Origin of the sequence: Anaerosporobacter mobilis DSM 15930 (genome assembly GCF_900142955.1) — a bacterium.
GTDB classification, from domain to species: domain Bacteria; phylum Bacillota; class Clostridia; order Lachnospirales; family Lachnospiraceae; genus Anaerosporobacter; species Anaerosporobacter mobilis.
In genome coordinates this window covers 57,672-110,094 of the sequence record NZ_FRCP01000023.1, presented here as the reverse complement: position 1 = coordinate 110,094, position 52,423 = coordinate 57,672, and the positions used below count along the sequence as shown (strand labels likewise).

74 protein-coding genes, 1 tRNA gene, 1 rRNA gene and 1 pseudogene (1 of these 77 running past the window's edge) are annotated in these 52,423 nt (G+C 33.4%); 67 read left to right on the top strand and 10 right to left on the bottom strand.

The window, feature by feature from the left end; translation table 11 throughout:
* Nucleotides 1–294, top strand: a 23S ribosomal RNA gene (locus BUB90_RS20340); the annotation flags it as partial.
* A gap of 382 nt (nucleotides 295–676) precedes the next feature.
* Nucleotides 677–913 (top strand): hypothetical protein, encoded by a 237-nt coding sequence (locus BUB90_RS20335; protein WP_073290898.1) that lies wholly within the window; start codon nucleotides 677–679, stop codon nucleotides 911–913.
* Nucleotides 914–996: 83 nt separating this feature from the next.
* Here the strand turns inward: BUB90_RS20335 and BUB90_RS20330 are convergent, their stop codons facing one another.
* Entirely contained in the window at nucleotides 997–1,686 is a 690-nt protein-coding gene (locus BUB90_RS20330) for a LiaF transmembrane domain-containing protein (protein ID WP_073290895.1), read from the bottom strand.
* A 192-nt stretch (nucleotides 1,687–1,878) separates the two neighbouring features.
* Here BUB90_RS20330 and BUB90_RS20325 point away from each other — a divergent pair, with 192 nt between their 5' ends.
* Complete coding sequence (locus tag BUB90_RS20325) at nucleotides 1,879–4,101, top strand: methyl-accepting chemotaxis protein (RefSeq protein WP_073290892.1); 2,223 nt, start codon at nucleotides 1,879–1,881, stop codon at nucleotides 4,099–4,101.
* Nucleotides 4,102–4,108: 7 nt separating this feature from the next.
* Here BUB90_RS20325 and BUB90_RS20320 read toward each other — a convergent pair whose 3' ends face one another.
* Nucleotides 4,109–4,546, bottom strand: a complete 438-nt coding sequence (locus BUB90_RS20320) for a DMT family transporter (protein WP_073290889.1) — start codon at nucleotides 4,544–4,546, stop codon at nucleotides 4,109–4,111.
* Between the two features lie 15 nt (nucleotides 4,547–4,561).
* A complete protein-coding gene (locus tag BUB90_RS20315; RefSeq protein WP_073290887.1) occupies nucleotides 4,562–4,984 on the bottom strand; it encodes a DMT family transporter in 423 nt (140 codons plus the stop codon).
* A 273-nt stretch (nucleotides 4,985–5,257) separates the two neighbouring features.
* Between BUB90_RS20315 and BUB90_RS20310 the strand changes: the two genes are divergently transcribed.
* Both BUB90_RS20310 and BUB90_RS20305 read left to right on the top strand, forming a co-directional pair.
* A complete protein-coding gene (locus BUB90_RS20310) occupies nucleotides 5,258–5,929 on the top strand; it encodes a cyclic nucleotide-binding domain-containing protein (protein ID WP_073290885.1) in 672 nt (223 codons plus the stop codon).
* 258 nt (nucleotides 5,930–6,187) lie between these two features.
* Nucleotides 6,188–6,260: transfer RNA gene (locus tag BUB90_RS20305), tRNA-Trp, on the top strand.
* A gap of 97 nt (nucleotides 6,261–6,357) precedes the next feature.
* On the opposite strand, the gene BUB90_RS20300 is transcribed toward BUB90_RS20305, so the two are convergent.
* The gene (locus BUB90_RS20300) at nucleotides 6,358–7,578 is read right to left on the bottom strand and encodes a tyrosine-type recombinase/integrase (protein ID WP_073290882.1); all 1,221 of its coding nucleotides are present in this window, start codon (nucleotides 7,576–7,578) and stop codon (nucleotides 6,358–6,360) included.
* A gap of 296 nt (nucleotides 7,579–7,874) precedes the next feature.
* On the opposite strand from BUB90_RS20300, the gene BUB90_RS20295 reads away from it, so the two are divergent.
* The gene (locus BUB90_RS20295) at nucleotides 7,875–8,285 is read left to right on the top strand and encodes a hypothetical protein (RefSeq protein ID WP_073290879.1); all 411 of its coding nucleotides are present in this window, start codon (nucleotides 7,875–7,877) and stop codon (nucleotides 8,283–8,285) included.
* Here BUB90_RS20295 and BUB90_RS20290 read toward each other — a convergent pair.
* Genes BUB90_RS20290 through BUB90_RS20280 form a run of 3 tightly spaced genes read right to left on the bottom strand, consistent with a single transcriptional unit; the run spans nucleotide 8,268 to nucleotide 10,048 of the window.
* Nucleotides 8,268–9,140: a hypothetical protein gene (locus BUB90_RS20290; protein ID WP_073290876.1), complete on the bottom strand. Its 873-nt coding sequence runs from the start codon at nucleotides 9,138–9,140 to the stop codon at nucleotides 8,268–8,270. The two genes, BUB90_RS20295 and BUB90_RS20290, sit on opposite strands and share 18 nt — an antisense overlap.
* A gap of 42 nt (nucleotides 9,141–9,182) precedes the next feature.
* Nucleotides 9,183–9,617, bottom strand: coding sequence for an ImmA/IrrE family metallo-endopeptidase (locus BUB90_RS20285; protein WP_073290874.1), 435 nt, complete (start codon nucleotides 9,615–9,617; stop codon nucleotides 9,183–9,185).
* Between the two features lie 8 nt (nucleotides 9,618–9,625).
* Nucleotides 9,626–10,048, bottom strand: coding sequence for a helix-turn-helix domain-containing protein (locus BUB90_RS20280; protein ID WP_073290872.1), 423 nt, complete (start codon nucleotides 10,046–10,048; stop codon nucleotides 9,626–9,628).
* A 196-nt stretch (nucleotides 10,049–10,244) separates the two neighbouring features.
* On the opposite strand from BUB90_RS20280, the gene BUB90_RS20275 reads away from it, so the two are divergent.
* Genes BUB90_RS20275 through BUB90_RS23685 form a run of 3 tightly spaced genes read left to right on the top strand, consistent with a single transcriptional unit; the run spans nucleotide 10,245 to nucleotide 10,726 of the window.
* On the top strand, nucleotides 10,245–10,433 hold the full coding sequence (locus tag BUB90_RS20275; protein WP_073290869.1) for a helix-turn-helix domain-containing protein: 189 nt from the start codon (nucleotides 10,245–10,247) through the stop codon (nucleotides 10,431–10,433).
* A gap of 10 nt (nucleotides 10,434–10,443) precedes the next feature.
* Nucleotides 10,444–10,566, top strand: a complete 123-nt coding sequence (locus BUB90_RS24160) for a hypothetical protein (protein ID WP_278277315.1) — start codon at nucleotides 10,444–10,446, stop codon at nucleotides 10,564–10,566.
* Nucleotides 10,559–10,726: a hypothetical protein gene (locus BUB90_RS23685; protein ID WP_170865549.1), complete on the top strand. Its 168-nt coding sequence runs from the start codon at nucleotides 10,559–10,561 to the stop codon at nucleotides 10,724–10,726. The genes BUB90_RS24160 and BUB90_RS23685 overlap by 8 nt, the downstream gene beginning before the upstream one ends.
* Here BUB90_RS23685 and BUB90_RS20270 read toward each other — a convergent pair.
* Nucleotides 10,723–11,124: a hypothetical protein gene (locus BUB90_RS20270; protein ID WP_084139399.1), complete on the bottom strand. Its 402-nt coding sequence runs from the start codon at nucleotides 11,122–11,124 to the stop codon at nucleotides 10,723–10,725. The two genes, BUB90_RS23685 and BUB90_RS20270, sit on opposite strands and share 4 nt — an antisense overlap.
* An 87-nt stretch (nucleotides 11,125–11,211) precedes the next feature.
* Between BUB90_RS20270 and BUB90_RS20265 the strand changes: the two genes are divergently transcribed.
* The 49 genes and pseudogenes from BUB90_RS20265 to BUB90_RS20040 all read left to right on the top strand — a co-directional run bounded on the left by BUB90_RS20265 (nucleotide 11,212) and on the right by BUB90_RS20040 (nucleotide 44,694).
* Nucleotides 11,212–11,673 carry an ORF6C domain-containing protein gene (locus tag BUB90_RS20265; protein WP_073290866.1) on the top strand — a complete coding sequence of 154 codons (462 nt, stop codon included), beginning with the start codon at nucleotides 11,212–11,214 and terminating at the stop codon, nucleotides 11,671–11,673.
* A gap of 13 nt (nucleotides 11,674–11,686) precedes the next feature.
* Nucleotides 11,687–11,905, top strand: a complete 219-nt coding sequence (locus BUB90_RS20260; RefSeq protein ID WP_073290863.1) for a helix-turn-helix domain-containing protein — start codon at nucleotides 11,687–11,689, stop codon at nucleotides 11,903–11,905.
* A gap of 115 nt (nucleotides 11,906–12,020) precedes the next feature.
* Nucleotides 12,021–12,206 carry a DUF6906 family protein gene (locus tag BUB90_RS20255; protein ID WP_073290861.1) on the top strand — a complete coding sequence of 62 codons (186 nt, stop codon included), beginning with the start codon at nucleotides 12,021–12,023 and terminating at the stop codon, nucleotides 12,204–12,206.
* 78 nt (nucleotides 12,207–12,284) lie between these two features.
* A complete protein-coding gene (locus BUB90_RS20250; RefSeq protein WP_073290859.1) occupies nucleotides 12,285–12,467 on the top strand; it encodes a hypothetical protein in 183 nt (60 codons plus the stop codon).
* A 41-nt stretch (nucleotides 12,468–12,508) separates the two neighbouring features.
* On the top strand, nucleotides 12,509–12,676 hold the full coding sequence (locus tag BUB90_RS23680; RefSeq protein ID WP_170865548.1) for a hypothetical protein: 168 nt from the start codon (nucleotides 12,509–12,511) through the stop codon (nucleotides 12,674–12,676).
* Nucleotides 12,663–12,818 (top strand): hypothetical protein, encoded by a 156-nt coding sequence (locus BUB90_RS23675; RefSeq protein ID WP_170865547.1) that lies wholly within the window; start codon nucleotides 12,663–12,665, stop codon nucleotides 12,816–12,818. Before BUB90_RS23680 ends, BUB90_RS23675 begins: the two co-directional genes overlap by 14 nt.
* Entirely contained in the window at nucleotides 12,805–13,281 is a 477-nt protein-coding gene (locus tag BUB90_RS20245; RefSeq protein WP_073290857.1) for a siphovirus Gp157 family protein, read from the top strand. Before BUB90_RS23675 ends, BUB90_RS20245 begins: the two co-directional genes overlap by 14 nt.
* Before the next feature lie 8 nt (nucleotides 13,282–13,289).
* Nucleotides 13,290–13,802: a hypothetical protein gene (locus BUB90_RS20240; protein ID WP_073290855.1), complete on the top strand. Its 513-nt coding sequence runs from the start codon at nucleotides 13,290–13,292 to the stop codon at nucleotides 13,800–13,802.
* Between the two features lie 8 nt (nucleotides 13,803–13,810).
* Nucleotides 13,811–14,464: a putative HNHc nuclease gene (locus BUB90_RS20235; RefSeq protein ID WP_073290853.1), complete on the top strand. Its 654-nt coding sequence runs from the start codon at nucleotides 13,811–13,813 to the stop codon at nucleotides 14,462–14,464.
* A gap of 200 nt (nucleotides 14,465–14,664) precedes the next feature.
* On the top strand, nucleotides 14,665–15,024 hold the full coding sequence (locus BUB90_RS20230; RefSeq protein ID WP_170865546.1) for a putative PDDEXK endonuclease: 360 nt from the start codon (nucleotides 14,665–14,667) through the stop codon (nucleotides 15,022–15,024).
* Nucleotides 15,011–15,865: a phage replisome organizer N-terminal domain-containing protein gene (locus BUB90_RS20225; protein ID WP_073290851.1), complete on the top strand. Its 855-nt coding sequence runs from the start codon at nucleotides 15,011–15,013 to the stop codon at nucleotides 15,863–15,865. Before BUB90_RS20230 ends, BUB90_RS20225 begins: the two co-directional genes overlap by 14 nt.
* On the top strand, nucleotides 15,858–16,505 hold the full coding sequence (locus BUB90_RS20220) for a replicative helicase loader/inhibitor (protein WP_073290849.1): 648 nt from the start codon (nucleotides 15,858–15,860) through the stop codon (nucleotides 16,503–16,505). Before BUB90_RS20225 ends, BUB90_RS20220 begins: the two co-directional genes overlap by 8 nt.
* A gap of 296 nt (nucleotides 16,506–16,801) precedes the next feature.
* Nucleotides 16,802–17,143, top strand: a complete 342-nt coding sequence (locus tag BUB90_RS20215; RefSeq protein WP_073290847.1) for a helix-turn-helix transcriptional regulator — start codon at nucleotides 16,802–16,804, stop codon at nucleotides 17,141–17,143.
* Between the two features lie 281 nt (nucleotides 17,144–17,424).
* Entirely contained in the window at nucleotides 17,425–17,841 is a 417-nt protein-coding gene (locus BUB90_RS20210) for a DUF3795 domain-containing protein (RefSeq protein WP_073290845.1), read from the top strand.
* A 221-nt stretch (nucleotides 17,842–18,062) separates the two neighbouring features.
* Nucleotides 18,063–18,320 carry a hypothetical protein gene (locus tag BUB90_RS20205; protein ID WP_139241823.1) on the top strand — a complete coding sequence of 86 codons (258 nt, stop codon included), beginning with the start codon at nucleotides 18,063–18,065 and terminating at the stop codon, nucleotides 18,318–18,320.
* 109 nt (nucleotides 18,321–18,429) lie between these two features.
* On the top strand, nucleotides 18,430–18,843 hold the full coding sequence (locus BUB90_RS20200) for a sigma factor-like helix-turn-helix DNA-binding protein (RefSeq protein ID WP_073290840.1): 414 nt from the start codon (nucleotides 18,430–18,432) through the stop codon (nucleotides 18,841–18,843).
* A gap of 149 nt (nucleotides 18,844–18,992) precedes the next feature.
* A complete protein-coding gene (locus tag BUB90_RS20195) occupies nucleotides 18,993–19,640 on the top strand; it encodes an endonuclease domain-containing protein (protein WP_084139397.1) in 648 nt (215 codons plus the stop codon).
* 357 nt (nucleotides 19,641–19,997) lie between these two features.
* On the top strand, nucleotides 19,998–20,525 hold the full coding sequence (locus tag BUB90_RS20190; RefSeq protein ID WP_073290838.1) for an ATP-binding protein: 528 nt from the start codon (nucleotides 19,998–20,000) through the stop codon (nucleotides 20,523–20,525).
* A 10-nt stretch (nucleotides 20,526–20,535) separates the two neighbouring features.
* A complete protein-coding gene (locus tag BUB90_RS20185) occupies nucleotides 20,536–21,588 on the top strand; it encodes an N-acetyltransferase (protein WP_073290836.1) in 1,053 nt (350 codons plus the stop codon).
* Nucleotides 21,566–21,967, top strand: coding sequence for an ASCH domain-containing protein (locus BUB90_RS20180; protein WP_073290833.1), 402 nt, complete (start codon nucleotides 21,566–21,568; stop codon nucleotides 21,965–21,967). Before BUB90_RS20185 ends, BUB90_RS20180 begins: the two co-directional genes overlap by 23 nt.
* 68 nt (nucleotides 21,968–22,035) lie before the next feature.
* Entirely contained in the window at nucleotides 22,036–22,593 is a 558-nt protein-coding gene (locus BUB90_RS20175; RefSeq protein ID WP_073290830.1) for a terminase small subunit, read from the top strand.
* The gene (locus tag BUB90_RS20170) at nucleotides 22,586–23,980 is read left to right on the top strand and encodes a terminase (RefSeq protein WP_073290828.1); all 1,395 of its coding nucleotides are present in this window, start codon (nucleotides 22,586–22,588) and stop codon (nucleotides 23,978–23,980) included. Before BUB90_RS20175 ends, BUB90_RS20170 begins: the two co-directional genes overlap by 8 nt.
* A 14-nt stretch (nucleotides 23,981–23,994) precedes the next feature.
* The gene (locus tag BUB90_RS20165; protein ID WP_073290908.1) at nucleotides 23,995–25,515 is read left to right on the top strand and encodes a capsid protein; all 1,521 of its coding nucleotides are present in this window, start codon (nucleotides 23,995–23,997) and stop codon (nucleotides 25,513–25,515) included.
* On the top strand, nucleotides 25,475–25,696 hold the full coding sequence (locus tag BUB90_RS20160) for a hypothetical protein (protein WP_242952580.1): 222 nt from the start codon (nucleotides 25,475–25,477) through the stop codon (nucleotides 25,694–25,696). Before BUB90_RS20165 ends, BUB90_RS20160 begins: the two co-directional genes overlap by 41 nt.
* Before the next feature lie 5 nt (nucleotides 25,697–25,701).
* Complete coding sequence (locus BUB90_RS24065) at nucleotides 25,702–27,258, top strand: phage minor capsid protein (RefSeq protein WP_073290826.1); 1,557 nt, start codon at nucleotides 25,702–25,704, stop codon at nucleotides 27,256–27,258.
* 4 nt (nucleotides 27,259–27,262) lie between these two features.
* Nucleotides 27,263–27,493, top strand: a complete 231-nt coding sequence (locus tag BUB90_RS20150; protein ID WP_073290824.1) for a hypothetical protein — start codon at nucleotides 27,263–27,265, stop codon at nucleotides 27,491–27,493.
* Between the two features lie 150 nt (nucleotides 27,494–27,643).
* Nucleotides 27,644–28,273, top strand: a complete 630-nt coding sequence (locus BUB90_RS20145) for a hypothetical protein (RefSeq protein WP_073290815.1) — start codon at nucleotides 27,644–27,646, stop codon at nucleotides 28,271–28,273.
* 23 nt (nucleotides 28,274–28,296) lie between these two features.
* A complete protein-coding gene (locus BUB90_RS20140) occupies nucleotides 28,297–29,148 on the top strand; it encodes a hypothetical protein (RefSeq protein ID WP_073290813.1) in 852 nt (283 codons plus the stop codon).
* A gap of 112 nt (nucleotides 29,149–29,260) precedes the next feature.
* Nucleotides 29,261–29,647, top strand: a complete 387-nt coding sequence (locus tag BUB90_RS20135) for a head-tail connector protein (protein WP_073290810.1) — start codon at nucleotides 29,261–29,263, stop codon at nucleotides 29,645–29,647.
* 4 nt (nucleotides 29,648–29,651) lie between these two features.
* The gene (locus BUB90_RS20130; protein WP_073290808.1) at nucleotides 29,652–29,990 is read left to right on the top strand and encodes a hypothetical protein; all 339 of its coding nucleotides are present in this window, start codon (nucleotides 29,652–29,654) and stop codon (nucleotides 29,988–29,990) included.
* Nucleotides 29,990–30,370, top strand: a complete 381-nt coding sequence (locus BUB90_RS20125) for a hypothetical protein (protein ID WP_073290805.1) — start codon at nucleotides 29,990–29,992, stop codon at nucleotides 30,368–30,370. Before BUB90_RS20130 ends, BUB90_RS20125 begins: the two co-directional genes overlap by 1 nt.
* Nucleotides 30,367–30,768, top strand: a complete 402-nt coding sequence (locus tag BUB90_RS20120; RefSeq protein WP_073290803.1) for a minor capsid protein — start codon at nucleotides 30,367–30,369, stop codon at nucleotides 30,766–30,768. Before BUB90_RS20125 ends, BUB90_RS20120 begins: the two co-directional genes overlap by 4 nt.
* Nucleotides 30,769–30,777: 9 nt before the next feature.
* Nucleotides 30,778–31,233, top strand: coding sequence for a phage tail tube protein (locus BUB90_RS20115; protein WP_073290801.1), 456 nt, complete (start codon nucleotides 30,778–30,780; stop codon nucleotides 31,231–31,233).
* A gap of 118 nt (nucleotides 31,234–31,351) precedes the next feature.
* Nucleotides 31,352–31,639, top strand: coding sequence for a hypothetical protein (locus tag BUB90_RS20110; RefSeq protein WP_073290798.1), 288 nt, complete (start codon nucleotides 31,352–31,354; stop codon nucleotides 31,637–31,639).
* Nucleotides 31,640–31,653: 14 nt separating this feature from the next.
* A pseudogene (locus BUB90_RS20105) lies at nucleotides 31,654–31,980 on the top strand (Gp15 family bacteriophage protein); the annotation flags it as partial.
* A complete protein-coding gene (locus BUB90_RS20100) occupies nucleotides 31,958–32,140 on the top strand; it encodes a hypothetical protein (protein WP_073290793.1) in 183 nt (60 codons plus the stop codon). The pseudogene BUB90_RS20105 and the gene BUB90_RS20100, both read left to right, overlap by 23 nt.
* Nucleotides 32,141–32,187: 47 nt before the next feature.
* Complete coding sequence (locus BUB90_RS20095) at nucleotides 32,188–35,235, top strand: phage tail protein (RefSeq protein WP_073290791.1); 3,048 nt, start codon at nucleotides 32,188–32,190, stop codon at nucleotides 35,233–35,235.
* A gap of 30 nt (nucleotides 35,236–35,265) precedes the next feature.
* Nucleotides 35,266–35,631, top strand: a complete 366-nt coding sequence (locus tag BUB90_RS20090; protein ID WP_073290906.1) for a hypothetical protein — start codon at nucleotides 35,266–35,268, stop codon at nucleotides 35,629–35,631.
* A gap of 6 nt (nucleotides 35,632–35,637) precedes the next feature.
* Nucleotides 35,638–37,872, top strand: a complete 2,235-nt coding sequence (locus BUB90_RS20085; protein ID WP_073290789.1) for a hypothetical protein — start codon at nucleotides 35,638–35,640, stop codon at nucleotides 37,870–37,872.
* On the top strand, nucleotides 37,865–38,263 hold the full coding sequence (locus BUB90_RS20080) for a hypothetical protein (protein ID WP_073290787.1): 399 nt from the start codon (nucleotides 37,865–37,867) through the stop codon (nucleotides 38,261–38,263). The genes BUB90_RS20085 and BUB90_RS20080 overlap by 8 nt, the downstream gene beginning before the upstream one ends.
* Nucleotides 38,264–38,719 carry a hypothetical protein gene (locus tag BUB90_RS20075; RefSeq protein WP_073290784.1) on the top strand — a complete coding sequence of 152 codons (456 nt, stop codon included), beginning with the start codon at nucleotides 38,264–38,266 and terminating at the stop codon, nucleotides 38,717–38,719.
* 1 nt (nucleotide 38,720) lies between these two features.
* A complete protein-coding gene (locus BUB90_RS20070; protein WP_073290782.1) occupies nucleotides 38,721–40,598 on the top strand; it encodes a hypothetical protein in 1,878 nt (625 codons plus the stop codon).
* A gap of 17 nt (nucleotides 40,599–40,615) precedes the next feature.
* Entirely contained in the window at nucleotides 40,616–40,900 is a 285-nt protein-coding gene (locus tag BUB90_RS20065; protein WP_073290780.1) for a hypothetical protein, read from the top strand.
* A gap of 21 nt (nucleotides 40,901–40,921) precedes the next feature.
* Nucleotides 40,922–41,071 (top strand): hypothetical protein, encoded by a 150-nt coding sequence (locus BUB90_RS23670; RefSeq protein ID WP_170865545.1) that lies wholly within the window; start codon nucleotides 40,922–40,924, stop codon nucleotides 41,069–41,071.
* Nucleotides 41,072–41,373: 302 nt separating this feature from the next.
* The gene (locus tag BUB90_RS20060; protein WP_170865544.1) at nucleotides 41,374–41,844 is read left to right on the top strand and encodes a phage holin family protein; all 471 of its coding nucleotides are present in this window, start codon (nucleotides 41,374–41,376) and stop codon (nucleotides 41,842–41,844) included.
* On the top strand, nucleotides 41,825–42,502 hold the full coding sequence (locus BUB90_RS20055; protein ID WP_073290774.1) for a M15 family metallopeptidase: 678 nt from the start codon (nucleotides 41,825–41,827) through the stop codon (nucleotides 42,500–42,502). Before BUB90_RS20060 ends, BUB90_RS20055 begins: the two co-directional genes overlap by 20 nt.
* Nucleotides 42,503–42,861: 359 nt before the next feature.
* Entirely contained in the window at nucleotides 42,862–43,764 is a 903-nt protein-coding gene (locus tag BUB90_RS20050; RefSeq protein WP_073290772.1) for an STAS domain-containing protein, read from the top strand.
* An 8-nt stretch (nucleotides 43,765–43,772) separates the two neighbouring features.
* Nucleotides 43,773–44,129, top strand: coding sequence for an STAS-like domain-containing protein (locus BUB90_RS20045; protein WP_073290770.1), 357 nt, complete (start codon nucleotides 43,773–43,775; stop codon nucleotides 44,127–44,129).
* A 4-nt stretch (nucleotides 44,130–44,133) separates the two neighbouring features.
* Nucleotides 44,134–44,694 carry a type II toxin-antitoxin system VapC family toxin gene (locus BUB90_RS20040; RefSeq protein ID WP_170865543.1) on the top strand — a complete coding sequence of 187 codons (561 nt, stop codon included), beginning with the start codon at nucleotides 44,134–44,136 and terminating at the stop codon, nucleotides 44,692–44,694.
* A gap of 441 nt (nucleotides 44,695–45,135) precedes the next feature.
* On the opposite strand, the gene BUB90_RS24495 is transcribed toward BUB90_RS20040, so the two are convergent.
* Both BUB90_RS24495 and BUB90_RS20030 read right to left on the bottom strand, forming a co-directional pair.
* A complete protein-coding gene (locus BUB90_RS24495) occupies nucleotides 45,136–45,639 on the bottom strand; it encodes an ImmA/IrrE family metallo-endopeptidase (protein WP_408605969.1) in 504 nt (167 codons plus the stop codon).
* Nucleotides 45,640–45,824: 185 nt separating this feature from the next.
* A complete protein-coding gene (locus tag BUB90_RS20030; RefSeq protein WP_073290764.1) occupies nucleotides 45,825–46,154 on the bottom strand; it encodes a helix-turn-helix domain-containing protein in 330 nt (109 codons plus the stop codon).
* 191 nt (nucleotides 46,155–46,345) lie between these two features.
* Between BUB90_RS20030 and BUB90_RS20025 the strand changes: the two genes are divergently transcribed.
* From BUB90_RS20025 to BUB90_RS19985, 9 genes are all read left to right on the top strand, one after another.
* The gene (locus BUB90_RS20025) at nucleotides 46,346–46,552 is read left to right on the top strand and encodes a DUF6471 domain-containing protein (protein ID WP_073290762.1); all 207 of its coding nucleotides are present in this window, start codon (nucleotides 46,346–46,348) and stop codon (nucleotides 46,550–46,552) included.
* A 30-nt stretch (nucleotides 46,553–46,582) separates the two neighbouring features.
* The gene (locus BUB90_RS23665) at nucleotides 46,583–46,729 is read left to right on the top strand and encodes a hypothetical protein (RefSeq protein ID WP_170865542.1); all 147 of its coding nucleotides are present in this window, start codon (nucleotides 46,583–46,585) and stop codon (nucleotides 46,727–46,729) included.
* A gap of 47 nt (nucleotides 46,730–46,776) precedes the next feature.
* Complete coding sequence (locus tag BUB90_RS20020; RefSeq protein ID WP_073290760.1) at nucleotides 46,777–47,214, top strand: hypothetical protein; 438 nt, start codon at nucleotides 46,777–46,779, stop codon at nucleotides 47,212–47,214.
* A gap of 255 nt (nucleotides 47,215–47,469) precedes the next feature.
* A complete protein-coding gene (locus BUB90_RS20015) occupies nucleotides 47,470–47,883 on the top strand; it encodes a phage tail terminator family protein (RefSeq protein WP_073290758.1) in 414 nt (137 codons plus the stop codon).
* Nucleotides 47,884–47,889: 6 nt separating this feature from the next.
* A complete protein-coding gene (locus BUB90_RS20010; RefSeq protein WP_073290756.1) occupies nucleotides 47,890–48,072 on the top strand; it encodes a hypothetical protein in 183 nt (60 codons plus the stop codon).
* A complete protein-coding gene (locus BUB90_RS20005; protein WP_073290754.1) occupies nucleotides 48,073–49,380 on the top strand; it encodes a phage tail sheath family protein in 1,308 nt (435 codons plus the stop codon). It begins immediately after the preceding gene.
* Nucleotides 49,381–49,393: 13 nt separating this feature from the next.
* A complete protein-coding gene (locus BUB90_RS20000; protein WP_073290753.1) occupies nucleotides 49,394–49,873 on the top strand; it encodes a phage tail tube protein in 480 nt (159 codons plus the stop codon).
* Between the two features lie 95 nt (nucleotides 49,874–49,968).
* A complete protein-coding gene (locus tag BUB90_RS19995; RefSeq protein WP_073290752.1) occupies nucleotides 49,969–50,400 on the top strand; it encodes a phage tail assembly chaperone in 432 nt (143 codons plus the stop codon).
* 233 nt (nucleotides 50,401–50,633) lie between these two features.
* Nucleotides 50,634–52,423, top strand: partial view of a tape measure protein gene (locus BUB90_RS19985; RefSeq protein WP_073290751.1) — the 5' portion only. Its footprint extends 103 nt past the window's final position; the window shows 1,790 of its 1,893 coding nt (coding positions 1–1,790); its start codon is at nucleotides 50,634–50,636; its stop codon lies off the right edge, out of view.

The following is a 52,423-nucleotide window of genomic DNA, read 5'->3' as shown; positions in this document are numbered from 1 at the left end:
CGGTCCCTATCCGGCGTAGGCGTAGGATATTTGAGAGGAGCTGACCTTAGTACGAGAGGACCGGGTTGGACGAACCTCTGGTGTATCGGTTGCATTACCAAGTGCATGGCCGAGTAGCCAAGTTTGGAAGGGATAAACGCTGAAGGCATCTAAGCGTGAAGCCCCCCTCAAGATAAGATATCCCATAGCACAAGCTAGTAAGACCCCTGAAAGACGATCAGGTTGATAGGACAGAGATGGAAGTGTGGTAACACATGCAGTTGACTGTTACTAATAGGTCGAGGGCTTAACCAAAAGAATGATCTGACAAAAATTCAATGTGTAGTTTTGAAGATATAAGAGAAGGAAAGCCATTAATCATTATGATTAATGGCTTTTTTGCTGTAGGAGGAGTGTTGTCCTCCGAAACTCTAATAACATATCGTTATCAAAGTGCATGTTATAAAATACTATGCTCTAAATAATTCTAAACTGTTCAACTAAATTTTACATAGGAACACTAGAATCATTTTGTTCTGCTAGAGAAATGAGAATTAATCATTGAATCATTTTGAAATCCAACAATTATTAAGATAGATGATATTTATGGAAATCAGACATTGATTATAGGATTGGTTCTGATAACTTCTGGGAAGGAACTGCATATGTAAGTAGTGCTCAGTTTCATGAAAATAATATGATAATTGATTCTGGAAGTGAATTAACCACTTGGGAGTTTGATTTCGTTGGTAACTTGATTCAACAGATGCAGATTGTAGATAACTACTGGAGTTATCGTACGTATAAATATGACTTTGTAGGTTATTGTTTAAGTAAAAATGCATTCGAAGGAATAACAGTACTTATAATTATAAATATAAAAAGAATGTGCAAGAGCACATTCTTTTTTGATTTAGATTTTAGTCTCACTTAAGGTAGATGAATGGTAAATCTTCTATAAAACTAAAAAGGCGACCATTTAAGGTCGCCTTCTTGCTACATACAGATACATGCTTATTAACGTATAATAATTTCGCCAAATACAGCTGAGTAATCTATATAAATGGTAGGTTTACCACTGTCATAAATTTGTTTCGTATTATTTCTCATTGATCCGAGGATCTGTGAACCTGATGTTTTGACATGTACATTAGAGGGAACTAATAATTGAACTTCTCCAAACACACTAGAACAGTGAATAACTACATCTTGTGTAATAATAGCACCTGATAAATCAACTTGCAGTTCACCAAAGACAGAACTTAAGGTTGCACCGTAGAAATTTTCTCTAGGTATAAATATCTTCCTTGATTGAAAGACGGTAGTATAGTTTGATGCATTTTTATCATAATGTATTTCAAAATCATGAAAATTCTTATTAATGGATGTACGGGCCATGTTCCTGAATATAATCCCCAGACCAATGATAATTAAAATAATAGGAATAATCAATTTACCTGTTAAAGCCGTATCGATTACATCTTGGCGCATTAACAGAAGTAATATACCAATTGTTAAGCCAATTACTGAACCAATGTGGATACCATCAGAGATAATGTGTATAAAACAAGGAATAATTATGAACAATGTCCACCAACCAGGGAAAAACAGTGTAAAATTCCATAGACTAAGCATATTACCTACAATTAGAATACCAATACATATAAAAAACAATCCCCAAAGGGATGAAGATAATCTCTTCCTCATACCAACAATCACGCCCCTTTCTAATAATAGAGTAACGTATTTTACAGTGATAAACAAGTTACATTTGTCATAATTTCTAGCCTTATTGTTGTCATGTATTTTCAAACATAATTCACACATTTTACAAGGATAATACACAAACGATAGGTATAATTACGCTATCAAAAATGTGCATAAAGGAGGAGTCCATTAATGAGTGGAACCGTAAAATACAAGAGAAGAGGTTTTTCAATAAAATATAAATTCGTTAGCTTGTGCCTAGTAATAATACTTACAATGATGTTGATCAATAATACAATAGCATTAAGTTATGCCAAAGACACATTAGAGGAGTCGATTCAAACGAATATGGTGAATCTAGCACAGTCTTATTCGGATGTTATAGATACGAAACTAACAAGAATTAATGAGTCATTAAGCATGTTATTAAGTTCTGATGCGATTGCTAGTTATATCTCGTCTAATCAAACAGATAATTCGCAGGAGGCAGAGAGCTTGGCAAATATGTTTATAAATGTTAATAGTACATATGAAAGTATCAGTTTTATCAATACGGAAGGAACTGTTTTATATAGTACAGATGAAACTGTGAAGGGAGAAAATATATCTTCTGAGAGTTATTATACTTCGCTAAATCAAAGAGGTAATTATTCATTAAGTGATGTTTATTTAAGCAAAAACACCAATGAATTATCCGTACGAATGTTGGTATCTATCCATGGTGGTGCAGGAAGTTTGATGGATGGCACCTTTGGAGGTCCACAGGCTAATGGACAAGCAGGTATTATGAAACCAGAGACTGAGGAAGCAAATAATACTCAAGAAGTAGGAAATACAATGGAGTCTGAGCGAGCGGATGAAGGCGCAATTATGATTGTAATACCAGTAAGTACTATAACAGCGGACAGCGAGAATATGTTAATAGACGGCGTAGATTCTAGTGAATTTAAATTAGTAGATTCTGAAAATTCGATTCTATATAGTAATGATACGGAGGAGATTGGGAGTGTAATCACCAATGAAAAGATAGTAGAACAATTATCATCTAACTCTTTACCACAAGAGGCTAGTCAAGAGACTATAGATCAACAAGATGGAGTTGTTAATGAGAAGGCGGTAAGTTATTTCAGATATAAAGAGAATGGGATTGTCAAGTTAGCATCTATTACGAAATTAGGAAATACGGATTGGTATATTATATTATCCGGAGATCAATCAGAATTGTTTTCCTCAATGAATTCCGTGATTAATAAGATTATACTTGCTTGTACAGCAACATCAATTCTGCTGATATCGGTAGCCTATATCTTAGCAAATCGTATTACAAAACCACTTAAGAAACTAACGGAATTAATTAATGATACAGCAGAACTAGATTTCCAAACGGATATAATCGAAGATGAATTGAATAAGATGAATAATCGAAAGGATGAGACTGGTGAAATTACAGGTTCCATTCAAAAGATGCGTAAAAAGTTACGAAATGTAGTGAATGAAATTCAACAAGTAACGAAGGAATTAAGTATTAATAATAATACATTAATTGATATAAGTAACAAGGTAACCAATCATGTAGAAAAAAGTGTTATAACTACAGATGCGTTATCGGAAGCGATGCAAGAAAATAGTGCTTCAACGGAGATGATTTATAAAAATATAAGTGAGATTGAACGAAACACAACTATAATACGAGACATGACGAACGATGGAGCAAAACTTTCTCTTACTCTTAAGGAGAAAGCGGAAAATATTCAAGATAAGACACAACAGTCTATAAATGAGATTACTAGTGTATACAAAGATATAAAAGAAAAAACTAGTATTGCAATGGAGCAATCCAAATCTGTAGAACAGATTAATGAGATGGCAAAAATTATTAAACATATTGCAAGCCAGACCAGTTTATTGGCGTTAAATGCTTCCATAGAAGCAGCTCGTGCAGGGGAATCTGGTAGAGGTTTTGCTGTAGTTGCAAGTGAAGTTGGTTCATTAGCAGAGCAGACAGCCGCTACGGTAACTAATATTAGTGCAATCATTCAGCAAACAAATATGGCAGTAGATAGTATGAAGAAGAGCCTTGAACAGACGAGAGAGTTTTTAGAGAATCGTGTGTTGTTAGATTATCAAGAATTCGGTAATATCAGTGAAAAGTATAATGAAGATTCTCTTGGCATGAATCAGAATATGATGGCTATATTAAATGAAGTAAAGGAACTAACAGAAAATATGAAGGAAATTCAAGTGTCCGTCTCTGACATAACAGAACGTATAGAGGATGCTACTATTAATATTAAAGATGTGGCATCACAGAATACAGACATTAATCAGTTAACCACCTATACATGTGAAGCGGTGTCTGAGAATAGGGATTTAGCAGAACAATTGAATTCCAGTATTTCTGAATTTAAACTGTAAACTAATTTTAATTACGTTGTTTGTAATCAATATACGTATTGTAGATTAATCCAAATAGTACTAGGATACCACCGATAACTTTACCAATGGATAGGGTATCATATCGTAACCAATCAATAATAATTCCAGTAAATATCTGACTGATGAATAATATTATAGTTAATTGGAAGGCAGATATTTTAGGGGTGATATAATTAGAAAGTAAGATAGAGAAAACTCCTACGATACCACCAAGATACATGAGATATCCGCTTATGTTATCTGGAAAAACCCACGATGGAGCAATTTCTTTTGAGATAAGTAGTACAATTAAAGAAACAATTCCACCTGTTAGATAATTATAGAAAGTACTAGCCCTATTACTGATGTGTTTACTTAGTTGAGCATTGGTAGTACGGCTAATAATAACAGTAATCCCACATGTTATAGCTGCAAAAAATGCCATTTATTTCTCCTTTCTTTATAAGAACATTGCAAAGATCCCTAGTAGGATGCTACCTAGTCCAATTAGCTTGTGCTTATTAAATGGGTGTTTGATACTCCCTAGAAAACCATAATGATCAATTATTAAGGAAGTAGTTGTTTGCGCAAATAAACTTATTCCTAATGTGATTGTAATACCTAGATACATTGTACTTAGATTATTGAATACCACTGTTAATACTCCAATGGTACCACCTAAATATAGATATAATGGAACCTTTTTATTTTCTTTTTTGAATTTATTTCTTTGTATGACATAAAACAGTGTAATTAGGGTAAGCCCTGATAGATGAATAAATACAGTAGCATGGTAATTCCCGATATGAGAAGCTAATTCACCATTCATCATAGTCATTGTGGTAATTAAAATGCCGTTAAGTACTGCTAATAGTTGTATCATAGTAGTTCCTTTCTTATATTTTTTATTTAAGACTATTACACATGACAAAGATTCTTGTAAGAGTCTATATAAATGATTTAGTACGATTATATGAATAATTCTTGCATAAGTATATGACATATGTCACACTATATATAGAAAATATTTCTTATGGTGTTATTAATTTGAATTAAGATAAGGACATTGGGTTAATTGAAGTGTTTTTTTATTGAAGTTTATTAAGGATTTGAGTAGTTGAAAGTTTCTAGACTAGGGAGGGGGAGGTTTATTACTTTGGAAATAAGTCATAGTGAGAAATTATACAAATTTTATCTAGATAAGTTTGAGTTCCAGAATATTCTAACACTTGAAAATCGGTATGAGATTCAATTATGTGAATTTCACGCAGGTGAATATGTTTGCCGTGCAGGTGATGAAGCAAATTTTATTTATTTCTTTTTAGAAGGACAGGCTAAAATTTATACAACGACAGAGTCAGGAAAATCATTATTATTTTCTTTCTACCAAGAATTTGAATTTGTTGGGGATGTTGAATTGATGATTGGTAAACCAATGGTTGCCAATGTGGAATGTATAACCAAAGTGCTTTGTTTCCGTATATCTACGGTAAGATATCGTAACTTATTATTACAAGATAATAAGTTATTACGTACAATTGCAACACAATTGGCCTCAAAGCTAAATAATATTTCAAATAATAGTACTAGAAACTTATTGTATCCTTTAGAGAATCGTTTAGCCGCATATATTATCTCTATGAGTACGGAGTTATATTTTAGTGAAAATCTAATTCAAACGGCTGAATTATTAGGCACAAGTTATCGCCATTTATTACGTTGTATTAAGAAATTCTGTGAGAATAAGTACATGGAAAAGCTAGGGAATGGTTATCATATTAATGATTATGACAAATTAGTTGCATTAGGTGAGAGTGTATATAAATAGATTTAAAAAAGTGATTAAAGTTTCCTATCTTTGTACAGTGGTTTACAATTATTGTTTCTTAGGTTTTTTTATTAGAAGTGACATAGCAACAGAAATATCTAGGATCTGTAGCTATGTCACCTTTTGTAGAATAGATAATGAATAAAAATAGAAAACAAAAAATAATGAATAAATTTTTAAAATAATATTGACAATTAACACAACTTAATGTATTATATAGAAGAACCGTTGATGAACGGACAACATAACTTAATACATAGGGGTATAGTTCAGCTGGTAGAATAACGGTCTCCAAAACCGCAGGTCGTGGGTTCAAATCCTACTGCCCCTGTCACAAACCTTGTAAATCAAGCATTTACAAGGTTTTATTTTATCTAAAAAACGAGCTTATGGCAAATGTTATGGCAAATGATTTTTATTTACCATAACTAGTATAATGCTCGTTCAAAAATATCTACGGTTTGTTTTTTCATTTTAGGAGTTACATGAGAATATGTATTCATTGTAATCCTTATATCAGTATGACCAAGTCTTTCTTGTACGTCTTTCATTATAGCTCCATTTTCTATTAATATCGTAGCATGGGTATGTCGTAACATATGAAAATTGAATTCAATATCAAGTGCTTTTTTGGTTTTCTTAACAAGGTACTTAACTGTTTGATTGGTGAATAATTCACCACCATCTTTTTTACAAACAAAGTCTATAGGAGTACTGGATTCTTTTTTATCAGTATCATCAATTAACTTAATGTGTTTTAGTCCATCAATTTCTTCAACATCATAATACGTATTTTTATAGAATTCTCCATAGTACATCTTTGATTCTAGTTGACGTTTCTTTTCACGTTTTAATATATCAAGCAATGTTTTACCAAAGTCTACAGTTCTAGGTTTCCCACCTTTTGTTTTACCAAGTTCCCATCGTTTTAATTCCGTGTTGTAAAACATAGATTTGTTAATACGTATAGTCATGTTAGTAAAGTCAATATCTTCCCATGATAATCCACATACTTCACCAGCACGTGCGCCAGTATGATAGGAGATAAGTAGAGCCATGTAATACATGGGTTCTGTATTTACTGATAAGATCTTTTGAAAAGTATCAGAATCTATAATTTTAATCTTACTGTCATCTTCAAAGTCAAGAAAAGTATCGAGGTTCCTATTAATCTTCTTTCTTTGAACATAGAGCATAGGATTATCTTTGATATACTTCTTAGGATATACAGCATATCGGAAAGCACCATTCAAAACAACCAAATGTGCTTTGAGTGTACTTGGAGCATATTTCTTTTGTTTTCCATCAAGATACTGTTGTAAATCATCGATTGTGACATCTTTTAATTTCTTATCTCCTAGGATAGGTTTAATGTGATTATTAATAGCATTAAGATAATCACACCGAGTACCATGACGAAGTACATCTTTTACACATTCGTCATACCAAATATCCAAAAGATTTGATACTGTCATATCAGTTGGTATAAATACTTTACCAGAACGTTCGGTTTCTGCTATTGACTGTAGCATGAGTGATCTAGTTTCAGCTTTATCGGTAGTTCCTTTTTTGCAGATTCGTACACCATTATACATGTAACGGTAATACCAATTGTTACCTTGTTTAAAGAGAGATCCTTTTGTAACCATAATTGTTCTCCTTTCATGTTTTTTTGCATAAAAATAGCGTGGTTGACTAAACCACACCAAAGATGATAAAATATTTTTGCAAGGTACTTTATCAGTTTTGGTCTGGTATAGTATGTAGTTTAGCCGTTCCTGTTGGCGCAGGGGCGGTTTTTTTGATAAAAGATTAAAAAGTTGTGTATATATTGACAATTCGTATATAAACTATTATTATATAAACAAGTCAATGAGAACATGTGTTCTTATGTTTGATTAAAAACATTTTGTGAAGTATAATAGTAGTGAAAGGTGGTGTGTTTATGAACAGGATTATTAGTAAGATAAAATATTATTCGGGTTTTATAGTACCCGTAATTATAGTAAGTTGTATTTTTTGTCTTGATAAATCTTTTGAAATAACTATAAATACAATTGAAAAGACAGATGATCTTGTGGGAATTATAACAAGTTTAATAGGTATTTTACTAACCGTTCTAACCATTTATCTTTCTTTTCCAAAAAGTGAAGACATTAAGAGAAGAATGAAAAATTCTGGGCATAATTATATCTTACTTTCCAATATAGCAATAGGTATAATAATACTTACACTTTCGCTACTTATATGGTTATTTACTTCTCATAATAATTGGGTAGTGTATTTATTTTGTGGAGGATTATCTAATACATTAATAACATTTTACTATATACTTGTTTTAAGTAAGTTCTCTTAGATGCTGGATAAGAAACTCTGCTAAACAGTTTTTAATATAATTTATATTTGTTACAGTATCATCAGAGATTTCTAGTGGTACTGTTTTTGTGTATATATTCTCAATAAAATCTAATGTTTCGTTTAATCCAAATTCATTTTTTCCAATCAATCGTAATTTTTCTAATTCGCCTTGAGTGTTTTGCTTTTTCCAAGACAATAATTTAGGTATTATTGTCTTGGGCTTTGCATTTTCTAGGCGTAATGCTATCTTTACCTTGGTCGATGTAAAGTCTGAATCGAGAGCATCATTTAATGGTGGGATATAATTTTTGGAATAAGATCTTCCTAATTCGTATTCTAACCAAGATAACTCAGATAAAGCTTGACCTCGTGCTGTCATATCTTCAATCATTTCAGGCAGGATTGTAATTTTAGAACAATTATTAGAACGTTCCCAAATAAGTTGGCATAGAGCCTCATGTATTTTAGTTATCTTTCTATTAGCAATTACAGCCATTCTATTTCTCAAAAAATCTACATAGAAAAATGTATAGCTTTCTAATTCGGATTCGTTTCCAATAGTTGTAAAAGGTTTTGTTTCTTTGGTTTTTTTATTTCTTTCCAGCATAAAATTTGTTGGTTTTATTATTTCTTTAACAGAACAAGTTCCAAATATTTTTGTTTTGTCATATTCTATTATATCAAAGAACAACTCTTTTTTTTCAAACTCCAGTGTGTAATAGTCTATGTTTGGAATAGCTGAATGAAAAATATCGTAGGTAAATTTATTTATATGTTCATTATTCATTCCATTTATTGTTATACATGGCTCTGGCTCAACGTAATAGAATTTTATTATCTTTGTTATACTCATTTTTTCCCTTTCTTTGTACTGATAAAAAGTATTCAAAAAAATTTATGTATTGAGCCTTAATTGAATTAAGGCTTTGTCAATTCCTGTACATCTTGCAAATTGGTCTATTGTAAATCCTTTGTATTCTTGTATCATATCATCAGTAATTAAGTAAAAGGCTGCAAATAAATTAGCTCTTTTTTCTATTTTAGAAGATAATAGTAAGGTTTTATTTCGAATAAAGTAACAGCTCGTCTTTTTGTCCAGTAAGGCATGACCAAGTTCATGAGCCATAACTAAGCGTAATTCGTTATTTTCTAATTTATTACTTAAGAATATATAACGATGATTCTTTAAAAACATATAATGTCCCTCATGTTTGCAATTCCCTATTTGATAAAGTATTCCTAAATGGTCAGCAAGTTCAAAAGGGTCAGAAGTTTGATAGAGTTTTTTATAATGTTCTACAAGATGTTTTATTCGCTCTATTTCCCCCATAAGTATACCTACCTTTTATATTTCTTTGGTGTGTACTTCTCTTTATTGATTAGTTTAAGCCTTCTTAGTGCAATCAGTAATTCATCTCGGAATAATTCTGCAGCTTCTGGATCAAGTTCTTCACCATTGTAACTTGCAGGTCCATCTTCACCTGATGAGAGTTTTTCCATGATTCGTTCTAGGTCTTTTGCTATATCTCTTTCGTCTTTTGGAGTAAGTTCTCTTTCGTTTTTATCTTGTTCTTTTCCTGTCATAAGGTAATCCACTGTAGTTCCTAAACAATCAGCTATTTTCTTTAATTTTTCGTTTTTAGGATTACTTCTTCCGTTCTTCCAATCAGAAAAAGTTGATTTTGTAATACCACTAATTCGCGCTACGTCCGAATCTTTCAACCCTTTTAAATCTCTTAGTTTACAATAGTTTTCATACATTATTATTACCTCATTCAAAAAAATTTTAAAATCCGTACAAAAAGTATTGACATGTTATGAAAACCGAACTATAATAGAAATGTAAAGTTCGGAAATCAGAACAAGCCATTTTGTTTATTATTATTAATTACCAAATATATTATAACTGATTTCCGAACTAATTGCAAGAAAAAGTTCGGAAAGGAGTGAAAGAAATATGTATAAAAAATATGTTGAGCTTCGAGATAAAGCAAAACTTACTGACTATGCAGTGAGTATGATGACTGGAATAACGAAGTCAACATTTACAGACTGGAAAAGTGGTAGGAGTAAGCCCAAAGTAGACAAACTAAAAAAAATAGCTGATTACTTTGGTGTAACAATTGAATATTTTTTAGAAGAATAGGAGGTAATCCATGATAAAAACAGAATTATGGAACGGTTATCAAAACCGTTTTGTTGAAAAAGATGGTGAGTGGTGGCAGTTGCAAAAGATGTGGCTATCAATTATAGAAGTTAGGTGGGCTTGGTATGAGTAAAGAATCTGAATTAAAAGTACTACATTTCGATTTAGAAAAGAAAGTATTTGAGGTTAATGGAGTACCGCTCCCAAATGATTGCGATAAATTAGATTTGTCATTTGAGAACGGTGAATGGGTATTAACATATAATGCAAGGATAACATTGAGCAGACGTTAGGGAATGAACTTTGATACGATGTCTATTACCTCGGTTAAATCATTTTTAAATCGGTTTTCCATGTATACTATTGCGTTATCATCGAGCTCAAATTCATCACCTATGTAAACGTGTAAATATTTTTTCTGACCTAATTCCATTTTAGTATCAGATATATCTGTATATTGCCACTTAGAAAGCACAATATCAGACTTGAAATATTCATTAGTGAATCTTTTTGAATCGCGTTTTGATATCCCATGATCTCGCCTAGTTAAGTATTCTTTGTATAGGCAGCAAATCATTTTATCAGCATCTCTGGTTAGTGGTGGCATTGTGTTACCTCCTGCTTGAAGTTCTAGTTGCTGCTGGAGTTTCTTTATAGCAGATTGATTAAGTTTAATTTTAACACTCGTCATAAACACTCCTTTTAAAAGTATTCCGTCTGGCACACGGTACTTACATTATAGGAGAAAATACAAAACATTACAAGAAAGGAAGATTATATGAATGAATTACAAACAGTGACAAATCAAACACCTATTGAAATCGCACTTGGGATTGATGAAGAAGGTATGACTACAGCAAAGAAGTTATATGCTTTTCTCAAATTAGATAAGAAGATAGTAATTAGTCGTGTCAATTCGGTTGATAAAGACCTTCAGAACTTCAAGCAGGATTTACCACTCTTAGGTTGTGATATGGATCGTATTACAACAGCAGTAAAGAAGATGGGGGTTAAGTGCCTTGGAGGTAAAGATAGTAACTCTTATAAAGATAATTCTATGCGTACAAAGGTTTACACGGATATTTATGAGCAATTAAAACGACAATTCGGTGTTAGCAGTTACAAATCATTAAAGCGTAACCAATGTGATATGGCACTTAAGATAATTGAACATTATGCGTTACCAATGATATTACAAGAAGAAATTCGAGATTGTAACGCACAGATGGCATTGCAATAAGGAGGGAATACATATGTCAGATGAATTACTTTTAACAAGTGAAGTTGCAAAGATATTAAAATGCAATCTTAATACAGTAAATGATTATATAAAAGCAGGATTACTGCCTAGATTAAAAATAGGACGTATTAGTAAATGTAGACGACTAGCAGTTGAAGAATTTATGAAGAAGTATGAGGGTTATGATCTTACTGATCCATACAATGTGAAACCAATAGAGGAGGCGAAATAGATGGAAAAAAGAACTTTGACAGATTACGTTTTTGATTACTATTTAAACGGTAGTACAGTTGTTATAGAGAATGGACAAGTAGTTGGATTTGAAACAGAAGAATAAAGGAGGGCCTATGAAACAGCCGAAGAAACCAACTCGTAGACAAAAGGAAATCATTAGAGACAACATGTTTGTTGTGAATAACTGGTTTGTTATTAGTGAAACTGATTTTTATTTACACATCATAAACAGAAATAATGGTAAGAAAAAAATGATTACAAAATATCCAACAAGGGAAAGGAAGACATGCAATGAGTAGACATGCAACCAAATAGAATGGAGTATCAGCATTGATACATAAGAAACCAGGAGCTGTATATATGAGAAAGGAGTACACATGCAAAGATTATATGCTTTAGATGCAGAAGCGGTAGACTGTGTAGAAAAGACTGCATTAGAAGAATTACGAAAGAATCCAAATGACTTATATGCAAAAGGAAAACTAGCAGGATTATTAGCCATTGGAGCAATAAAAGAATCCTCAGAAGCGGGAACTTCAAAGGATTCAAGCACTAAATAAAATTAACAACACTAATGTAACATATTGGGAGGTAGATGTCAATGTTGCAGATTGTATTTTGCAACGATGATACGTGCAAACACAATAAAAATGGTACATGTACAGCTAAAACACTGATACATGATGTACAAAGTATCGAGAGCAGGAACGAGATATTTGTAAAGTGTGTAACGTATGAAGATTTGAGGTGTGAAGATGATACCAGATAACCTTGATAGATTTGATCTATATGACAGAGAGAAAGAAAAAGACTTAGAGTATTACAACCGTTATGGCACAGATAGATGTCGATTAGGGCGAAAAGACGAGTATTTATTAGAAATGGAGGATAATGAATATGACATTATATGAATTAACAGGTGCAGCATTAGAACTTTATCAAATGATGCAAGATGGAGAAATAGAAGAAGATGTATTTAAAGATACTCTTGAAGCAGTGGAAGGTGAAATTGAATATAAGTGTGATAGTTATTGTAAGGTTATTTATTCGCTTAATGGTTACAGCGAATCGTTGCAAAAGGAAATAGAGAGATTAAAAGCAAGACAAGCTAGCATTGACAACAATGTTAAGAGAATGAAAGCAGTTATGCAAACCATGTTAGAAGCTACTGGTAATAGCAAGGTGAAAACAATCTTATTCACTGTATCGTTACGTAAGAATCCACCAAAATTAGTTGTAACTGGTGATGTACCGAAAGAATTTTTAATACCACAAGAACCTAAGGTAGATAACGCTGCAATTAAAAAATTACTTAAAACACAGGAGTTGGAATTTGCACACTTAGAGCAAACTCAATCATTATCAATTAGGTAGGTGATAACATGTTTAGACTTTTAAAGGCTAGCGAGATAGATGTTAGAATTGCGATGGTTAAAGAAAGTGGAGTTTCATTGCTCCTCTATAAAGATGCAAGATGCGATATGAATATACTTGATGAAACAGTAGGAGAAATGAACTGGATTAGATCGCATACTAGAGAAAATGCTAATTGTATTGTAAGCATATGGGACAAAGATAAGGGAGTTTGGGTGTCAAAAGAGGATACAGGCACAGAAAGTTTTACGGAGAAGGAAAAAGGGTTAGCAAGCGATAGCTTTAAAAGAGCCTGTTTTAATTGGGGAATCGGTAGAGAGCTTTATACAGCACCTTTTATCTGGATTAATAAAGATAAATGCACCATTAATGTATCTGAATATCAAGGGAAAAAGAAGTATACATGTTCTGATTCTTTTTACGTATCCCAAATATTTTATGATAGCGAAAGAAATATTGAAAAGCTTGCAATCAATAACACAAAAACAAGAAAAAATGTATTTGTTTATCCTAGTAAGTAGGTGGTTTCGTGTATCAACTTGCAAAATTAACAGGCTACCGAATAGATCAAGACGGTACCGAGCTGAGAATGTTTATACCTAATGTAAATCTTCAAGAACCAATTGAAGCAAAGAAGATGCGAAATGCAGGCGTTTGGCTAGACGATGGTAGGCATATAAGCGCAGAGCAGAGGAAGAAGGCTTATGCAACAATAGCTGACATATCTCTGTATACTGGTTATCTTCCAGAGGAAGCGAAAGAGTGGCTTAAGTATCTACATATTGCTAGAACTGGTTGTAATTACTTTTCACTTTCAACATGCTCCATGGACACAGCTAGAGAATTTATCAATACACTGATGGAATTTACTTTAGAGCATGGGGTTATCCTTGAAGATTTAGGAGTAAACAGAACCGATGATGTATCAAAATACTTATACTACTGCATTAAGCATCGTAAATGCGCTGTATGTGGTAGGGAAAATTCAGACATACACCATTGCGAAGGCTCAAGAGTAGGTATGGGAAACAACAGAAACAGGGTAGATAACAGCAATAGATTATTAATCAGCCTATGCAGAGAACATCATACAATTTGTCATAGTGATGAATTGAGGTTTTTTAAAGAAAATCATGTTTACGGAATCGTGTATAACGACGAAATAGACGCAGAAATTACTTAGTTAAAATCTTTGGACTTGTAGAATTACCCGCCTAAAAAATGATTTTACATGTTCACAGATACATATAAATGTAACTTATTAACCAATAATGCATAAGCATTAAGCACCTAAGGATTAATAAATATATCACAGAATATTACTCCTTATCCATGAGGGAGTGTGGCAACTCCCTCTAAACAAAAGAAGAACGGAGGAATCCGATGAGTATAAATAGTAAACAAAAAGGCAAAGCAGGAGAGTTAGAACTTGCCAAGGAGCTTGCAAAGTATGGATATGAAACAAGACGTTCGGTTCAGTATAACGGTAAAACAGAAGACAGTGAAGCAGATCTTGTGGGTTTACCTGGTATACATATCGAATGTAAAAGAGTTGAAAAACTTAACATTGATGATGCACTAGAACAGGCAGATAGAGACAACAAAGGCAAACGTGATTTACCATTCTATGAACGTGTATTACCTGTTGTTTTTCACAGGAAGAACCGTAAGAAGTGGAAAGTTACGATGTACATGGAAGATTTTATTGAATTATATAGGGAGTGGTCAAATGGCAGAGGTTAAGTGGATAAAATTAGCTACTCAAGTATTTGATAACCGAAAAATCAAACAAATCGAACGTATGCCAGATGGTGATAGCATAATTGTTGTATGGTTTAAATTATTATGTCTAGCAGGTACAGCAAATAAGAATGGAATGATCTATCTCACAGAAGAAATACCATATACAGAAGAAATGCTGATAACTGAATTTAATATGGAACAACGTGCTTCAACGTTAAGATTAGCATTAAGAACTTTCGAACAATTTGGAATGATAGAAATAATAGATAACGTCTTCTATATATCATCATGGGAAAAATATCAAAATGTTGAAGGTCTCGAAAAAATTAGAGAACAAACGAGAAAAAGAGTAGCAAAACATAGATATAATCAAAAGTTACTTGACTGTAACGTTACATGTAACGTTACCAGTAACGGTGATGTAACGCATGGTAACGCAACAGATAAAGATAAAGATAAAGATAAAGAAGAAGATAAAGATAAGAGAGAAAGAATAGATTATCAGCAAATAGCTGATATGTATAACAACACTTGCGTGTCGTTCCCTCGGCTTAAATCTTTATCAGATGCACGTAAAAAAGCTATAAAAGCACGATTAAAAACATATAGCTTAGCAAATATACAGACAGTATTTGAAAAAGCTGAACAATCTGATTTCTTAAAAGGTAAAAATACAAGGAATTGGAGTGCTAATTTCGATTGGATCCTAAAAGATGCGAATATGGCAAAAATTCTTGATGGAAATTATGACGATAGTAAGTCTATTTCAAACTTAAATCAGCAAGAAGATGCATTTAGTATGTTACAAAGAATGAAACAAGAGGGGGCATTTGATGAATAAACAAGAAACAACAGATGTAGTATCAATAATCATTGCTGCTTATCCTAATCATTATAAGTCAATAAATGCTAGTGTAATGCAAAATACAGTATTTATATGGCATGAGATTTTAAAAGAATATGATGTAAATGTTGTAAAGATGGCACTTAAAAGCTATATAGCTAATGATACAAAAGGGTTTCCACCTGCCCAAGGACAAATAATTGCTTACATACGAAGTATTCAAAAAGTAAGCAATAAAGAACAAGTAATGAATGGAATAGAAGCGTGGGGGCTTGTATTTAAAGCATTAGGAAACAGTTTGTATAACTCGGAAGAACAGTTTAATAAACTACCTGCATTGGTACAAAAAGCTGTTGGAAGTCCTGCAATACTAAAGGAGTGGGCTAGTTTAGGACTTGAAGAAATACAAACTGTTACACATTCAAATTTCTTAAGAATATATAACAGTGTTGTAAAAAGAGAAGAGGAATTAGATTGTATTCCTAGCGATATAAAGCAAGTTATTGGGTATAAGAAAACAGAGCAAGTGCTAATCGAAACAAAGAAAGAAGAGGCAAGAGAAACGTTTGAAAAATATGAGCTATCAAGTAGTGTGTCAGAAAGCTTGCAACAACTTAAGAGCGAATTAGGAAGGTGATGCAGTTGCTAGAAGAACACAAGTTACACGGTAATGAAGTGAAAATTAAGACCGAAAAAGAAAATATATAGATAGTTCACCTAGGACGGAATTTGAAGCGTGCTGATAGTTTAGTTAACTAAGGTACATTGAAAACTAAATATTGATAGTTGGTATGATTTATAGTATTCTTTTGTAAGACTATTATTACAATCTACAGTTTTATACATCCGCAACCGATAGTTGCGCGATATCTGGTAGTGGCAACCCAGTCATTTTTGCTATTATATAAAAAAACAGAAAGGGGAAAGTTTAATATGAGTATTTTTGTAACATTTTATGCCATTGTGATGGTTATTATCATGATTGCGTTTATTGGATTGTTCGTGCTTATTGTCCGTGCTCTTTTGAAATATATAAAATCAAAAGACGTTCGACAGGAAAAATCTGCGATGAGAAAATCTCTTGGAGAAGCGTTGAAGGAGCATCGTACCCGTAGTAAGATGACGCAAGAATTTGTGGCAGAAATGATTGGGGTGAGCAGACAGGCAGTGTCAAAATGGGAAAGCGGAACGTCTGACCCAAGCACATCTAATTTGTTTGCAATTGCAAAGTTATATGGTATATCTGTAGAAGAATTATTGAAAGAAGTGGAATAAGCTTAATTGATTGTGTGGAACGAATTAGCATAATCCGAAAGAAAAAAACAGAATATATATTTCAAAGCTACTAACTATCAATATGAGGTTAGTAGTTTTTTTGTATTAAAACTGATATTTGAATCTGTAAATTAAGATTTACAGAAGTAAGTACATTGATAATTGAAAATTGATAGTTAGTAAAAAATATGATATGCTTCCAATAAGGATTATTTATATTTTGCTTGGAAAGGTAAATTTGAATTTGTCGGTGGGTTGAATTTTGAAAGGAGTAATAGATTATGAAAATGCCAACAGAAAGTATTAATACTATAATGTTTGCCCCTTGCGGAATGAATTGTAAAGTTTGCTATAAACATTGCTACCACAAAAAGCCATGTGCAGGCTGTTTGAATAGCGATAAAGGAAAGCCAGAACATTGCCGTAAATGCAAGATAAAAGACTGTGTCAAAGACAAAGGATTGTCCTATTGCTTTGAGTGTTCAGACTATCCATGCAAGCTGATAAAAAGTCTTGAAAAAAGCTACAACAAGCGGTATCAAGCAAGTCTTATGGAAAATAGCGAGTTTGTGCAACAATATGGATTAGAAGCCTTTATGGAAAAACAGAAAGAGCGATATACTTGCTCAAAATGCGGTGGCATTATTTCCATTCACGATAGAGAATGTAGTGAGTGTCAAGAAAAAATGAGGGAGTAAACTTCCAGTTTGTCGGTGAGATTATGAGCATAATACGCAGAGAATAAATTGAATATGTATCTATTGACTATCAACTATCAATATTCAGTTGGTAGTTTTTTTGTACGGTAAACTAAAAATTTTCAAATTAAAACAAGAAAGGAGGTCGGAGCCTTGGCCAAGGTAATGATGCATCGGCTCCTTTCTAAGAAATGAGTAAACAAAAGATTTTTATAGATGGAATGAAAAGACGGTTTCCAGTAGGTACTATATTTAAGGTGAAAGAATATACCGTTATTGATTTTAGAAAGCGTTTTAATGGATATAGATATTACAAGATTTTAAGGCATTACCCATATTGTGTACACATGACAGAGGTTATGAAGAAAGAAACAAAAAATGGTGTTGGGTGGGTAGAAAAAGGAAGACATACAAATAATAGCCCGTCTTATGTTGATCTATACTTTTTACTAAAGAACGGTGTTAAGGTGAAAGAATAGCGTGAATAGAAGTGAGTATGAGGAGTGACGTTATTGTTATCCACAGAGAAATGATGAACTGTGGATAGAATGTGGATTAAATTGTACATAAGTAGTAGGAGATGATTTAATGACAACAGAAGAAAAGAAAGAGTACCTACAAGGGTATAGATGGATATATAGAAAGATATTGTCGTTACAGTATAAGAAAGCTAGCTTGATAGAGATCATGGAATCTGCAAAGGCAATTAAGTATAGTGATATGCCAAAAGTGCATAAGCATACAGATTTGAGTGACTACATAGTTAAGCTAGATGAACTGATTACAGAGATTAACTATAAGAAACAGGAACTTGAAGAGAAACGTTTAGAAATTGAAAGATGTATAGTTGGATTAGATGAGAAAGAAAAACAGGTAATTAGAAAGAGATACATTGAATTGAGAAAGTGGGGGGATATATCAAAAATAATGAGTTTAAACATAAGAACTGTACACAGGGTGCATGGAAGGGCATTAAATAAAATAGTTATAGTTATTCTATAAGTTATAGAATATATATAACATTGACATGTCATATTGCATGTATTATAATTTGTATATGGGGCAGTATAGTTAGACGTAACGAAAAGTGGAAATCCTGTCCATTTACTGCTCCGTTACTGTTTTAGGCTAATCCGAAAGGCGGGGTTATAATGTACGAAGTAAGAACAGAGAGAGGAATAACTTATTACACGTGTAAAAAATGTGGAAGAGAAAGAGGTCTACATAGGAAAATAGCAAAATATCTAGCTGAAGGATATTTATGTGAAAATTGCAAGGAAAAAGAAAAATATCTGGAACGCAAGAGGAAAGAGGCTTCGCCTAAAATTAATGTAGATGAAAAACAAAGTGAGTTATATGGAGACTTGTATGAACAAACATTAAAAGAAGCTAGGTTTGAAAGAGCAGTAAGCAGAATTGAAAAGCAAGTAAAATCAATAGATAAATACAAGAAGTCAATAAATACTGTTCATAAACTATTACATAGACCACAATGGTTCAGTAGTACAGAGGAAATCATGATGGCTATTCAATTGCTTAAAGATGGATATAAGATAATTCACCAACAGAAAATCGGCACATATAGAATAGATTTTGTAATACCTGATAAGAAAGTTATACTAGAAGTTGACGGCAGTATATATCACACAAACAAAGAAGCAGAAGCTAAAAGAGATTTTTTTATCAGAAAAAAGTTAGGATTTAATTGGAAAATACTTCATGTAAGCACTGATCAAATAAATAATAAATTGACTAGCATAAAACAAGTTATAGAAGAATCTTCTAAATTATTTGCTTAACATTTTATAATTATAATATAGCAAGTATATAAAAAACATGTTATTGGTTTATGCTGGGTGATACTTCATTTGACATTGAATCTCCTACCATTACTAGCGTGTTAAGAGTGGGTGCAATTCCCACTCGATGGTTTCAAGTTCACGATAATATACTCTAAATCGTATCTGGCAAGTATACCAGAATTACAATACTCCCCTATACCCTTATATAAATAGCATGTACACAACCGCCTTGTGTATGTGCTTTTTTGTTGACATTTGACGTAATAAGGGATATTATGGATATGTAGTGAGCTATTTTCAACTAGAACTTGCGTTCGTATTCAAATATTGATATACTAAGAGAGGGGGAAAGATATGCGCCAGGTTATTATGATAGGTGGTATACATGGTGTCGGAAAAAGTTATTTATGTAAAAAGTTAAAAGATTTACATATATGTGGTGTATATTCTGCTAGTAATTTAATGAGGGACTACGTGGGGCAAAAAGTAGATGAAAGTAAGCAAGTAAAAAACATAGAGGAAAATCAAAACATTTTAATAAATGCAATTGATGAATATGTAAAAAATGAGAGATTAATAATATTAGATGGACATTTTTGTTTAATGAATCAACAAAAAGAAATAATTGAGATACCGCTAGATACATTTAGTAAACTAAATATTAAAGCTATAGTGGTTCTAATTGATGATGAAAATAATATTATTAAAAGAATATCTGAAAGAGACCGTATAAATTATTCTTTTGATTATATAGAGAATTTTCAAAGAAAAGAAGTTGAACATGCTATTAAAATAGCAGAGAAACTAAAAGCTGAATTTCTTTTATTTAATATTAATGACGATATTAAAAAAATAGTAAATTTAATTCAGCAAATAAGTTGAGGAGGATATAATGGGAAAGAATTTACAATACGTTAAGTTTACTCAGATAAACTTGAGTGATCATTTTTTTGATTCGTTAAGAGAAGATTATGTTGGATTTGAAGATTGGTTTCATAAAAAGGCTGAAGAATTTGCCTATGTTCATTACGATAAAGAAAGTAATCTTGATGGTTTTTTATATGTAAAACTTGATGGTACATATATTAATGATGTTGAGCCTGTGATCAAGTCTGAGAAAATTGTTAAAATTGGTACTTTTAAAATAAATCCACATGGGACAAGACTTGGAGAACGTTTTATCAAATCTGCTCTTGATTATGCTATTGAAGAAAAAGCATCAGTGTGTTATGTAACCATCTTTGAAAAACATTCTGCATTAATTTCATTGCTTCAAAAGTATGGTTTTCAAAAGTACGGTGTTAAAAAGTCTTCTAATGGAGAAGAACTAGTATTACTAAAGGAACTTACAAATACTACTGGGAATGTCATTACAGATTACCCTCTAATTAATACCAATAGTAAAAGAAAATTTTTATTAAGTATATATCCAAATTATCATACAGTGATGTTCCCAGATTCAATGTTAAACAATGAAAGCTCTACCATGTTAAAAGATGTTCCATATACTAATTCTATTCATAAAATCTATATTTGTAGAATGGAAGGAGTTGATAGCTTACAAAATGGAGATATTATTATTGTTTACAGAACAGCAGAGGCTGGAAAAAATGCTGAATATTCATCTGTTGTAACTTCTGTGTGCATAGTTGAAACTGTTAAAAGCCAAAATGAATTTAAGGATTTTGAAGATTTTTATAGGTATGCATGTACTTATAGTGTATTTGATAAGGACGATTTATCAAAATGGTATAAGAAAGGAAATTGTATAGCTATTAATATGACTTATAATTGTGCTTTTAAGAAGAGAATTACAAGACATGAGTTAATAGAATCACTTGGATTACCAAGGAGCAATTATTGGGGTTTTATGAAAGTGACAGATGAACAGTTTAGTCAAATATTAAAAGTTGGTGAGGTAAATGAAAGCATTATTATCAATTAAGCCTGTATTTGTAGAGGAAATAATTACAGGTGCGAAAAGGTTTGAATATCGGAAAAAAATTTTTAAGAAAAACGTGGATACTGTTATAATATATGCGAGCATGCCAATCGGTAAAATTATAGGAGAATTTACTGTAGGAGAAATAATTAATAAATCGCCTGATGAAGTATGGTCTGAGACTAAAGAGTACTCTGGAATATCATTAGAATTCTTCAATGAGTATTTTCAAGGTAGAGATAAAGCTTATGCGATTCAAATAAAGGAATTCTATAGATATGAAAAACCGATAGATCCTTATGAAAAATCAAGTAATTTTGTACCACCTCAATCATTTAAATATATTGAGGATAATCAAATGGAATTATTGCTTGTTAATTAAAAGAAAAGCACTTACTTTATTGTAGGTGCTTTTTTCATCCCAAAACAATACGAAAGGAAGTGAGCCTGATGGCAAAGTTAACAGAAAAGCAAAAGTTATTCATAGATGAGTACCTGGTAGATCTAAATGCCACCAGAGCTTACAGATCTGTTTATAAGAATGTAAAGAATGATGAAACTGCAGCTTCAGCTAGTGCTAGAATGTTAAGAAATGTTAAGGTTGCAGAATATGTAAACCAAAGAATGAAAGACCGTGAAAAGCGAACTGAAATCACCCAAGACAAGGTTCTTAGCGAGCTTGCAGCAATAGCATTCGCAAATGGCTCTGATTTTGCTAAGGTTGTAATGAAAAAAGGTCGTAATCAACAAGGTGAAGAAATAGAATATCAAGATGTCGAACTCGAACTGACAGATAATCTACCAGTTGATAAGAAGAAAGCTATTGCAAGCATCAAGATGGGAAAGAACGGTGTTGAGATTGCTACATGTGATAAGGTTAAGGCTTTGGAACTTCTAGGTAGACATTTGGGTATGTTTAAGGACAAGCTAGAGGTATCTGGTTTAGAGAAAGAGGTATCAAAGCTAGATAATATTCTTATGCAGATGCGTGGTGATCCAAGTGAGTGATCAAACGTTAATACTATCAGATAAATATAAAACGTTTATACGATATGATGCTCCAGTAGAGTTCCTAGAAGGTACAACAGCCGCAGGGAAAACTACTGTGGGCATTTTTAAGTTTATGCTTAAGGTTGCTGCATCTTCAAAGAAGTATCATATCATTGCAGCTAAGGATACAGGTACCGCAGAAAAGAATATAATCAATAAGGACCTTGGTATTATTGATGATTTTGGAATACTCACAGAATACAATGGGAATGGTACGAAAGATGAGAAGATACCACATATTCTCTATCATACTAGCCAAGGTGATAAAGTAGTATATGTCATGGGTTATGGTGATAAAAAGAAATGGCAAAAGGCATTAGGTGGACAGTATGGTTGCTTATACATTGATGAAGTTAACACAGCAGATATTGATTTTGTACGAGAAGCAGCAATGCGTTGTGATTACTTCATGGCAACACTTAATCCAGATGATCCAAACTTACCAGTGTACAAAGAGTATATAAATTGTAGTAGACCATTACCAGATTATAAAGATGATGCACCTATAGAAATAAATGAGATGTTAAGCGAAGAACCAAAGCCCGGTTGGGTTCATTGGTTCTTTTCTTTTGACCATAATTGGGGACTTCCAAAGGAGAAAATAGAACAGATTAAATTGAATGTGCCGAAAGGGACAAAGCTATGGAAGAATAAGATTCTTGGATTACGAGGAAGAGCCACAGGTATGGTATTTGTGAACTTTGATAGAAAGAGGCATGTTAAGTCAAAGGAATGGGCAAAGCAGTTCATTCAGAAAGACCGACATCAAGAGGAATACTTTACAATATTCACAAGTGGACTTGATACAGCTTATTCGCAAGAATCACCGGATACGATTGCAATGTCGTTTTCAGGTATCACAAACAAAGGCAGATACATATTGCTAGATGAAAAGGCTTATAACAATGCAAACTTAGAAAATCCAATAGCACCATCTGATACAGTCGTCAATTACATTGAATTCTTAGAACGTAATAGAAAAGAGTGGGGATTTGCAAAGAACGTATTTGTTGACAGTGCAGATCAAGCTACATTAACCGAGTTTGTAAAGTACAAGAGAATGCATAATGAATGCCTTTATATATTTAACAATGCTTATAAAAAGATTGAAATTATAGACCGTATTAATTTACAGTTAGGCTGGTTGTCTTTCGATGAAGAGAAGGGCAGAGAGCCTTATTTTTATGTGGTTGATACTTGTAAGGTATTTATAAATGAGTGTGAGGTCTATTCATGGTTAGAGGATAAAGATAACACTCCTGAGGACCGTAACGATCATATGATTAACAGTACACAGTATGGCTGGATTCCATATAGAGATAAGATAGGAGTTGAGAGAAAATGAGGTGGCTGAGTAATATGAGTGATGCAATTAGATCAGGCATTAAAACATGGCTTAGAATACAGCCAGCTACGGTTAGTAGTATACAGATTCAAGAGACACTGGATTATGAAGGAAATGCAATTAAAAACCGTATATGGTATCGAGGAGATAGTGAAGAGTTATCTCAATTGTACAAGCAGATACCAGGAGATAGGACAAGATTTTGGGCGGCAGTACCAACAGTTGGCATGGAGATACGTAAGATTCATGTTGGATTACCATCTGTTATTGTAGATACATTAGCTGATATTGTAGTGGCAGATATGAACGACATTACACTAGATTTAAGGCAAGATGAATGGGAAACTATCGCAGAAGAAAACAATTTCAACGAGCTGATATCCGATGCAATAACAACGACCCTTTATATTGGTGATGGAGCCTTCAAGATATCATTTGATTCAGCTATAAGCAGCTATCCAATAATTGAGTTTTATCCTGGCGATAAGATAGATATTATATATGATCGTGGCCGTGTGAAAGCGGTTGTATTTAAAACCGTGTATAATCATAAGTCACAAGAGTATGTTCTATTTGAGATATATGGAAAGGGATATATCAATTATGTATTGACTAAAAACGAAAGAGAATGCGATATAAAATCTATTCCTGAAACAGCAAATTTGGTTAATGTAACATGGCAAGACAAATTCATGATGGCATTACCTCTTAAGTTCTTTAAATCTTCCAAGTGGCAAGGCAGAGGAAGGTCAATATTTGATAGTAAGTGCGATGCCTTTGACAGTTTAGATGAATCATGGAGCCAATGGCTTGATGCACTCAGAGCAAACAGGACAAAGGAATATATACCAGAGAACATGCTACCGAGGAATCCTTATACTGGAGAAATACTTAGACCTAATGCATTTGATAATAGGTATATCAAGACAGATGCATCAATGGGTGAAACTAGTAAGAATGAGATATCATTGCAGCAAGGTGAAATACCTCATGAAAGTTACTTAAGTACTTATATAACAGCTTTAGACTTATGCCTGCAAGGCTTAATATCTCCTAGTACCTTAGGAATAGATGTTAAAAAGCTAGACAACGCAGAAGCGCAGAGAGAAAAGGAAAAAGCTACTCTTTACACCCGTAATAAGATTGTTGATGTGCTTCAAAATACATTGCCGAAGCTTATTAATATTACGATGATGGCATATGACACTTATAAAAAGGTACCAATAAAAGAATTAGAGGTTGAAGTACCCTTTGGAGAGTATGCAAACCCATCATTTGAGAGTCAGGTAGAGACCGTTGGTAAAGGTAAACAATATGGAATTATGAGTATAGAGGCATCTGTTGAAGAACTGTATGGTGATAGCAAAGACGATGATTGGAAGGCTGAGGAGGTAGCAAGGTTAAAAGCAGAACAAGGTATTACTGATCTAGAAGAACCGAGTGTTAATCAAGAGATGAGTATTGTTGGTGAAACAATGATGGGAGGTTCACAATTTGAAAGTAAAGATAATGAAGAAACTGTATCAAATGAGTAATAAAGAATACGAGGGTCTTTTGAAGGTGGCATCTGAACAGGTGCCCTTTGGTATTTATGCAGTTGAAAAGACTGGTTATGCAGAACTCCTTAATATACATTGTAGTAGTAAAACAGAATTGAAGGCGAGAAAAAGAGCATTTAAGCAGCAAGGTTTCAGAGTTTTATGCAATGGAGTGTGATTTGATTGAATGAATATGATATTGAAGAAGCATTTCAAGAGATAGAGGAAGAACTTATAAATTCTATGATTCGGAATATGAAGAGGCATAGAGTAGAGGAAGTTAAGGAGGGGATTGAATGGGAGCAATGGCAAGTAAAACAGTTGCAAGCATTAGAACGATATAAACGAGAAAATAGAAAACGATTTGAAAGTAAATTTTCCGACATAAACTCAAAGATGGAAGATATGATTCGTAAGTCCAGAGAGATGGGGAATATGGATCAAGAAATAGAGCTACTAGAAATGATGAAAAAAGGTTTGTTCGGTAATTTTGTTCCCAAAATTTCGGAGACAGTAGCAGAGTTCTTTCGATTAAATGATAGAAAACTAGAAGCCTTAGTCAAAGCTACAAAAGAAAATATGGTTAAGGCAGAGACAGCAATGCTACGTATGGCAAATGACCAGTATAGAAAAATCATCTTTAATGCACAGGTATATGCTAACACAAGCGCAGGAACATATGAAAAGGCTGTGGATATGGCAACAAAGGATTTCCTTAGTAGGGGGATTAATTGTATTGAATATGCAAACGGTGCAAGAGTCAGTATTGATGCATATGCCAAAATGGCAATACAAACAGCTAATAAACGAGCTTATCTAGCTGGTGAGGGAGAGAAACGCAAAGAATGGGGAATTAGTACGGTTATTATGAATAAACGTGGTGCTGCTTGTCCTAAATGTGTGAAATTTGCAGGAAAGGTACTAATAGATGATGTATGGAGTGGTGGAAGTGCCAAAGATGGTAAATATCCACTTATGAGTGCAGCAATACAAAAGGGGTTGTATCATCCCCATTGCAAGGATAAACATACAACATACTTTGAAGGGATATCAGAAGAACCTAAACCCTTATCTAAGTCAGAAATAGAGTTAAATAGTAAGCAATATACAATACAGCAGAAACAAAGGTATTATGAAAGGCAAGTCCGTAAGTACAAACGTTTAGAAGAATGTTCTCTTGATGAGGAAAATAGGATAAAATACAGAGAAAAACGAATTGAGTGGCAGAATAAGAACAAAATATTAGTTAATGAACATAAGGATATTCTTAGAGAGAACTACGAAGCTTATCGGACCAGAGGAGTAAAGCAAAAGCCAAAAGATAATGTTGTAAATCATAATAAAGATGATATAATTAATAATAAGATAGTCGAATTTAAGAAAAAACTAGAAAATGGTGAAGTAAACACTAAGATAAAATGGAATAAGCAAAAAGAACATGTACTAGGGAGTAAAGAATGGAAAAAAAGAGTACAAGACGATATTCGACTTGGTAAGACACCTGCAAGTTCATTTCTCAAAGAAATTGATTATAATGAATTGATTACTACTAATCTTGGTAAAGGTAAAATTGTTTTTACTAATGATAAAAACCTATATCCAAAAGAATATATTCAAAATGATGAAGTTATAGGAAGAGTATTTAACGTTGGTACTGGTAGGTATGAGGTTACTAGAAGATTTGCTATACATTATTCAAATAAGGGAATTCATGCACACCCAGTTAAAGAGAAGGAGTGATGAAATGGTAAGAAAGCATGATGTATTTACTGATATAGAAATAAATTCTAATGCAAAGAAAAAAACTACATTATTATTAGTAAATGGTGAGGTTATTACAGGAGTAAGCCATGGAGTAGAGCCAGCATATGATGATGATGGTGAGGAATTAGATTTTGAATATCTAGTATTCTCTGTAGATAATGAAAATCAAGATAGGTTTTTGAAACTTGATGATATTAAAAAAATAGTATAAATACCACCAACCAAATAAATGGTTAGGTGGTATTTTTATACTCAAAAACAGGCACTTACTACGGTAGGTGCTTTTTATATGGTCCAAAACTTTATGACCTAATCAAAAACTGTAGGAAGCTGACGAGCATAAACGGAAAGGAGTTTAATTATGTTTAAAATGCCAATGAACTTACAATTATTCGCCGAAGGTGGCGAAGGTGGTAACGGTGACCAAAACACTGGAAATCAACAAAACCAACAACAAGCAGGCCAACAACAGAATCAAACTGCTGGTATTGATTATGATAAAATCCAAGCCATGTTAGATACTGCAACGGCCAAGAAAGAAAATGCTGTGCTTAAGTCTTACTTTCAACAGCAAGGTATGACAGAAGAAGAAGCAAGACAGGCTATTGAAGCTTATAAGGTTAATAAGCAGAGTCAACAGCCTGATGTTTCTAAAATTCAAGCACAGTTACAACAGGCACAAGCATTAGCAAGTCAGGCAGAAATCGAAAAGCTAGCAACGATTGAGGCTATTGGACTTGGAATTGATGTTAAGACAGTGCCATATGTTCTAAAAATGGCTGACTTAAGTACTGTTAAGGGCGATGATGGCAAAGTAAATCAAGAGACATTGAAAAATGCCTTAAATAAGGTGTTGGAAGATGTACCAGCACTAAAGCCAACTAACCAAGGGAATGTAGGTTTCCAGATTGGTGGAAATGGACAGCAAGATCAGCAATCAAACAATAACGACAATATTAGAAAAATGTTTGGTTTGAAACCAAAACAATAAATTACAAGAAAAGAGGATGAAGCATGAATAATATTGAATTATCTACTATTTACCTTCCGATGCTTGATGAAGTATATCAGGCAGAATCTAAAACATCTATTTTAGATGGAGATGAAACAACCGTTCAAAAAGGAAACAATGGAGAAATCAAAATTGCTAAATTAAGCATGGATGCGCTAGGTGACTTCGACCGTGCATCTGGTTACACAAAAGGTTCCACATCATTTGTATGGGAAACAGTAAAGTATGATAAAGAACGTTCTCAGGATTTAAGAATCGACAGATTAGATAACGAGGAAGCATTAGCTATGCCATTTGCTAAGTTATCAAGCGAATTCTTAAGAACAAAGGTAATTCCTGAAACTGATGCTGCACGTATTGCAAAATTATGTTCTGCATCTGGAATTACGACAAAAGCAGAGACGTTAGACAGTGGTGAAGATGTAGTGGCAGCCTTAAGAGCTTGTACTTCTAAAATGGATGAGGACGAGGTGCCGGCAGAAAATCGTATCTTATTTATTACACCTACATTAAAAGGTGCAATTGATGATCTTGATACCACTAAGTCTAAAAAAGTACTTGAAAAATTTTCAACAATCATTGAAGTGCCATCAAGACGTATGTACACAGCAATTACGTTAAAAGATGGAAAGACAGGTTATGGTTATACTAAGGCAGAGGCTGCAAAAGATGTAAACTTCTTATGTGTTGAAAAATCAGCAGCGGTCACAGCCATGGACCAGTACATTAAATATTTTACACCAGATCAAGACCAAGAAGGAGATTCTCACGTATTTAAGTACCGTAATAATAATCTTTATGGACACGTATACGAGAATAAAACGGCTGGTATCTATGTGTCTCACACATTATAGTGAGGTGTTACTATGGCAAATACAACAATAGGGTTAACGTTCCCTAAAGAAGAAAATAAACCGAAATCTACGAAGCAGACTAAGTCTAGTAAAGAGTAGGTGGTGATTACTGGTGGCATACGAACCATATGCAACACTGAGAGATTATAATACTTATGGATATGATGTTATCTCAGATGGTAAATTAGAAAAACGATTAAAACAAGCGAGCCGACATATTGACTCGCTTACTTTTAATCGAATCATAGGTAAAGGATTTGATAATCTTACATCTTTTCAGCAAGAAATTGTTAAGGAATGTACATGCGAACTAGCTAATTTTGAGTATGAGAATGAAGATGTTATTCAATCAGTGCTACAAAATTACAGTATTAATGGTGTTTCAATGTCATTCGGTTCTTCTTGGAATGTGATGGTACAAAATGGTGTTGCAATCATGCGTACCACATATGCTAAGTTGATGCAGACAGGACTTTGTAGTCTATCATTAAGGTGGTGATTGTATGAAATATCCTTGCTTAATTGAAAAAAGACTGTGTAATACAGATATACACATTGAGTTGGAACAGGAAGGCCTTAATAAATACGGTGAACCCTTAGAGACAATAACCATTGATACAAAATGTAATTATCAAGATACCACTAAGACAGTGCTAACAGATGAAAAAAAGCTAGTACAACTTAGTGGTATTGCTTTATTCTCAGGAGATATTGCTCCAACATTACCAACGATTAGTGGTGGAACGGTAAAGATACATGGAGTTGAAAGAAACATATTCCAAGGTACCAAAGCACGTAATCCAGACGGTACCGTTAATTATTGTGAATTGAGGTTGATATAATGAAAGTGTCATCAAAAGTAACAATTGATACAGCAAAGATAAGGGCATTGGCTAAGGCACAAATTATAGCACTAGAGCAAACAACTGCGGCATTAAATACACAGGTAGAGCAAGATCAAGTAATGCCATATGGAGATACTGGAAAGCTACAAGGAGATACATTTGTAGATACAAAAGATAGTAGTAAGGGAAGAGTAAGCATAGTTACACCAGGGCCATATGCAAGGCGGTTATATTATCATCCCGAATATAATTTCAGGCACCATGAAAATCCAAATGCAAAAGGAAAATGGTATGAAGATTATGTTGACGATGGAAAGAAGGCAGACTTTTGTAGGAATACATTTAAGAAAATATATAAGAGGGTGACAGGTGTATGATTGGTTTAGCTGATGTACGAGATTATATTGCAACGCTTAGTTTAACAAAAGATGAAAATGTGTATTCTGGTAAGTTAGATAATAAGAAGGATAAATCTATTGGAATATATAATCTAAAACAAAATACAGGAGCAAGAATATGTCTGGGAGGTTTAGAAAGTACTCCTTACAGAATAAAACCTATTAGTATTCTGGTTCACTGGAATAAAAGCCAACGTGATACAGAAAAAGTTTCTATGCAACTATATGAATTATTGCAAAATAGTAGCAAAATTCAAATCAATAATGAAAAAGTAAGTTACATTAAAATGCTTTCAGATGAGCCTATCGATGTTGGTACAGATGATAGTGGAGTCTATGAAAGTGTAATACAGATTGAAATTTATTATGAAAGGTAGGTAAAAGGTATGAGTGAAGCAAATAAAACAGTGTACCCTGTATACAATAATAAATTCAAAATTGGAATTAATGGATTAGCCAGTACAGATGAGAATATGACAATTATAGCAGGTTTAGAAAACTTCGCTCCTTCAATTGATGGTGGAGTAGAAGAATGGAATGCTATGGAAGCCGAAGGGTGGGGAGATGCGATGATGACAAGTAAGAAGTTATCCTTCTCGTTCACTGGTAAACGAGTTTATGGTGATGCAGGAAATGATTATATTGGTGATTTAGCTTGGAAGAGTGGCAATGATGTAGTTAGTAAGTTTGAGTGGGAATTCCCTAACGGTGCTAAGGTTAAATGTAATGTTGTTATTAATGTTACAGTGCCAGGAGGTGGTGATTCTACTGCAGTTGATGGGCTTGAATTTGAAATCTTATGTAAGGGTAAGCCAGAGTATACACCTGCACCATCTGAATGAAGTGACGAATCTTCTGATACTACAGAAGAACCAGAACAAATAGTGAATGAAACAGAATAGATCATTGAGGGCAAGGAATAATCCTTGTCCTTTTTCAGTATAAGGAGTGAAGTTACGTATGGCAAAAGTAGTTGATATTACAGAAAAACTTAATTTCGAAGAAAGTCCAAAGTTAAAAATTAAAGGAAAAGAATTAACAGTAAATGATGACGCACCAACCATGTTAAAGGTTATGCAGTTGATGGGCGGAGAGGCAAGCATTAACGAGATCACGCAAGCCTATGAGTTAATGTTTGGAGAAAAGGAACGTAAGACAATTGAATCATTAGGTCTAAATTTTAATGACTTTGTAATTGTAATACAAAGTGCAGTTGAGCTAATTACAGGTGAAACAGCGGGGGAGTAGGAGATCCCTTTTATGATTTATATGAGGACTGGGATTTGATTGTATCATCTTTCCAATCACAGTATGGGATTCGTCTTTATTCTCAGACGTTTAAAGAAATGAAGTGGGATGAATTCTCAGCATTATTAAAAGGAATTAGTCCAGATACTCCATTAGGCAAAATAGTAGAAATACGTTCAGAAAATAATAAGGATACGTTAAAGTATTTTACTAAACAACAACATAAACTTCGAAATGAGTGGAGAAGTAAAAACATAAGAAAAATAGAAATGGATAAGAAGACATTCGATGAGGCGATGAAGGCTTGGGAGAATGTCTTTGTATCTATGGCTAAGAGGTGATTTTATTAATGAGGAACAATTAAGTAAAGTAGAGTGCCCTTATTGTGGATATAAGATGCCTATTCGCTATAGTAAAGAAGCTATAGCGAGAGGGGTATTTGTTCAGTGTAAGGGAAGAAACTGTAAAAAATATTTTGAGATTAAGATAAGTGTCAAGTAGAGCCATTATGAGCCGATGACCTTGTATCACGAGGTTGGTGGAATAGTATGGCTGAAAGTGTTGGTGAAATTGGTCTTGATTTGGTTGTAAACCAGAATGGATTTAATAAGCAACTACAAGGAATAACAGGATTGGCGAAGAAAGCAGGGGCAACAATAGCCGCTGCTTTCGCTGTTAAGAAGCTTGTTGATTTTAGCAAACAATGTATTGAACTAGGTTCTGATTTAGCAGAGGTGCAAAATGTAGTAGATGTTACTTTTACTACAATGAGTAAAAAGGTTGATGAGTTTGCCAAGAGTGCAGCATTTTCTTTTGGTCTTAGTGAGACAATGGCTAAGAAATATACTGGTACTTTGGGAGCAATGGCAAAGGCATTTGGTTTTTCGGAATCTGCAGCTTATGAAATGAGTACTACTCTTACTGGCTTGGCTGGTGATGTTGCATCTTTCTATAATATTACACAAGATGAAGCCTATACTAAGTTAAAATCGGTATTCACTGGTGAGACAGAAAGTCTTAAGGATTTAGGTGTTGTAATGACGCAAAGTGCGTTAGATGCATATGCGCTTGCTAATGGATTTGGTAAGACAATAGCTAAGATGAGTGAAGCGGAAAAGGTTGCCTTACGATATGCATTTGTACAGAATCAATTGGCTACAGCAAGTGGAGACTTTGCACGCACAAGTGGTGGTTGGGCCAATCAAGTTAGACTTCTTTCACTACAATTTGATTCATTAAAAGCAAGTATAGGACAGGGATTAATCAATGCGTTCTTACCAGTTATTAAAGTAATGAATGTATTGCTTGGAAAGATACAGTCCGTTGCGACAGCGTTTGCAAATCTCACAGCGAAAGTATTTGGAAAGGCGCAATCATCTGCATCCGGTGTAGCTGAAACAGTAGGAGATGTTGGGACAGCAATATCAGATACAACAAGCGATGCGGTATCTGGTGTAGGGGATTCTGCAAAGGCAGCAACAGAAGCAGCTAAAAAGACAAAAAGTGCAGCAACATCTATAGATGAATTAAATATTGTTTCTGATGATTCGTCAGACAGTTCTGGTGGAGGAGGAACTGGATCAGGAGTTGGAGGAGCCATTGGCAGTGGATTAGAAGAAGTACCAGGAGCAGTTGAAGAAGAAATCGAAACGCCAATGGAAAAAGCATTGACTAGGATTCAAAAGTTGGTTAATGATATTGGAAAGTCTTTTACAGAAGGTTTTACTTCTAGGTTTGAGAAGATAAATTTTCAACCATTATTAAGTGGATTAGATAGTATCAAGGAATCTTTCAATAATATATTTACGGATGTAGATGTAACGAATGCAGCAAGAGACTTTGTAATGCAGTTGTCCAGTAATATAGGAGGCAATTTAGCAAATTTTATATCAATTGGAAATTCAATTGCGACGAATTTAGTTGTTGGATTAGCGAATTATTTGCAGAATAATACAGATTTCATTAAAGAACGATTTGTTAGTATGTTCAATAGTGGCACAAGTTTTTTGCAAATACAAATGGAGTTCAACGACTTCCTTACAGAATTATTTACTATAATAACTGGTGATGCTGGAATACAAATAACGGAAAGTATTATATCTGTGTTTTCGAACTCTTTATTAGCGATAGGTGATTTGTTTTTACGATTTTCTACGGACTACGCAAGTATGGTTATTAATCCAATCCTTGAGAACAAGGCAGATATTGAAGAAGCAATTATAAGTACTTTAGATCCAGTAGCGAAGGTATGTAAGACAATTGCCGATGCGATCAATGATACCTGGGGAAAAGTATTTGAGGTATATGATACTTATGTAAAGCCAGCTTTTGATAACTTCTCATCTGGTATATCTAAAATTGTTAAGGCTGTACTTGATGCGTACAACAATAATTTTGCTCCAGTATTCAATAACTTAGCTGATAAATTCAATACGCTAGTAAGTGAACATCTTCAACCATTGATTGATAAATTTGTTGAATTTGCAGGGAAGGTTGTATGGGCCATAAGCGAGATTTGGGATAAGACTTTGTCTCCATTTATTGCATGGTTTATTGCTAATGTGATACCTTCTATAGCACCAGTGATTGATACGCTTGGAACAATCATTATGAACCTATACACGATAATATCTGAAATGATAAGTAGTACAATTAATATATTATTGAATATTATTGATTTTATTGTTGCAGTATTTACTGGGAATTGGGAGGCTGCATGGACAGCAATTAAGGATATTATCGCAAGTATATTTGATGCTATTAAGAATGTTGTATTTACTACTTGGACAGCAATTCAAGATAATATAACAACAGTTATTAATGCGATTAAAACAGTAATAACAACAGTATTTAATGCAATTAAGACGTTTATATCTACTATATTGAATGCAATCAAAACTTTGTTCTCTAGTATATGGAACGGAATAAAGACTACTGTTACAAACGTAGTTACAGGTTTAAAAAGTTCTGTTATAAGCATTATAGATGCAATGAAAACAGGTATTAGCACAGCATTAGGAAATATTAAAAGTAAGTTTGTTACAGTATTTACTACAATAAAAGATACAGTAAGTGGTATTTTAACTGGGTTGTGGAACAACATTAAGGGAGTTATAAATTCAATACTTAGTGGTATTGAAAAGATGGCGAATGGTGTAATAAAGGGCATAAATTCTGTTATTAATGCATTGAATAATCTTAGTTTTGATTTACCAGATTGGTTACCTGGTGATTTAGGTGGTAAGTCATTGGGATTTAACATACCATCATTGAGTACAATTACAATTCCAAAGCTTGCGCAAGGTGGTTATGTTAAGGCAAATACACCACAATTAGCTATGATTGGTGATAATAGACATCAAGGAGAAGTTGTTGCTCCAGAAGATAAGCTACTGGAAATGGCCTTGAAGGCTGTAGAACTGAGTAAAGATGATAGTAATGGATCAAATGAATTGTTGAGATTAATCCTAGAGATGTTGAAAGAAATCTTAGCGGCTATCTTAGGGATAGAAGTTACTGCAGAAGTTGATGGAAGAACATTATTAACTATGATTAGGAATGAGGAAGCACGTGGTGGATATAGTATGTCACGATAGAAGGGAGTGAATGACGTGGCTAATGGAAAGATGATAAAGATTAACGGTAAGTCATTCCCTTCCCCTGATAAGGGACTAGGATTTGAAGTGGCTACGTATGTTAATGCAGGTAAAAATGCAAATGGAGAATTCGTTGGTCAAAAGATAGGGAGAGATCAGTACAAGATTGATGGCTTGCAATGGTATATGTTAGATGCTACTACATGGTCAGCAATACTCAAAGAATTTGACAAATTCGTAGTCACAGTTACGTTTCCGGATATGGTGAAAAATGAGATGATCACACTGCAGATGTATCCTGGTAACCGAACAGCACAGCCGGAAACTGTGGATAAGAATGGAATGCCTACAACGTATAAACAGTGCAAGGTTAATATAATTGATTGTGGTAGGTGATAAGATTTGAAAGATGTAAGTAAAGAGTATCAGGAATCTATGAAAGCAGCATTAAGAAATCAATCATATCTTAGTGTGAATATAGGAGTAATTAATCAGCAAGCGCAATCTACAGCATTCGTTGAGAATCAAAACGGATTATACTTATCGAATTATGATATTTTTGGTACGAAATCTAGAAGATTCTATTATGCAACATTTGAAAAAGATTTCTTAAAGCTAGATGGAAGTAAGTTAATTCCACCACATGAATATATAGAGAATTCTACTCTGGGGTATATTTCAAATTCTCTTGTAGGAGAAGAAGGACAGATGCTACATATCGTATTTGCGGATGTAGCATCTGTTACTGTAAAAGGGCTAACCATAACATTTGGTCAATATTATCCGGTAACATTTGAAATCATAACGAATCAAGATCATGTGGTTATTCAAGATAATACATCAGAAATATATGAGACTGATTATGTGTTTGAGAAAGCAGAGTATTTTATTATCAAGGCAACCAAGATGCAACACGAAAACAATCGGTTACGAATAGAACGAATACTATTCGGGATTGGTGTTGTATTTGATAACAGTAATATAAAGTCAGCAACAATTAAAAACTATGTATCCCCTATTAGTGATGATGTTCCACAGATTGATTTCAATGTAACTATAGATAATACGTTGCAAGATTACAATATTGAAAATAAAACAAGTACAATGAACTATTTAGAGACAGGACAGCAACTAGATGTACAGTATGGATACCAGGTAAATGAAAATAGAGTTGAATGGTTTAAACTTGCTACGCTGTATCTTAAAACTTGGTCTGCAGATGAAACTACCGCCAAATTTACTGCAGTTGATGTTATGGAAGGTTGGGATAAAGTATATAACAAAGGTAAGTATTATGAGGAGGGAATAACCTTATATGATTTGGCTGAGTTAGTACTGAAGGACCTTGGAATTGAAGATGCCAAGTATGATATAGATCCGTATTTAAGAAATGTTATAGTTAGTAACCCAATGCCAAAAGTTAAACACAAAGAAGCACTACAAATTATAGCGAATGCAGGTCGTTGTAACCTAATTATTGATGAGGATTCCAATATAATTTTAAAGACATCTTTTATACCAGACGTAACAATAAGTTCAAATGATGAACATAGAGTTAGTTCGATAGAGAATGTAATATTAGAGAATTACAATCCTGTTAAGTATGCAAGTATGGACCAGAATTGTATTACCTTAGATGAAACTTTTAAAATTGCACCAAGTGATGGAGATGTAACAGATACCATGTTTGTAAGCAATGAGATATCAAATGAAAAGGGAGTGTTTACTAACAACCCTATTATCTCAATAACGTTAGAAGCAGCGTATACAAGTGTAGGATTACGCATGATATTTGAAGGGAATCTTCCGAATGGATTAATTCTCAAGACATATAAAGAAAATCAACTAATTACAACGTATGAGATGCTAGGTAATGAGCTAAAGCCTATTACGGATATAGGTCAGAAATTCATTGATTTTGACACTATGACAATTGAATTTCTCGGAACTGTAGCACCAAATAGTAGAGTAAGATTATCAAAATTTTTCTTTGGGAAGTTTACAGATTATACAATCGAATATATCGATTTACTAAAATCTCCTAAAGGCACATTGCTTGATAAGATAAAAGATGTATATGTAGAAAAAATGATCTATAGTCAATCAAATGAAGGAATAAAGCAACTTAGTAAGCAGTCCTATGCTTTAAACAGTGAGAATAATGTTGTTACCATAGAGTTTAATAATCCATCATATGGATACGCAGTCGAATGCATCGAAGATTATACAATCTCAATAATTAATAGTGGAGCATATTTTATACAATTGCAAGTAGAAGGTTTAGAAGCATCATACAAAGCAATTGAAGTTACTGTTAATGGTTACGAGTATGTTAAGACATCATTAACAGTAGGTAAGACAATTGGGACAAGGGGGTATACAAAGACTTGGAGTAACCCACTTGTAAGCTCAGATGTATTAGCGAATAATCTACTAGATTGGATAAGCAGTTATTATGCTGCAGATAAGCAATATGAATTGTCCTATCGTGGTGATCCAGCACTTGAAGCAGGAGATATATTCTATATTAATACTACGCAGATTGATAATGCTAAAGCAAAAGTTTATGAGCATTCCATGACGTTTAATGGAGCAATAACCGGTAATATCAAGGCAAGGAGGGAAGTAGATGTTTAATACACCAAAAACAGACTGGAAGGCAGAGGATTATTTTAATATTGAAGATTACAACCGAATCAAAAATAACTTAGCATATTTAAAGGAGTATTCGTTAGAGATATATAACGAATATGAAATTAAAGATATGGGTTCTGATGTGACATATAGTGATCTTCCTTATGCAGAAATGATCAATGCTATTGAAGATAATCTTGAAACGATTGCAAAAAATACTGTCAATGTAGATATTGGTGAAACAAGAAATTATTCCGATAATGACTATTTTCCTAATCATGAAGAAATAAACCGTATCGAATCTGGAATTCTAAAAATCTATAACTACTTGTATGGGCAATATCACGGGCGGAATAAGCTAAGGTTTAAATTAAATATGAAAGGGGTGCTGTAGATGGCATTAAAAGCAAATTACAAGGACGATATATTCTCTGGTGCAAGGAAGTATATGCAGGTGAATAATGCTGACAATACAAAGAGTTTCTTAGATGTTACAGAGTATAGCCAAGAGGGGGATTATTTTGGTGCAAATGAAGTGAATGAGATGGCGGCAGAGATTAACAGAATAGCAGAGGAGTTCCCAAGTAAAGATATATACCTAACTATATCAAATAATTGGGAAGGGAGTACTGCTCCGTATACACAAAATATAACTGTAGACGGTATCTTAAGTACGGACAATCCAATAGTAGATGTTATTTTATCAGACTCACTAGATACTGCTATACTAGAAGAAAAAGCATGGGGAAATATAAGCAAGATAGTAACTAATGATGGAAGTATTACAGCTATATGTAATAAAAAGAAACCCGTAACGGGAGTTAGAATTCAATTAAAGGTGGTGAGATAAGATGGGAGAAGCATTTCTAGTACGAAAAGGTGGTGGAGTAGATGCATCTGATGCAACTGCTATTGAGTCAGACATCATATCGGGTAAAACAGCTTACATTGATGATAGTGGCGAAGCTAAAGTGGGAACAATGCCGATTGTATACCCTACGGTTCAAGACCACTTACAAGCAGTTGCAGATCCTGTTTATGGAACGTTTTCAAGTGATAAGCCAACGCAACCGTATCTATACACAAGGATAAAGACAGATGGGCAGCCCAATACTGTAGCTTATACTGGTGTAAACTGGGTAAGAACAGAAGAAAGTAAAGTTGCTAATGTTGTAGGTCTAACAGCAGATAAAATAACAAAAGGTAATACTATTTTAGGGGTTACTGGTACAGGTAGTTCTAATGTCTTTGACTTTCCATTATCAATCCAAGACTCACAACCTACACCAGTAAAATCTGGTCATATATGGGTAAAGTCAAGTACTTTAGCTTCTAAGATAACTTATATGTCAATACAAGAATCACTGTGGGCTGGTACACCAAACAACTCACTACAGTTTGTAGTAGGAGAAACAGCATATAATTATATATACATGAAGGAAACTAAGAGACTGACAAGTGGTGGAAATGATATTACTACAGAGAATAGGCAGAATAATGGTGGTTTGCAAGAATGGATTGTATGTAGTAGTACTAGTCCTGTAGTTGAGTATAAGCTGAGTAGACCAATGGTTTACAGTACTGTAAACGGTGTATTAGATATTGAAACAGCCTATATGTGGAATGGTAGTGCATGGGTACTGTTGTGTCAAAAGGGGAATTATCTTGCAGTTGACACTGGAACGAGTAGCATGGCAATATACAATAATAATGGAAATTCACTTGCATATCACAGTGAAACAAAAATTGACTCTAGAGATGGTCATTTTAGTGGAGATGGAACATACTATGCTTCTTATGGAGGTGTATTAAAAAGAACTGGTGATGTTTTCACTAAATACTTTGATATACCGAGAAATATGACTTTGTATGATGATTCGTATAGTGTTTCTGGTGTATCTATATCGGCAGATGGCATGACATTAGGTGTTACATATTATGGTTACGGTTCTAATGGCAAATACAATTATGCTCTTGTAGTATACAAAAATAATGGGAGTACATTCAATGTATTAGATACCATCTCGATAGGTATAGATTATACTGGTGGCAGTGACATGCAAGTAGTGACAAATGCAAATGGAACTGCTATAGCTGTCTGCTATCGGAATGGTAATACAGGTAATAGCATATGCATTGTATTCATAGATGGCAATAATTGTACTAAAGTTAATTGTGGTGCTCCAGCAGTTGGTGGTTATTTTGGGGCTTGGGATAAAATAAATTGCATGTGGTTGCATGGAAATCAAATATACATTAAAGGCTCTGCTACTGGTGGTTCATCTAAAGACCAAGGGATATTTATAAATACTCTTGATTTCACCAATAAAACTGTAGCAGTTAATGGAAGAAAACTCTCTATGGACACCACCTCGTATTATTCGCCTAAACATAATCATTGTGTTAGTACAAAAGATGGAGGTCTGTACTATGTTATACCAAGTTCATCAGATGTTGTCACATTGTATTATTATAACATATCTAACAACTCAATCTACAGCCTTATTACAGCAAGAAAATATGAGTATTGCTATGGTGTAGCAGTAAACTTAACTAACGATAGGCTAGCAATTCTAGGAAAGACATCTTCCTCTTCTAACAATTATTATCTAGACTACTACTCATTGTCTAGAGATGATAATGCAAAGACTTTAACATTGACAGAATTACAGAGACTCACATACTCTAATTCTTCTTCTGGCTATGGTATGAGTTTCTGCCCACATTAGAAAAAGGAGGTTTTACTGTGTTTTATTATAAATATGACCCTGATAGTTATATTATCCTTAGCAAATATTCAGAAGAAACAAAAGGAGAAAACATCGCAATCTGTGACCAAGATTTTGATTTGCTCTTATGCGATGTTGTTGTAGGATTCTTATCTAATGATGGAGAAATTCTAAGGTATACAAAGAAAATAAAAAGTGTAGAGGTTATAGAATCTCTACTCAATGATATAAAATTAAACCAAATAGAGTCTGAAATTGATATAGACTATCGTTTATCATTAATTGAATTAGGACTTGCTTAAACAACGAAAGGAGAAAAAAACATGAACACATTTAACAATTTAAAAACAATTGCAACATTAAAAAGAAAGTCACCAGAGGAAATCATGAATTTAGCAGATATTTTTCTTATGAACGAACGTATCACAGCAGAGCAATATCAAGAATTAGTAAAACTATTAGAAAGTAAATAGGAACAACTAAAATTAATCGTACATCAATTAGGGCACCTTACAGGGTGTCTTTTTTGATGGCATCATGAGGATTCAGCAAAAAAATTAGGAACCATGATGGTTCCTATAAAAAAGAGGGAGGTTTATGAAAAAGATCTATCTATATTAAAAGGTTATTAGCTTCCTTCGATATATTAATAATAACAATAAAATATGTAGTAAGTATGGAACGTTAGTGAAGAATATGTGAACGTACTGAAAATATTTTGAGCCGAGAGGCTCTTTTTTGTTGTAATGTCGCAACAAAGGAAAGGATGGAAAATATGAAAATTGAAAAAGTAAATGTTTTGGGTGGGGCTATAATTTCATTGTTAACAGCGATTCTAGGACAATATTGGTTTCTGTTTGCTGGATTTTTATTTCTCAACGTAGTAGATTACGTAACTGGGTGGATTAAAGCAAAGTATTGGAAACATAACGAATCGAGCGCAATAGGAGCAAAGGGGATAGTTAAAAAGGTATTTTACTGGTTGATTATTATGATTGCATTCTTTATATCATATTGTTTTGTTCAAATGGGAGATATGTTAGGCATCAACTTGGCTTTTGTACAACTTTTTGGTTGGTTTACACTTGCAACATACATTATTAATGAGATCAGAAGTATTATTGAGAATGGTGTAGAGATGGGATACAACGTACCAAAGTTTCTTATCACTGGCTTAGATATTACACAGAAATTGTTAGATGCACAGACTAAATTAGAGGAAAGCGATGGTGAGAAAAATGAGTAATACAGCACAATGCAGAGACATAGAGGAACTAAATCCGCTGTGTCAGATATTATTAAACAAGGCACTGGAAGAAATCAAAGCGAAAGACATCAATCCTCTTGTAGTGGAAACGTATAGGAGTCAGGTCAGACAAAATTATTTGTATTGCCAAGGTAGAACAATTACGCAAGCTACAACCAAAGGCATTACTACTACATTTGCTAAGGCTTATTGTAATCCAAACGCACAAAAAGTAACTTGGACTTTAACGAGTATACATACTCAACGTAATGCTGTTGATGTTGTGCCGCAGCGAAAAGTAAACGGGAAAATGACTGCTATTTGGAACGCAAATGATAGTGAGACTAAGAAGATCATCAAGATTATGAAGAAGTACGGATTTGAGGCAGGAGCAAATTGGACAAGTAACCCTGATAGCCCACATTTTCAAATAAAAGGTGTTTCTGTTATTGCTAAATCATATAGTGCAAGTAATACAAATACTTATATCACTAAGATGATCCAGAAGGCACTTAATGAAAAGATTAATGCCAATTTAATAGTTGATGGTAAATGGGGAGCGAATACAACCAAGGCAGTCAATAAGTTCAGAAGTCAATTCAGTTGGAAAGAAGATGGCAAAGTTGGGGTAGAAACTGTGAAGAAGTTATTAGGTTAGTTGGTTTTTTGTCAACTTAAAAAAACGGGAATGAACTGTTGAAGCAATCCATTCCCTCAAAAAATATTTTTAATCGTGTATTAAGTTTATCGTAGTTAGGTTAGAAATTCAACAATTAGCTTCTTTAAAGTTTTTTTTGAGTGGTATGATGTGCACATAGATAGGTATTTATTTATGATTCGATTGATAAACTGTATGTCTATGGATTGCCCTGGGTAGATAGCTACAATAATTACACCTCCTATTTTGGGATATAATCTTATACCATAACAAAATAGATTAGATTAATATATTGACACAGTATGGTATAATTATAGTAAGATGTAGTGTTCTATATAGATTCTACAAGGAGGATGTGTATGGAAATAGATGAGGAGTATGATTATGTAATAGTTTATTCAAAAAATTGGGAGAATAATATTACTACATATAATCTATTGAATGAGCTTTTTGGAAAACTACTTAATAATAGTAAAAAAAAATTTTTGTTAAATTTTAGCGAAGTAACATTTATTTCTGCAAACATATTAGCAATATTAGGTGCGATACTTGAATATACATTAATTAAGAAAAGGCATAAAGTAGCTTTTGCAAACATTAGACCAAATGTAAAGAAAATTATGCAAAAAAATGGTTTTCATAAATATTTTAAGTGGGAGGTTGTTGAGGATACATATCATACTACAATAGAGTATAGGGTGTTTAAAGCAAATACTAACAAATTAGTTGAGTTTGAAAAGTATATACTATTAAATATTTTTAATAGAGATGAATTACCGATTATGTCTTCAAGCGTACAGGATCGAATTGTCGATAATTTTTTGGAGATTTTTAATAATGTTATTGACCATGCTGAAAGCAAGTATGTTTACGTATGTGGCCAATATTTTTATAGTAAAAAAAAATTAGTGTTTACAATTGTTGATATTGGAAAGACTATTGAAGAAAATGTAAATGAGTATTTGGGAGATGAGTCAAAAAAAATTAGTAATACTATCGAATGGGCTATTAAATTAGGTAATTCAACTAAGGCACAAAGCGCACCAGGTGGTTTAGGATTTGGTATGATACTTGATTTTTTGAGAAAAAATAAGGGGAGTTTCATAATAGTATCAGGAAATGAAAGTTATGAACTTAATAATTCGAAAGAAAGATTTGGAAAACTTGATAATATATTTTATGGGACTATAGTCACTATTTCATTCAATTTAGATGATGATTTTTCTTATATATTAATTGATGATGATATTATTGAATTATAGGAGGAAATATGGGAATTGTTAGAGTTAATGTAAGTGAAGTTATTAATAGCCCGTCTGCTCTAACTAGGGAGCAAGGGGAAAAGGTTTATAATTGTATTGTTAATAACATTAAATTAGAAAACAGTGTTATATTAGATTTTAATCAGATAGAAAGTATAATAACACCATTTCTTAATGTTGCTATTGGTAAGTTGTATGGAGATTATCCAAGTGATACTATAAAGAAATATTTGGAGATTATAAACATACCAAATGGTAAAGCAGCTTCATTTAATATAGTTATTAGAAATGCAAAATCATACTATGGTAATACAATAGGATACGAGAATGCTATAAATAATACGTTTGAAAATGAAAAAGGGTAAGAAGATGGAAAAAAATAAAATCGATATAAAGAAATTTTCGCCTACAAAGAATGACAAGTTTATTTTTGATACAAATGTTTTGATTAACTTGTTTTATCCCCTAGATTTTAAAAACCATACGAATACAGAATCTTATGCAAAATTATGGGAGGAGATAAATGCTAGAAATTTAAAGGTGTTAATAACATCGATACAATTATCAGAATTTATTAATCGTTGCATAAGGTTTCAGTATAATTTATACCAGGAAGATATAAATAGGCAGATTGAATACAAGAGAGAGTATAGAGAAACAGAAAACTACAGAGAATGTATGACAGATATTTTACAAGTTGTAGAAGATCAAATATGCAAAAGATTCGATTTTATTGATGATGGATTTAGTAAAATGGATAAAAAGAAAATATTTGTATATGGTTTTTCTTATGATTTTAATGATGCTTTATTGGTTCAAGTAGCTAAACAAAATGAAGCAATTTTAGTTACTGATGATGCAGATTATGCAAACTATAGTGAACCAGTAAAAATTGTAACAACAAATAGAAAATTGCTTATGTTTACATAATTTTTTGAATCTATAAATAAAGAGGAATAAAAGCTAGAGCGTGCTCTAGCTTTTACTGTATTTTTAACAGATATAAATAAAAAATTTTTTTAATAGTTCGTTCCCTGCAAAAAAATATTAAATATATTAACAATTAGAAAAAAGGTACAAGCTGTGTTAAGCAAGTGCCTTTGTAGAATAATCAAATTATATGGCAAATCTAATGGCAAATAAATATAAAATATAAAAAATATAGTGTAATTATTATTAGATATAGTATGATTAATAAAAACCAGTGGAAATCTACAATTTACAATGTTTTTGGACTATAATAAGATATAAAAAAATACATATTAATATAAGAAGAAACTCTTCAAGTCAAACCGCAGGTCGTGGGTTCAAATCCTACTGCCCCTGTCATGAAAGCCTTGTAAACTTCGTGTTTACAAGGCTTTAGTTTATTTATTCACCATAAAGCCAAGTATTTTCTGCGATTAAAAGTTGTCGATCTAATTCACTAAATGAGGAATAAGAGTATCGAGGTAATGTACATACACCACAATCTCTGTCAAAAGTATTATACATTTTACGACCACAAATCATACATTCACTGGAGCAGTAAACAAATTTTCGTGCTTTTGTGTTGTAGAAGTGTTTGTATAACACATTATCAATTTCACCCATTTGGTTATTATGGGTAACTATGTAAAGTCGCCATCTTTTATAATCATTATAAGCTATATTTGCCGCTTCTTCTGATAATCTAAATAGATTCACTACATCCCTATAATTTTTACAAGAGTATTGTATAGCTATACGTGGTGCTAGGATATTACTAGCAAAAATATTAGCGGAAAATTCATCCTCTGAATTAAGTAATATATGACCCAGCTCATGCATTAAAGAAAATCTGATTCTTGTCTCAGGTTTTTCATCATTATAAAAGATACTTTTCTTCTCACGTATTGTAACAGCATCATCGCTAAGTAAGAAGCAAGCATTCCTTTTGGCATTTGAAAGAGAGGAATACTTTATAAGTTTATAATCAAAATTGTGTATTATTTTATGGCAATCTACAGGGAATGATTTGATCTTACAAAATGTAATTGCTGAACAAACGGTCTTTAATATTTCTTGAAAATCTATAGTAATCAGCCTTCTTCCTCATCATCTGATAATATAATTTGCGCAAGTTTCATTTTTTCGGCTTGTGAAAGATTATTTTTACTACGTGTATATACAGTAAGTAGATCTTTATAAGAATTAATTATATTCGTGCTATCTTCAATTGTATCATCAAAATCATCTAATGAAAGCCCCAATACTCGAGCAATCGCTTTTAATGTTTCAAGTTTTGGATCTTTTGTCACGCCACTAAGTATTTTGTCTAATGTGCCTTTAGGCACTCCTGATCGTTCTGCTAATTCAGCGGTTGTAAGTCCTAGCTTCTTTTTATACTCTTCTATAATCTCTAAGCCCATTTCACATTCCTCCTTTTTATATATCTATATTATCACCGTTAACGGATATAGTCAAGAAAAATATTTCCGTTACAATCCACAAATTATCCATTAACGGAAAAAATATTCAAAAAATATATTGACTATATCCGTTAAAGGGTATAACATATACAACATAATATCCGTTAACGGAAAAGGAAGGAGTTGTGTTAGTGTACAGAATACTTAAAGCAGAGATGGTAAGAGCTAATATATCAATCAAACAGCTTTCAATGAAGTTAGATATTACAGAAAGAAGCCTCAGAAATAAAATAAATGGTGTAACAGAATTTACATTATCAGAATCATTAAGGATTAATGAAGTAATGAACGAAAAAACGAAGTTAAATATTTCCTTAGAAGATTTATTTGAAAGATAAGGACATGTTTAATTTATGGAGGGATAGAAAATGCTACAAGTAGTATTTGGCAATGATGATATTAGCAAGAGTCATAAGAATGGGCTGTGCTTATTAAAGGTAATTATTCATGACATACATAGCAATCCAAGTAAAAACGAGATTTTTGCTAAGAGAGATTCTTATTCAGAAAATTGATACAAAATGAAGATCAATACTAATAAACGTAGAATGTGAGGTGCCTTATGACGGAGATGGAATTAAAACAATATAGAATCATAATTAAGGAAATTCAAGATTTAGATAAAAGAATTAACCAGCTATATGATAAGGAAATTGGAGCTGTGGCAACTAGGGTAAAGGGATCGTCTAGGACATTTCCTTATAGGGAAGTACGGACAAGCGTAATAGTTGATAATCCAATAGAAGTAGCTGCTAGAGATAGGCTGATTGCTTCTAGAAAGAAGAAGAAAGAACAGTTGCAAAACATAGCGCTTGAAATAGAGCAGTATGTAGATGATATAGAAGATAGTGAGCTACGGTTGATATTCAAATATAGGTTTATGGATGGTATGAAACTAAATGATATTGCTGAAGAAGTAAGCCTTGATCGCAGTGTAATTGGTAAGAAGATTCGTAAGTACATTGATTTGCCCCCATTGCCCCATAAAGCAGTGTTATAATTATAATAGATCATATAGAACAGCAATCAATAACAAAGTGACGGTTGTAATAAAGGGTGGCCTCCTTATCGTCTATACTATGAGAAGCTTCATCTTCTAGTAAATATAATATTGATAGCAAACTGTACAGTGAAATAATGTTAGCTGATTGGAATCTACAAACAGTTAATAAAGAACATGATCTTAATTATTTATAATAAATTGATTCAAGATATCTAGAACATGAGATCAATAAAGATTAAAGGAGTAAATCAAGTGATAAACAAAATAATCAATGCTATATCTCAAGCAATCTATCAGGAGTTTGGTGAAAACTACGGCATATATTCAGAGAGCGTGGCTGAGGAAGTAAGGAAACCTTATTTTTATATCTATAATACTACTCATAGCCTTGAAGCTAAACTAGGCAATAGATATATCAATAAGAACACATTCATGATTCAGTACTATCCTTCATTAACGAATGCGAAGGAAGAGATCGGGAATGTTATTGGCCAGCTGGAAGAAGTACTTGAGTTTATTATGATTGATAATAATCTTGTGCATGGCTCTAGTATGAAGAGTAATACCGTTGATGATGTACTAAATTTTCAGATTGAGTACAATGTTCACATGCTTAAGAAAGTAGAAGAAAGTGAACAAATGAAAAACTTTAGTTTAAAGGAGTGATTTGATTTGGCTACAAAGAAGGCAGAAACAATAGTAAATCCTAGTTTTAGCAAAACTCAGTTAGTAAAGAGTAATCGATTTAAGACAGAATCGGATTTACTAAACGCATTATTAAGAGATAACAAATTATACACAATTAGCGAAGTTGAGAAGAAAATTCTTGATTTTAAGAAAGGAAAGGTGAATTAAATGGGACTTGGTGGAGGATTATTCGTTACACAAAATAAGGTACTTCCTGGAACGTATATTAATTTTGTTAGCGCGGCTAGAGCAAGAGCAACTTTATCAGACAGAGGAATAGTTGCTATTCCAGTATCCTTAAATTGGGGAGAGGAAGCTACGGTTTTTACAGTTACAAATGAGGAGTTCAGAAAAGATTCATTAAAGATTTTTGGATATACATATGAATCTGAGGAAGTAAAAGGGATTAGGGAGCTATTTGCTAATGCAAAGAAAGTATATTTCTATCGTCTAAATAGTGGCGGGATCAAAGCCTCAAATACTTATGCAACAGCATTGTTTGGAGGAACAAGAGGTAATGATCTAAAGATTGCGATTGCACCTAATGTTGATGATTCCAGTAAGTTTGATGTATCTACTATGCTTGGTACGAAGGTACTTGATATTCAAACAGTCAGTGAAGGGGCAGGACTTAAAGCAAATGCATTTGTTACATTTAAGGCGGAGGCAACGCTTGAAAATACATCCGGTATTGCACTAACAGGAGGTACAAATGGTACTGTAGATGGAGAATCAGAGCAAAATGCGCTTAATGCGTTGGAATCTTATTCATTCAATGTACTTGGTTGCTTATCTGCGTCATCATCGGTTAAGTCTCTATATACCGAATATACCAAACGTCTACGTGATGAGATGGGAGTTAAATTCCAGCTTGTAGTTTATAACCAAGCAGCTGATTATGAAGGTGTAATCAATGTTAAGAATAAGGTATCGGATCAGGGGGCGGAGGAATCATCCTTAGTTTACTGGTTATCTGGAGCAGAGGCTGACTGTGCAATCAACAAATCATGCACCAATATGACCTATGATGGTGAATTTACAGTGATTACGGATTATAAACAATCGGAATTAGAAGCTGCTATTAGGGCAGGTGAACTTACCTTCCATAAGGTTGGTGATGAAGTTCGTGTGCTTGATGATATTAACTCGCTTGTTTCCGTAACAGATGAAAAAGGGGAAGATTTTAAGTCAAACCAAACCATCAGAGTATTAGATCAAGTCGGCAATGATATTGCGTTACTATTCAATAATAAATATCTTGGTAAGATTCAGAATAATAAATCTGGACGAGTTAGTTTTTGGTCCGATATCGTTGCTTATGATAAGGAACTAGAAAAACTTCAAGCAATAGAGAACTTTGATTCTGCTGAGGTGGTAGTAGAACTAGGAAATGATAAGAAATCAGTTGTAGCAGTTAATCCAATTCAACCAGTTAATTGCATGACTAAATTATATATGACTGTAATCGTACAGTAAGGAGGAGTAAGACATGGCTAATATTACAATGTTATCAAAGGATGCAATTGGTGCAGCCCTTGCAGAGTGTTTCGTTACAATAGACGATAAGAGATATAATTGCTTCAATTTTATTAACTTTGAATCAAACTTTAACAAGAATAAAACTAAGGTTCCTATCCTTGGAAAGACGGGTAAAGGAAATAAAGCCACTGGTTGGGAAGGCGACTTCAAAGCAACTATTCACTATAACACATCTATCTTTAGAAATATGATGAAGCGTTTCAAAGATACAGGTGAGGATATATACTTTGAAATCCAAGTAACTAATGAAGATCCTTCTAGTGCCGCTGGTAGACAAACGATTAATTTCTATGGATGTAATATTGACGGTGGAATCTTAGCTAAGTTTGATGCAGATGGTGAATATCTGGATGAAGAGATTTCAGGAACTTATGATGATTTTGAAATGCCAGAAGAGTTTGAATTGCTTGATGGTATGTTAACAAACTAGGAAACATTAACGTGAATAATTAGGATTTTTCACACGCAAAATTGTGCCTGCGGGCAGGAGTTCGCAGGCAATAAGAAAGGTATAGGTATTAATATATGAGTAACTTAAGCAGATTTTTAAAAACAAATAAAATAGTAAAAGAAAATGTTTTCTACCCTGTTACAAAATCTCTTGTAGATGAAAAGGGGCAACCAATGAAATGGGAGTTCAAGGCAATCACCACAGCACAAGACGAGATTATTCGAGATGATTGTACAAGCGATGTGCAAGTAACTGGTAAACCAGGGATGTTTCGACCTAAATTAGATACCAAAAAGTATATGGCAAAAATGGTATGTGCATGTTGTGTTGATCCATGTCTAGATAATGCAGAACTTCAGGATTCCTATGGTGCTAAAAAAGCAGAGGACTTATTGCGTGCTATGGTGGATAACCCAGGGGAATACCAAGATCTCTTATTATTTGTACAAAAGAATAATGGTTTTGACGTTACTATGGACGAAAAGGTAGAAGAGGCAAAAAACTAATTCGTGAGGGTGATAGTGAGTCAAATTACGCTCACTATTGCCTTCATAAATTCCATATACTACCTTCAGAATTTATTAATCTCGATGATAATGAAAAAGCATTTGTCATTGCGTCTATCAGAGTAAAGATTGAAGACGAAAAGAAAGAACAAGATAAAGCAAAGAGAAAATCGAAACATTAGAATCAAAAACAAAATATCAAAATTATGTTGTAAAGGATAGGAGGTGAGAAGATGGCAAGTATACAATCAGTAATGCTATTGGAAGAAAGTTACGCAGTATTCGAGGCAATAGACAATAAATTGGAAAGTGTTGCTACCTCTGTTAAAGAAGCGTTTAATATTGAGAAAATCATTGGCTTGTCTGATCAAATGGTTCAAACAAGTGCACGTCTTAATCTTATGAATGATGGTATGCAAACAAGCAAAGAATTGCAAGATATGATATTTAGGTCTGCACAAAGTTCTGGAACAGCATATCAAACCACAGCGGATAGAGTAGCGGGGCTAAGTAGTAATGTTAGAGATGTATTTAATTCTACAGCAGAGACGGTTGATTTCGCAGAATTAGTAAGTAAACAATTTGCTATTGCAGGGGCGTCAACAGAAGATACGAATAGCGCTTTTTCTAAATTAACTCAATCATTAAGTTCCGGTGTAATGCGTGGTGATGAACTTAATAGCATATTTGCTGAGGCGCCTAACATGATTCAGACAATTGCAGATTATCTAAGTGTACCTGTTGATACCTTAAACGATATGGCGGCAGGAGGACAACTTACTGCGGAGGTCGTGAAGAATGCGATGATATCTGCAACAGATGATATTAATAATAAATTCAATTCTATGCCAATGACTTGGGAGCAGGTAGGTAATACGATAAAGAATCAGGGTCTTATGGCAATCCAACCGATATTAGAGAAGTTTAGTGAGATTGCCAATAATCCAAGTTTTCAGGAATTTGCAGCGGGTATTGTGTATGCAATTTCTAACATCGCCAGTGTAATTGGGTGGCTACTGGGTTTAGCTATACCAGTGGCAAATGCAATATGTGATAATTGGTCAGATATTGAGCCTATTATTGTTGGGGTGGCTGGCGCGTTTGCAGCATTCAAATTATTAATATTAGGCTGTAAACTGGCGCAAGATATAGGTACGATTGCTATGTCGGCTTACTATGGAGCATGCGCATTAGGACAAATAGCTGTTGGTAATCTTACAGTGGCACAATCACTATTAAATGCAACAATGTTAAAAAATCCAATTATACTTATCGCAGCTATAATAATAGGAATCCTTTTAGTCGCATTATACCAATGGATAAAGAGCTGTGCGAGTTTAGAGGTGGCATGGCTTAAGGCAGAAAATACTGTATTAACAGCGTGGGACAACTTAATGATATGTGGCTCCGTGCTTGTGAATCATTTACTTACGGCCTTTGGATTGTTAAAGATAGGAATAGTAGCTATCTGGTATGGTATTATGAATTTTATAGAAATTACAATTGGTCAAATTGCAGTTATAATTCAAGAACTTCTTAATATGTTCATACCAGGTATTAATGAAATTATCAAAGTAATTAACAAATTACCCAATGTGTCTATAGATTTAATAAGTGAAGTTACCCTAGGTACTGATTTAGCAGCTGAAGCTGAGGCACGAAAACAAGCAAGGCAAACAGCATTGAATAAGATGATTACAGATGAGTACAATGACAATATAGCTCGTGAAACTGATATAGCTACTCAAAAGGCAGAAGCGGTAAGAGATGCAGCAGAGCGGAAAGTGAAAATAGAAGAAGCTACAAAACGAGCAAATGAAGTTAAGGAAAACGACACATCAAATGGTTTAGGTTTATCAGGAATACAACCTGGAATAGAAAGTACAGCAGAGAATACAGCAACAATTGCTAAATCAGTTAGCGATAGCACAGCAGAAATAAAGTACTTACGGGATGTAGCAGAACGAGAAGTAATCAACAGATTCACAACAGCAGAGATTAAAGTAAATATGGGTGGAATACA

What these genes read in the sequence shown, in the direction of transcription:
- BUB90_RS20240 (WP_073290855.1), top strand. Translation starts at nt 13,290, where the DNA reads ATGTTTAGACTTTTAAAGGCTAGCGAGATAGATGTTAGAATTGCGATG.
- BUB90_RS19995 (WP_073290752.1), top strand. Translation starts at nt 49,969, where the DNA reads ATGAGTAACTTAAGCAGATTTTTAAAAACAAATAAAATAGTAAAAGAA.
- BUB90_RS20195 (WP_084139397.1), top strand. Translation starts at nt 18,993, where the DNA reads ATGTACGAAGTAAGAACAGAGAGAGGAATAACTTATTACACGTGTAAA.
- BUB90_RS20070 (WP_073290782.1), top strand. Translation starts at nt 38,721, where the DNA reads ATGGGAGAAGCATTTCTAGTACGAAAAGGTGGTGGAGTAGATGCATCT.
- BUB90_RS20095 (WP_073290791.1), top strand. Translation starts at nt 32,188, where the DNA reads ATGGCTGAAAGTGTTGGTGAAATTGGTCTTGATTTGGTTGTAAACCAG.
- BUB90_RS20120 (WP_073290803.1), top strand. Translation starts at nt 30,367, where the DNA reads ATGATTGGTTTAGCTGATGTACGAGATTATATTGCAACGCTTAGTTTA.
- BUB90_RS20000 (WP_073290753.1), top strand. Translation starts at nt 49,394, where the DNA reads ATGGCTAATATTACAATGTTATCAAAGGATGCAATTGGTGCAGCCCTT.
- BUB90_RS20335 (WP_073290898.1), top strand. Translation starts at nt 677, where the DNA reads ATGATAATTGATTCTGGAAGTGAATTAACCACTTGGGAGTTTGATTTC.
- BUB90_RS20125 (WP_073290805.1), top strand. Translation starts at nt 29,990, where the DNA reads ATGAAAGTGTCATCAAAAGTAACAATTGATACAGCAAAGATAAGGGCA.
- BUB90_RS20020 (WP_073290760.1), top strand. Translation starts at nt 46,777, where the DNA reads ATGACGGAGATGGAATTAAAACAATATAGAATCATAATTAAGGAAATT.
- BUB90_RS20325 (WP_073290892.1), top strand. Translation starts at nt 1,879, where the DNA reads ATGAGTGGAACCGTAAAATACAAGAGAAGAGGTTTTTCAATAAAATAT.
- BUB90_RS20045 (WP_073290770.1), top strand. Translation starts at nt 43,773, where the DNA reads ATGGGAATTGTTAGAGTTAATGTAAGTGAAGTTATTAATAGCCCGTCT.
- BUB90_RS23685 (WP_170865549.1), top strand. Translation starts at nt 10,559, where the DNA reads ATGAGTAAAGAATCTGAATTAAAAGTACTACATTTCGATTTAGAAAAG.
- BUB90_RS20225 (WP_073290851.1), top strand. Translation starts at nt 15,011, where the DNA reads ATGGCAGAGGTTAAGTGGATAAAATTAGCTACTCAAGTATTTGATAAC.
- BUB90_RS20140 (WP_073290813.1), top strand. Translation starts at nt 28,297, where the DNA reads ATGAATAATATTGAATTATCTACTATTTACCTTCCGATGCTTGATGAA.
- BUB90_RS20175 (WP_073290830.1), top strand. Translation starts at nt 22,036, where the DNA reads ATGGCAAAGTTAACAGAAAAGCAAAAGTTATTCATAGATGAGTACCTG.
- BUB90_RS20080 (WP_073290787.1), top strand. Translation starts at nt 37,865, where the DNA reads ATGTTTAATACACCAAAAACAGACTGGAAGGCAGAGGATTATTTTAAT.
- BUB90_RS20205 (WP_139241823.1), top strand. Translation starts at nt 18,063, where the DNA reads ATGAAAAGACGGTTTCCAGTAGGTACTATATTTAAGGTGAAAGAATAT.
- BUB90_RS20320 (WP_073290889.1), bottom strand. Translation starts at nt 4,546, where the DNA reads ATGGCATTTTTTGCAGCTATAACATGTGGGATTACTGTTATTATTAGC.
- BUB90_RS20060 (WP_170865544.1), top strand. Translation starts at nt 41,374, where the DNA reads ATGAAAATTGAAAAAGTAAATGTTTTGGGTGGGGCTATAATTTCATTG.
- BUB90_RS20290 (WP_073290876.1), bottom strand. Translation starts at nt 9,140, where the DNA reads ATGAGTATAACAAAGATAATAAAATTCTATTACGTTGAGCCAGAGCCA.
- BUB90_RS20050 (WP_073290772.1), top strand. Translation starts at nt 42,862, where the DNA reads ATGGAAATAGATGAGGAGTATGATTATGTAATAGTTTATTCAAAAAAT.
- BUB90_RS20115 (WP_073290801.1), top strand. Translation starts at nt 30,778, where the DNA reads ATGAGTGAAGCAAATAAAACAGTGTACCCTGTATACAATAATAAATTC.
- BUB90_RS20215 (WP_073290847.1), top strand. Translation starts at nt 16,802, where the DNA reads ATGAGTATTTTTGTAACATTTTATGCCATTGTGATGGTTATTATCATG.
- BUB90_RS20210 (WP_073290845.1), top strand. Translation starts at nt 17,425, where the DNA reads ATGAAAATGCCAACAGAAAGTATTAATACTATAATGTTTGCCCCTTGC.
- BUB90_RS20150 (WP_073290824.1), top strand. Translation starts at nt 27,263, where the DNA reads ATGGTAAGAAAGCATGATGTATTTACTGATATAGAAATAAATTCTAAT.
- BUB90_RS20295 (WP_073290879.1), top strand. Translation starts at nt 7,875, where the DNA reads ATGAACAGGATTATTAGTAAGATAAAATATTATTCGGGTTTTATAGTA.
- BUB90_RS20315 (WP_073290887.1), bottom strand. Translation starts at nt 4,984, where the DNA reads ATGATACAACTATTAGCAGTACTTAACGGCATTTTAATTACCACAATG.
- BUB90_RS20245 (WP_073290857.1), top strand. Translation starts at nt 12,805, where the DNA reads ATGACATTATATGAATTAACAGGTGCAGCATTAGAACTTTATCAAATG.
- BUB90_RS20260 (WP_073290863.1), top strand. Translation starts at nt 11,687, where the DNA reads ATGTCAGATGAATTACTTTTAACAAGTGAAGTTGCAAAGATATTAAAA.
- BUB90_RS20185 (WP_073290836.1), top strand. Translation starts at nt 20,536, where the DNA reads ATGGGAAAGAATTTACAATACGTTAAGTTTACTCAGATAAACTTGAGT.
- BUB90_RS20005 (WP_073290754.1), top strand. Translation starts at nt 48,073, where the DNA reads ATGGGACTTGGTGGAGGATTATTCGTTACACAAAATAAGGTACTTCCT.
- BUB90_RS20180 (WP_073290833.1), top strand. Translation starts at nt 21,566, where the DNA reads ATGAAAGCATTATTATCAATTAAGCCTGTATTTGTAGAGGAAATAATT.
- BUB90_RS20250 (WP_073290859.1), top strand. Translation starts at nt 12,285, where the DNA reads ATGCAAAGATTATATGCTTTAGATGCAGAAGCGGTAGACTGTGTAGAA.
- BUB90_RS20300 (WP_073290882.1), bottom strand. Translation starts at nt 7,578, where the DNA reads ATGGTTACAAAAGGATCTCTCTTTAAACAAGGTAACAATTGGTATTAC.
- BUB90_RS23665 (WP_170865542.1), top strand. Translation starts at nt 46,583, where the DNA reads ATGCTACAAGTAGTATTTGGCAATGATGATATTAGCAAGAGTCATAAG.
- BUB90_RS20145 (WP_073290815.1), top strand. Translation starts at nt 27,644, where the DNA reads ATGTTTAAAATGCCAATGAACTTACAATTATTCGCCGAAGGTGGCGAA.
- BUB90_RS20275 (WP_073290869.1), top strand. Translation starts at nt 10,245, where the DNA reads ATGTATAAAAAATATGTTGAGCTTCGAGATAAAGCAAAACTTACTGAC.
- BUB90_RS20110 (WP_073290798.1), top strand. Translation starts at nt 31,352, where the DNA reads ATGGCAAAAGTAGTTGATATTACAGAAAAACTTAATTTCGAAGAAAGT.
- BUB90_RS24160 (WP_278277315.1), top strand. Translation starts at nt 10,444, where the DNA reads ATGATAAAAACAGAATTATGGAACGGTTATCAAAACCGTTTTGTTGAA.
- BUB90_RS20280 (WP_073290872.1), bottom strand. Translation starts at nt 10,048, where the DNA reads ATGTATGAAAACTATTGTAAACTAAGAGATTTAAAAGGGTTGAAAGAT.
- BUB90_RS20055 (WP_073290774.1), top strand. Translation starts at nt 41,825, where the DNA reads ATGGTGAGAAAAATGAGTAATACAGCACAATGCAGAGACATAGAGGAA.
- BUB90_RS20130 (WP_073290808.1), top strand. Translation starts at nt 29,652, where the DNA reads ATGAAATATCCTTGCTTAATTGAAAAAAGACTGTGTAATACAGATATA.
- BUB90_RS20200 (WP_073290840.1), top strand. Translation starts at nt 18,430, where the DNA reads ATGACAACAGAAGAAAAGAAAGAGTACCTACAAGGGTATAGATGGATA.
- BUB90_RS23680 (WP_170865548.1), top strand. Translation starts at nt 12,509, where the DNA reads ATGTTGCAGATTGTATTTTGCAACGATGATACGTGCAAACACAATAAA.
- BUB90_RS20040 (WP_170865543.1), top strand. Translation starts at nt 44,134, where the DNA reads ATGGAAAAAAATAAAATCGATATAAAGAAATTTTCGCCTACAAAGAAT.
- BUB90_RS20230 (WP_170865546.1), top strand. Translation starts at nt 14,665, where the DNA reads ATGAGTATAAATAGTAAACAAAAAGGCAAAGCAGGAGAGTTAGAACTT.
- BUB90_RS23670 (WP_170865545.1), top strand. Translation starts at nt 40,922, where the DNA reads ATGAACACATTTAACAATTTAAAAACAATTGCAACATTAAAAAGAAAG.
- BUB90_RS20190 (WP_073290838.1), top strand. Translation starts at nt 19,998, where the DNA reads ATGCGCCAGGTTATTATGATAGGTGGTATACATGGTGTCGGAAAAAGT.
- BUB90_RS20330 (WP_073290895.1), bottom strand. Translation starts at nt 1,686, where the DNA reads ATGAGGAAGAGATTATCTTCATCCCTTTGGGGATTGTTTTTTATATGT.
- BUB90_RS20285 (WP_073290874.1), bottom strand. Translation starts at nt 9,617, where the DNA reads ATGGGGGAAATAGAGCGAATAAAACATCTTGTAGAACATTATAAAAAA.
- BUB90_RS20255 (WP_073290861.1), top strand. Translation starts at nt 12,021, where the DNA reads ATGAAACAGCCGAAGAAACCAACTCGTAGACAAAAGGAAATCATTAGA.
- BUB90_RS20030 (WP_073290764.1), bottom strand. Translation starts at nt 46,154, where the DNA reads ATGGGCTTAGAGATTATAGAAGAGTATAAAAAGAAGCTAGGACTTACA.
- BUB90_RS20090 (WP_073290906.1), top strand. Translation starts at nt 35,266, where the DNA reads ATGATAAAGATTAACGGTAAGTCATTCCCTTCCCCTGATAAGGGACTA.
- BUB90_RS20270 (WP_084139399.1), bottom strand. Translation starts at nt 11,124, where the DNA reads ATGACGAGTGTTAAAATTAAACTTAATCAATCTGCTATAAAGAAACTC.
- BUB90_RS23675 (WP_170865547.1), top strand. Translation starts at nt 12,663, where the DNA reads ATGATACCAGATAACCTTGATAGATTTGATCTATATGACAGAGAGAAA.
- BUB90_RS20165 (WP_073290908.1), top strand. Translation starts at nt 23,995, where the DNA reads ATGAGTGATGCAATTAGATCAGGCATTAAAACATGGCTTAGAATACAG.
- BUB90_RS20220 (WP_073290849.1), top strand. Translation starts at nt 15,858, where the DNA reads ATGAATAAACAAGAAACAACAGATGTAGTATCAATAATCATTGCTGCT.
- BUB90_RS20265 (WP_073290866.1), top strand. Translation starts at nt 11,212, where the DNA reads ATGAATGAATTACAAACAGTGACAAATCAAACACCTATTGAAATCGCA.
- BUB90_RS20075 (WP_073290784.1), top strand. Translation starts at nt 38,264, where the DNA reads ATGGCATTAAAAGCAAATTACAAGGACGATATATTCTCTGGTGCAAGG.